The organism is Leifsonia sp. GW821-FHT13C09, from assembly GCF_058806435.1.
Window position 1 is genome coordinate 166,639 of record NZ_JBXAPS010000005.1, and the last position, 56,957, is coordinate 223,595.

General features: G+C 69.6%; 47 protein-coding genes and 3 rRNA genes (1 of these 50 running past the window's edge). 30 read left to right on the top strand and 20 right to left on the bottom strand.

The features are described 5' to 3' along the window. A protein-coding gene (gene prpB, locus AC1ROW_RS16610; RefSeq protein WP_493020000.1) for a methylisocitrate lyase crosses the window boundary here: on the top strand, nt 1-505 show its 3' portion. The gene continues 395 nt to the left of window position 1, outside the view; 505 of the gene's 900 nt are visible here — the last part of the coding sequence; the start codon falls outside the window, past its left edge; its stop codon occupies nt 503-505. A 62-nt stretch (nt 506-567) separates the two neighbouring features. Further along, nucleotides 568-1,692 (top strand): bifunctional 2-methylcitrate synthase/citrate synthase, encoded by a 1,125-nt coding sequence (locus tag AC1ROW_RS16615; protein ID WP_493020001.1) that lies wholly within the window; start codon nt 568-570, stop codon nt 1,690-1,692. Between the two features lie 216 nt (nt 1,693-1,908). Here the strand turns inward: AC1ROW_RS16615 and AC1ROW_RS16620 are convergent, their stop codons facing one another. Continuing rightward, nucleotides 1,909-3,114 carry an acetyl-CoA C-acetyltransferase gene (locus tag AC1ROW_RS16620; RefSeq protein WP_493020002.1) on the bottom strand — a complete coding sequence of 402 codons (1,206 nt, stop codon included), beginning with the start codon at nt 3,112-3,114 and terminating at the stop codon, nt 1,909-1,911. Between the two features lie 129 nt (nt 3,115-3,243). Here AC1ROW_RS16620 and AC1ROW_RS16625 point away from each other — a divergent pair, with 129 nt between their 5' ends. Continuing rightward, complete coding sequence (locus AC1ROW_RS16625; RefSeq protein WP_493020003.1) at nt 3,244-3,996, top strand: JAB domain-containing protein; 753 nt, start codon at nt 3,244-3,246, stop codon at nt 3,994-3,996. On the opposite strand, the gene aspS is transcribed toward AC1ROW_RS16625, so the two are convergent. Beyond that, nucleotides 3,920-5,248: an aspartate--tRNA(Asn) ligase gene (gene aspS, locus AC1ROW_RS16630; RefSeq protein ID WP_493020004.1), complete on the bottom strand. Its 1,329-nt coding sequence runs from the start codon at nt 5,246-5,248 to the stop codon at nt 3,920-3,922. The genes AC1ROW_RS16625 and aspS overlap by 77 nt on opposite strands. Before the next feature lie 106 nt (nt 5,249-5,354). Here aspS and AC1ROW_RS16635 point away from each other — a divergent pair, with 106 nt between their 5' ends. From AC1ROW_RS16635 to AC1ROW_RS16680, 10 genes are all read left to right on the top strand, one after another. Then, a complete protein-coding gene (locus AC1ROW_RS16635; RefSeq protein WP_493020005.1) occupies nt 5,355-6,062 on the top strand; it encodes a histidine phosphatase family protein in 708 nt (235 codons plus the stop codon). After that, nucleotides 6,059-6,679 carry a TlpA disulfide reductase family protein gene (locus AC1ROW_RS16640; protein WP_493020006.1) on the top strand — a complete coding sequence of 207 codons (621 nt, stop codon included), beginning with the start codon at nt 6,059-6,061 and terminating at the stop codon, nt 6,677-6,679. The genes AC1ROW_RS16635 and AC1ROW_RS16640 overlap by 4 nt, the downstream gene beginning before the upstream one ends. A 2-nt stretch (nt 6,680-6,681) precedes the next feature. Beyond that, nucleotides 6,682-7,419 carry a cytochrome c biogenesis CcdA family protein gene (locus AC1ROW_RS16645; protein ID WP_493020135.1) on the top strand — a complete coding sequence of 246 codons (738 nt, stop codon included), beginning with the start codon at nt 6,682-6,684 and terminating at the stop codon, nt 7,417-7,419. Beyond that, a complete protein-coding gene (gene resB, locus AC1ROW_RS16650) occupies nt 7,403-9,028 on the top strand; it encodes a cytochrome c biogenesis protein ResB (protein WP_493020007.1) in 1,626 nt (541 codons plus the stop codon). The genes AC1ROW_RS16645 and resB overlap by 17 nt, the downstream gene beginning before the upstream one ends. 10 nt (nt 9,029-9,038) lie before the next feature. After that, nucleotides 9,039-10,121, top strand: a complete 1,083-nt coding sequence (ccsB, locus tag AC1ROW_RS16655; RefSeq protein ID WP_493020008.1) for a c-type cytochrome biogenesis protein CcsB — start codon at nt 9,039-9,041, stop codon at nt 10,119-10,121. 670 nt (nt 10,122-10,791) lie between these two features. Continuing rightward, nucleotides 10,792-12,315: ribosomal RNA gene (locus AC1ROW_RS16660) — 16S ribosomal RNA — on the top strand. Between the two features lie 444 nt (nt 12,316-12,759). Further along, nucleotides 12,760-15,873 (top strand): 23S ribosomal RNA (locus tag AC1ROW_RS16665). A gap of 133 nt (nt 15,874-16,006) precedes the next feature. Beyond that, nucleotides 16,007-16,123, top strand: a 5S ribosomal RNA gene (gene rrf / locus AC1ROW_RS16670). The 16S, 23S and 5S rRNA genes sit together here, the layout of an rRNA operon. 129 nt (nt 16,124-16,252) lie before the next feature. Continuing rightward, complete coding sequence (locus AC1ROW_RS16675; RefSeq protein ID WP_493020009.1) at nt 16,253-18,649, top strand: hypothetical protein; 2,397 nt, start codon at nt 16,253-16,255, stop codon at nt 18,647-18,649. After that, complete coding sequence (locus tag AC1ROW_RS16680) at nt 18,624-19,643, top strand: HAD-IIA family hydrolase (RefSeq protein WP_493020010.1); 1,020 nt, start codon at nt 18,624-18,626, stop codon at nt 19,641-19,643. Before AC1ROW_RS16675 ends, AC1ROW_RS16680 begins: the two co-directional genes overlap by 26 nt. Nucleotides 19,644-19,793: 150 nt before the next feature. Here the strand turns inward: AC1ROW_RS16680 and AC1ROW_RS16685 are convergent, their stop codons facing one another. Beyond that, entirely contained in the window at nt 19,794-20,786 is a 993-nt protein-coding gene (locus tag AC1ROW_RS16685; RefSeq protein ID WP_493020011.1) for an o-succinylbenzoate synthase, read from the bottom strand. A 57-nt stretch (nt 20,787-20,843) separates the two neighbouring features. Here AC1ROW_RS16685 and AC1ROW_RS16690 point away from each other — a divergent pair, with 57 nt between their 5' ends. The 3 genes from AC1ROW_RS16690 to AC1ROW_RS16700 all read left to right on the top strand — a co-directional run bounded on the left by AC1ROW_RS16690 (nt 20,844) and on the right by AC1ROW_RS16700 (nt 24,025). Next, complete coding sequence (locus AC1ROW_RS16690) at nt 20,844-21,755, top strand: 1,4-dihydroxy-2-naphthoyl-CoA synthase (RefSeq protein WP_493020012.1); 912 nt, start codon at nt 20,844-20,846, stop codon at nt 21,753-21,755. Between the two features lie 69 nt (nt 21,756-21,824). Next, on the top strand, nt 21,825-23,015 hold the full coding sequence (locus AC1ROW_RS16695; protein WP_493020013.1) for an AMP-binding protein: 1,191 nt from the start codon (nt 21,825-21,827) through the stop codon (nt 23,013-23,015). A 26-nt stretch (nt 23,016-23,041) separates the two neighbouring features. Then, nucleotides 23,042-24,025, top strand: coding sequence for a 1,4-dihydroxy-2-naphthoate polyprenyltransferase (locus AC1ROW_RS16700; protein ID WP_493020014.1), 984 nt, complete (start codon nt 23,042-23,044; stop codon nt 24,023-24,025). Here the strand turns inward: AC1ROW_RS16700 and AC1ROW_RS16705 are convergent. Beyond that, nucleotides 24,013-24,399 (bottom strand): DUF4229 domain-containing protein, encoded by a 387-nt coding sequence (locus tag AC1ROW_RS16705; protein WP_493020015.1) that lies wholly within the window; start codon nt 24,397-24,399, stop codon nt 24,013-24,015. The genes AC1ROW_RS16700 and AC1ROW_RS16705 overlap by 13 nt on opposite strands. A gap of 42 nt (nt 24,400-24,441) precedes the next feature. Between AC1ROW_RS16705 and AC1ROW_RS16710 the strand changes: the two genes are divergently transcribed. Then, nucleotides 24,442-24,795 (top strand): PLD nuclease N-terminal domain-containing protein, encoded by a 354-nt coding sequence (locus tag AC1ROW_RS16710; RefSeq protein ID WP_493020016.1) that lies wholly within the window; start codon nt 24,442-24,444, stop codon nt 24,793-24,795. Beyond that, a complete protein-coding gene (gene menD, locus AC1ROW_RS16715; RefSeq protein WP_493020017.1) occupies nt 24,788-26,563 on the top strand; it encodes a 2-succinyl-5-enolpyruvyl-6-hydroxy-3-cyclohexene-1-carboxylic-acid synthase in 1,776 nt (591 codons plus the stop codon). Before AC1ROW_RS16710 ends, menD begins: the two co-directional genes overlap by 8 nt. A gap of 27 nt (nt 26,564-26,590) precedes the next feature. Here the strand turns inward: menD and AC1ROW_RS16720 are convergent, their stop codons facing one another. Then, nucleotides 26,591-27,481: a LysM domain-containing protein gene (locus AC1ROW_RS16720; RefSeq protein WP_493020018.1), complete on the bottom strand. Its 891-nt coding sequence runs from the start codon at nt 27,479-27,481 to the stop codon at nt 26,591-26,593. Between the two features lie 134 nt (nt 27,482-27,615). Here AC1ROW_RS16720 and AC1ROW_RS16725 point away from each other — a divergent pair, with 134 nt between their 5' ends. After that, the gene (locus AC1ROW_RS16725) at nt 27,616-28,167 is read left to right on the top strand and encodes an acyl-CoA thioesterase (RefSeq protein WP_493020019.1); all 552 of its coding nucleotides are present in this window, start codon (nt 27,616-27,618) and stop codon (nt 28,165-28,167) included. Nucleotides 28,168-28,215: 48 nt separating this feature from the next. Here the strand turns inward: AC1ROW_RS16725 and AC1ROW_RS16730 are convergent, their stop codons facing one another. After that, complete coding sequence (locus AC1ROW_RS16730; RefSeq protein ID WP_493020020.1) at nt 28,216-29,550, bottom strand: FAD-binding oxidoreductase; 1,335 nt, start codon at nt 29,548-29,550, stop codon at nt 28,216-28,218. 75 nt (nt 29,551-29,625) lie between these two features. On the opposite strand from AC1ROW_RS16730, the gene AC1ROW_RS16735 reads away from it, so the two are divergent. Next, complete coding sequence (locus tag AC1ROW_RS16735; RefSeq protein WP_493020021.1) at nt 29,626-30,588, top strand: DNA-3-methyladenine glycosylase family protein; 963 nt, start codon at nt 29,626-29,628, stop codon at nt 30,586-30,588. Between the two features lie 27 nt (nt 30,589-30,615). On the opposite strand, the gene AC1ROW_RS16740 is transcribed toward AC1ROW_RS16735, so the two are convergent. The 3 genes from AC1ROW_RS16740 to AC1ROW_RS16750 form a co-directional block, all read right to left on the bottom strand. After that, nucleotides 30,616-31,170 (bottom strand): SRPBCC domain-containing protein, encoded by a 555-nt coding sequence (locus AC1ROW_RS16740; protein ID WP_493020022.1) that lies wholly within the window; start codon nt 31,168-31,170, stop codon nt 30,616-30,618. 155 nt (nt 31,171-31,325) lie between these two features. Next, complete coding sequence (locus AC1ROW_RS16745) at nt 31,326-32,912, bottom strand: phytoene desaturase family protein (RefSeq protein ID WP_493020023.1); 1,587 nt, start codon at nt 32,910-32,912, stop codon at nt 31,326-31,328. A gap of 139 nt (nt 32,913-33,051) precedes the next feature. Continuing rightward, nucleotides 33,052-33,957, bottom strand: a complete 906-nt coding sequence (locus AC1ROW_RS16750) for a LysR substrate-binding domain-containing protein (protein WP_493020136.1) — start codon at nt 33,955-33,957, stop codon at nt 33,052-33,054. 163 nt (nt 33,958-34,120) lie between these two features. Between AC1ROW_RS16750 and AC1ROW_RS16755 the strand changes: the two genes are divergently transcribed. Continuing rightward, nucleotides 34,121-37,849: a proline dehydrogenase family protein gene (locus AC1ROW_RS16755; RefSeq protein ID WP_493020024.1), complete on the top strand. Its 3,729-nt coding sequence runs from the start codon at nt 34,121-34,123 to the stop codon at nt 37,847-37,849. 25 nt (nt 37,850-37,874) lie between these two features. On the opposite strand, the gene AC1ROW_RS16760 is transcribed toward AC1ROW_RS16755, so the two are convergent. After that, on the bottom strand, nt 37,875-38,156 hold the full coding sequence (locus AC1ROW_RS16760; protein ID WP_493020025.1) for a hypothetical protein: 282 nt from the start codon (nt 38,154-38,156) through the stop codon (nt 37,875-37,877). A 49-nt stretch (nt 38,157-38,205) separates the two neighbouring features. Here AC1ROW_RS16760 and AC1ROW_RS16765 point away from each other — a divergent pair, with 49 nt between their 5' ends. Next, the gene (locus tag AC1ROW_RS16765) at nt 38,206-39,054 is read left to right on the top strand and encodes an aldo/keto reductase (protein ID WP_493020026.1); all 849 of its coding nucleotides are present in this window, start codon (nt 38,206-38,208) and stop codon (nt 39,052-39,054) included. Nucleotides 39,055-39,117: 63 nt separating this feature from the next. Here AC1ROW_RS16765 and AC1ROW_RS16770 read toward each other — a convergent pair whose 3' ends face one another. The 3 genes from AC1ROW_RS16770 to AC1ROW_RS16780 form a co-directional block, all read right to left on the bottom strand. Further along, entirely contained in the window at nt 39,118-40,638 is a 1,521-nt protein-coding gene (locus AC1ROW_RS16770) for an ATP-binding protein (protein WP_493020027.1), read from the bottom strand. Next, nucleotides 40,635-41,369 carry a response regulator transcription factor gene (locus AC1ROW_RS16775; RefSeq protein ID WP_493020028.1) on the bottom strand — a complete coding sequence of 245 codons (735 nt, stop codon included), beginning with the start codon at nt 41,367-41,369 and terminating at the stop codon, nt 40,635-40,637. Before AC1ROW_RS16775 ends, AC1ROW_RS16770 begins: the two co-directional genes overlap by 4 nt. 132 nt (nt 41,370-41,501) lie before the next feature. After that, entirely contained in the window at nt 41,502-41,939 is a 438-nt protein-coding gene (locus AC1ROW_RS16780) for an Lrp/AsnC family transcriptional regulator (RefSeq protein ID WP_345839942.1), read from the bottom strand. A 331-nt stretch (nt 41,940-42,270) separates the two neighbouring features. Between AC1ROW_RS16780 and rocD the strand changes: the two genes are divergently transcribed. After that, on the top strand, nt 42,271-43,533 hold the full coding sequence (gene rocD / locus AC1ROW_RS16785) for an ornithine--oxo-acid transaminase (RefSeq protein ID WP_493020029.1): 1,263 nt from the start codon (nt 42,271-42,273) through the stop codon (nt 43,531-43,533). A gap of 36 nt (nt 43,534-43,569) precedes the next feature. On the opposite strand, the gene AC1ROW_RS16790 is transcribed toward rocD, so the two are convergent. After that, nucleotides 43,570-44,214, bottom strand: a complete 645-nt coding sequence (locus tag AC1ROW_RS16790; protein WP_493020030.1) for a PIN domain-containing protein — start codon at nt 44,212-44,214, stop codon at nt 43,570-43,572. Nucleotides 44,215-44,302: 88 nt separating this feature from the next. On the opposite strand from AC1ROW_RS16790, the gene AC1ROW_RS16795 reads away from it, so the two are divergent. After that, nucleotides 44,303-45,805, top strand: a complete 1,503-nt coding sequence (locus AC1ROW_RS16795; RefSeq protein ID WP_493020031.1) for a peptide MFS transporter — start codon at nt 44,303-44,305, stop codon at nt 45,803-45,805. A gap of 157 nt (nt 45,806-45,962) precedes the next feature. Then, complete coding sequence (locus AC1ROW_RS16800; protein ID WP_493020032.1) at nt 45,963-46,625, top strand: MOSC domain-containing protein; 663 nt, start codon at nt 45,963-45,965, stop codon at nt 46,623-46,625. A gap of 105 nt (nt 46,626-46,730) precedes the next feature. Here AC1ROW_RS16800 and AC1ROW_RS16805 read toward each other — a convergent pair whose 3' ends face one another. Beyond that, nucleotides 46,731-47,615, bottom strand: coding sequence for a hypothetical protein (locus AC1ROW_RS16805; RefSeq protein ID WP_493020033.1), 885 nt, complete (start codon nt 47,613-47,615; stop codon nt 46,731-46,733). 76 nt (nt 47,616-47,691) lie between these two features. On the opposite strand from AC1ROW_RS16805, the gene panD reads away from it, so the two are divergent. Then, nucleotides 47,692-48,129, top strand: a complete 438-nt coding sequence (panD, locus tag AC1ROW_RS16810; RefSeq protein ID WP_493020034.1) for an aspartate 1-decarboxylase — start codon at nt 47,692-47,694, stop codon at nt 48,127-48,129. After that, a complete protein-coding gene (locus AC1ROW_RS16815) occupies nt 48,126-48,656 on the top strand; it encodes a DUF302 domain-containing protein (protein WP_493020035.1) in 531 nt (176 codons plus the stop codon). The genes panD and AC1ROW_RS16815 overlap by 4 nt, the downstream gene beginning before the upstream one ends. A 3-nt stretch (nt 48,657-48,659) precedes the next feature. Here AC1ROW_RS16815 and AC1ROW_RS16820 read toward each other — a convergent pair whose 3' ends face one another. Further along, a complete protein-coding gene (locus AC1ROW_RS16820; RefSeq protein ID WP_493020036.1) occupies nt 48,660-49,946 on the bottom strand; it encodes a saccharopine dehydrogenase family protein in 1,287 nt (428 codons plus the stop codon). Nucleotides 49,947-50,041: 95 nt separating this feature from the next. Here AC1ROW_RS16820 and AC1ROW_RS16825 point away from each other — a divergent pair, with 95 nt between their 5' ends. Then, nucleotides 50,042-50,950, top strand: coding sequence for a LysR family transcriptional regulator (locus AC1ROW_RS16825; RefSeq protein WP_493020037.1), 909 nt, complete (start codon nt 50,042-50,044; stop codon nt 50,948-50,950). A 14-nt stretch (nt 50,951-50,964) separates the two neighbouring features. On the opposite strand, the gene AC1ROW_RS16830 is transcribed toward AC1ROW_RS16825, so the two are convergent. After that, entirely contained in the window at nt 50,965-51,825 is an 861-nt protein-coding gene (locus AC1ROW_RS16830; RefSeq protein ID WP_493020038.1) for an aldo/keto reductase, read from the bottom strand. 53 nt (nt 51,826-51,878) lie between these two features. Next, complete coding sequence (locus AC1ROW_RS16835) at nt 51,879-52,850, bottom strand: aldo/keto reductase (protein ID WP_493020137.1); 972 nt, start codon at nt 52,848-52,850, stop codon at nt 51,879-51,881. Nucleotides 52,851-53,013: 163 nt separating this feature from the next. On the opposite strand from AC1ROW_RS16835, the gene helR reads away from it, so the two are divergent. Then, entirely contained in the window at nt 53,014-55,173 is a 2,160-nt protein-coding gene (gene helR / locus AC1ROW_RS16840) for an RNA polymerase recycling motor ATPase HelR (protein ID WP_493020138.1), read from the top strand. Here helR and AC1ROW_RS16845 read toward each other — a convergent pair. Then, nucleotides 55,170-55,418, bottom strand: coding sequence for a glutaredoxin family protein (locus tag AC1ROW_RS16845; protein WP_454110058.1), 249 nt, complete (start codon nt 55,416-55,418; stop codon nt 55,170-55,172). The two genes, helR and AC1ROW_RS16845, sit on opposite strands and share 4 nt — an antisense overlap. 9 nt (nt 55,419-55,427) lie before the next feature. Next, the gene (locus AC1ROW_RS16850) at nt 55,428-56,096 is read right to left on the bottom strand and encodes a nucleoside/nucleotide kinase family protein (protein ID WP_493020039.1); all 669 of its coding nucleotides are present in this window, start codon (nt 56,094-56,096) and stop codon (nt 55,428-55,430) included. 188 nt (nt 56,097-56,284) lie between these two features. Here AC1ROW_RS16850 and AC1ROW_RS16855 point away from each other — a divergent pair, with 188 nt between their 5' ends. Further along, nucleotides 56,285-56,887, top strand: a complete 603-nt coding sequence (locus AC1ROW_RS16855; protein ID WP_493020040.1) for a GNAT family N-acetyltransferase — start codon at nt 56,285-56,287, stop codon at nt 56,885-56,887. Nucleotides 56,888-56,957 lie beyond the last annotated feature (70 nt).

Genomic DNA, 56,957 nt, shown 5'->3' on the forward strand with positions numbered 1-56,957 from the left:
GCAGGTCGTGGACGAGGACACCGCGCTCAAGCGCATCCGCGCCGCCGCCGACGCCCGTCGCGACCCCAACCTGCTCATCATGGCCCGCACGGATATCCGCGCCGTGGAGGGGCTGGCCTCCGCGATCGACCGCGCCAAGGCGCTGGTCGACGCGGGCGCCGACGCGATCTTCCCGGAGGCGATGGCCGACCTCTCCGAGTTCGAGGCTGTCCGCCGGGCCGTGGACGTGCCGATCCTCGCCAACATGACAGAGTTCGGCAAGAGCGACCTGTTCACGGTCGACCAGCTCCGCGACATCGGCGTCAACATCGTCATCTGGCCGGTCTCCCTGCTGCGCCTGGCGATGGGGGCCGCCGAGCGCGGGCTCGACCAGCTCCTCGCGGAGGGCACCCTGGAGCCGCTGCTCGGTTCGATGCAGCATCGCGCCGAGCTGTACGACCTGATTGACTACGAGGGTTACAACGCGTTCGACACTTCGGTCTACAACTTCGAGGTGCGCCGCTGAGCACTGCTCACGCCGCGTCCAGCACGATTCACGACCAGCACAGCAGCGAAGGAGCAGCACACATGACCGACCCCGAGATCCACAAGGGCCTCGCCGGTGTCGTGGTGGACACCACGACTATCTCGTCCGTCAACCCGCAGACCAACTCGCTGCTGTACCGCGGCTACCCGGTGCAGGAGCTGGCGGCGAAGTGCTCGTTCGAGGAGGTCGCCTGGCTGCTGTGGCACGGTGAGCTGCCGACCGCGGAGGAGCTGGCCGAGTTCCGCAAGCTGGAGCGCGGCCTGCGCCGGATGGACGACCGCACCCGCAGCGCGCTGGACGACATCCCCGCCTCCGCGCACCCGATGGACGCCCTGCGCACCGCGGTGAGCCAGCTCGGCGGGATGGACCCGACGCTGGAGCAGCCGAACGGCATCCTCGACCCCGAGCTCAACCTCAGCCGTGCCGTGTATCTCTTCGCCCAGCTCCCGACGATCGTCGCCTACATCCAGCGCCGGCGCCGCGGCCTCGACCCCGTGGAGTCGCGGGACGACCTCGACTACGCCGAGAACTTCCTCTGGCTGACGTTCGGCGAGGTCCCGGATGATGTGGTCGTGCACGCCTTCCGCGTCTCGCTGGTGCTCTATGCCGAGCACTCCTTCAACGCCTCCACGTTCACCGCACGCGTGATCGCCTCCACGCTGTCGGACGTCTACTCTGCCGTCACCGGCGCGATCGGCGCGCTCAAGGGCCCGCTGCACGGCGGCGCGAACGAGGCCGTCATGCACACGTTCGACGAGATCGGCAGCGCGGACCGCGCCGAGGCGTGGCTGGACGACGCTCTCGCCCAGAAGCGCAAGATCATGGGCTTCGGTCACCGCGTCTACAAGAACGGCGACTCGCGCGTCCCGACCATGCGGGCCTCCCTGGTGGAGCTGGTCGAGCACTACGACCGCCAGGACATGCTCGACCTCTACGACGCGCTCGAGAAAGCGATGGGCGACCGCAAGAACATCAAGCCGAACCTGGACTACCCGTCCGGCCCGGCCTACAACCTGATGGGCTTCGACACCGAGACCTTCACCCCGCTGTTCGCCGCGGCCCGCGTCACCGGCTGGACCGCCCACATCTTCGAGCAGTACGCCGCCAACTCCCTCATCCGCCCCCTCTCCCTCTACACCGGCCCCGCCGAGCGCCACCTCCCCTAACCCCCGCACCCCACCTCTCGCAGCCAACGGAGGAGATCCACCCTTCCCGGGCCCAGACCTCCTCCATTGACTGCTTTTCGGCCTCCCGCGGCCCCGTATCTCCTCCGTTACCGACCGGACCCCAGTGCGCAAAAAGCGGAGGAGACCCGCACCCAGGGCGGAATCTCCTCCGTTAACTGCTTTATCCGGCCGCGCGCGCCCGGATCTCCTCCGTTGTCACCGCCACAGCAGCAGCGCATCCCCCTGCCCACCGCCGCCGCACAGCGCCACCGCCGCCCGCCCGGACCCGCGCCGCGCCAGCTCATGCGCCGCGTGCCCCGCCAGCCGCGCCCCGGACGCCCCGATGGGATGCCCGAGTGCGATCGCGCCGCCGTGGATGTTGACCTTCTCCGCGTCCAGGTCCAGGTCGGCCGTCGACTGCAACGCCACCGCCGCGAACGCCTCGTTGATCTCCACCAGGTCGAGGTCGTCGACGCTCCACCCGGCCCGCTTCAGCGCCGCGTTGATCGCGTTCGACGGCTGCGAGTGCAGCGAGTTGTCCGGGCCGGCCACCTGTCCGCTGGCCCCGACGACCGCGAGCCACTCCAGCCCCAGCCGCTCCGCGTTCTCCCGCGACGTGAGGATGAGCGCCGCCGCTCCGTCGCTCAGCGGCGACGAGTTGCCGGCCGTGAGCGTCCCGCCCTCGGCGAAGCTCGGCCGCAGCTTGGCCAGCACCTCCACCGTCGAGTCCGGCCGCACGCCCTCATCGGCCGAGACGACCACCGGGTCGCCTTTCCGCTGCGGGATGCTGACCGGCGCGATCTCGTCCGCGAACACCCCGGAGGCCGCCGCAGCGCCCGCGCGCTGGTGAGATGACGCCGCGAACGCGTCTTGCGCCTCCCGCGTGAGTCCGAGCTTCTCCGTGTAGCTCTCCGTCGAGGCGCCCATCGAGATCTTGTCGAACGCATCCGTCAGCCCGTCGTAGGCGGCCGTGTCGAGCGCTTCGAGCGAGCCGTAGGTCCAGCCTTTCCGCGAGCCGGGCAGGATGTGCGGCGCGTTCGTCATGGACTCCTGGCCTCCCGCCGCGACCACCGTCGCCTCGCCGGCTCGGATGAGCCGCGCGGCGTCGATCACGGCTGCGAGCCCGGACAGGCACACCTTGTTGATGGTCGTCGCCGGCACGTTCCAGCCGATGCCGGCTCCGATGGCCGTCTGCCGGGCCGGGTTCTGGCCCGCGCCGGCCTGGAGCACCTGCCCGAAGATCACGGTGTCGATGTCGGACGCCTGGAGTCCGGACTGCTCGATCGCCTTCCGCAGCGCGACGGTGCCGAGCTGCACCGCGGTCTGGCTGGCGAGCGCGCCGGTCACTTTGCCGAGCGGCGTGCGCGCGGCCGACAGGATGACGACGTCGTTCGGGCGGGGTTCGGGGAGGGTGCTGGTCATTGCGGGGCGACTCCTTCGTCGGCGGATTCTCTCCACCCATTGTCATCCACAGGCGGAGGCTGCCGGCCAGTTCTCCACAGATTGAGACGATCGGCCACGAACGATCGATCGGCTTCCTAGCGTGGACGCATGTCCGAGCCGGAAGAAGCAGAGGAGTCCCTTGCCCATGTACCCCGACACGACCGTCCACGGGAGCGGATGCGCCGGCTCGGCGTGGGTTCGCTCACCGACGACGAGGTCCTCGCGCTCGTTCTCGGCTCCGGCCAGATGGGGCGCAGCGTCCTCTCTCTCGCCCGCACCATCCTTGCCCGCTGCGGCGGGTTCCCGGGGCTCGCGACGATGGACTTCGCCCGGCTGGAGACACTGCCGGGCGTCGGTCCCGCGACAGCGGGACGGCTCGTCGCGATCATCGAGATCTGGCGCCGCGCGGGGCGGTCCTCCGCCTGGACGCGACTGGTCGACCACGACGCCATCGCGGAGGTCGTCCGGCCCGAGCTGCTGCACCGCGACAGCGAGCGATTCGTCGTGGTCGTCGCCGATCGCGCGGCCCGGCCCTTGGAAATCGTGCTCGTGCGCGACGGCGGCGTCGACGAGCGATCCATCCAGCCTGCCGACATCCTCCAGTCCGTGCTCACCCGCGGCGGACGGTCGTTCGCCGTCGCGCACAACCATCCGTCAGGATCGCTCGATCCGTCGGTGGCCGACACCGTCCTCACCCGCAGGCTCGATCAGGCGGCGGCCACCATCGGGCTCCGCTTCCTCGGCCACATCCTGGTGGCCGGCGAGCAGTGGACCGCGCTCTCGGCTACGGGGTCAGTCGCGTCGGTCCGCGGAAGAGATAGGTCGTCTCGCGCAGGTTGGAGAGGTGCAGCATCAGCATGAGCACGCGCGCCAGCCCCATCCCGAAGCCGCCGTGCGGCGGGATGCCGTACCGGAACGTCGCGAGCACGTCCTCCAGCTCCTCCACCGAGAGGCCCTTGTCGGCCGCCTGCTTCTCGAGGATGTCGACGCGGTGCTCGCGCTGAGCGCCCGTGGAGATCTCGACACCGTTGAAGATCAGGTCGTAGCTCTTGGTGATCGACGGGTCCTCGGCGTGACGCATGTGATAGTACGGCCGGATGCTCGAGGCGTAGTCCGTCAGGAACACGAACTCGTGCCCGTAGGTCTCCTTCACGTACGCCGAGATCCGGCGCTCGCCCTCGGGGTCCATGTCGTCGTCCGCGCGGGGCACCTCGTAGCCCTGCTCGGCGACGATGCGCTTCGCCTCGGCCAGCGGGATGCGCGGGAATGGCGTGCTCGGAACGGTGACCTCGACGCCGAACAGCGCCTCGATCTCTGCGCCGTGCTTCTCCTTGACCGCGGTGAAACCGGCGACGACGAGGTCCTCGTGCACCTTCATGACGTCCTCGTGGCTGTCGATCCAGCTCAGCTCGGTGTCGATGCTCGTGAACTCCGTCGCGTGCCGGCTGGTGAAGCTCGGGTCGGCGCGGAACGCCGGGCCGATCTCGAACACGCGGCCGAACCCGGCCGCCTGCGCCATCTGCTTGAAGATCTGCGGGCTCTGCGCGAGGTACGCGGTCGTCTCGAAGTACGGCAGCTCGAACAGCTCGGCGCGAGACTCGGACGCCGACGCCATCAGCTTCGGGGTGTGGATCTCGATGAAGCCGTTGTCCACCCAGTACTGCCGCATCGCGTGCTCGAGCGTGGTCTGCACGCGGAAGATGAGGTTGTGCTTCGGCTCGCGGAGGTCGAGGAAGCGCCAGTCCATGCGCTTGTCGATGCCGCTGTCGGCCGCGATCGGCGTCTCCGGGATGGCGGCCGTCTCGACTTCGAGGGTGTTCAGCTTGATCTCGATGCCACCGAGCTTGACCCGCTCGTCGTGCTTCAGCTCACCGCTGGCGCGCACGAACGATCCCTGCGACAAGCCGGAGATGGTCGTGGCGGGCTCGTCGGCCACCACGGTGCCGTCGTCGTCGACCGTGCGCGGATTGACGAGCTGCACAGCGCCCGACTCGTCGCGCAGCACGACGAACTGCACCTTCTTCTGGTCCCGGACGGTCTCGACCCATCCGGCGACACTCACGGGGCCGTCGGGCAGGGCGGCCAGGTCTTTGATCAAAACGCGTGCGGTCACGATCGACAAGCCTACCGCCCGCACATACCGCCTCAGAGGGCCGGCGGCAGGTCGCGCGCTCCCACGCTCAGTGAATTCAAGGGAAGCCGCTCCGTAGACTGGTGCGGTGGTAGCAAGCCAGGTACATCTCGTCCGTCACGGAGAGGTGTTCAACCCCGACGGCATCCTGTACGGCAGGCTGCCCGGCTTCGGGCTGTCCAAACTCGGTCACCGGATGGCGCAGGCCGCCGCCGACGACCTGGCCGCCCGCTCCCGCCCGGTGTCCCTGCTGCGGATGTCGCCGCTGCAGCGCACCCGCGAGTCGATGGCGCCGATCGCGGCGGCCTTCGGCCTGGAGCCGGAGATCGACGAGCGCATCATCGAACCCACTAACCACTTCGAGGGCACCAACATGCGGCGCGCCTTGAAGAATCCGGTCAACTGGCCGTTCATCGTCTACCCGCCCCGGCCGACCTGGGGGGAGGCCTACACCAGCATCGAGAAGCGGATGAAGGAGGCCGTCGACGCCGCGTTCGACTCGGTGGAGTACGGCGATGTCGTCCTGGTCAGCCACCAGCTTCCGATCTGGGTCATGCACCTCTCGGCGGCGGGGGAGCGGTTCCCGCACGACCCGCGCAAGCGCCGCTGTGCGCTCTCCAGCATCACCACCTTCGAACGGACCACCGAGCCGGCGCCGGTTCCGCAGCCGCGCCCCGGCGAGGAGCCGGTCCCGGTCGACCCGGATGCCCCGCCCGTCGTGCGGGTGGTGGAGGTCGGCTACGTCGAGCCCGCCGGCAGCCTCATCACCGCCGCGACCGATGTGGGGGCCGTGTGACCGCCCCCCGATCCTCCGCCCGCCGCCGACTGTCGCTCCTTCTTCCTGCAGCCGCCGCGGCCACCGCGCTCCTGCTCTCGGGGTGCACGTCCAACGACGCGCTCGCCACCCAGTACCGCTCCGGCAACGGCCAGAACTACATCGCGGGCGACGGCAGCGTGAGCGAGTACGCGGCGACGAACCGCGGAGCGCCGGTCGCGTTCGCCGGCAAGCTCGCCGACGGCACCGCCGTGTCCTCCAAGGACTACGCCGGCAAGGTCCTCGTCGTGAACTTCTGGTACGCCGGCTGTCCGCCCTGCCGGGTGGAGGCCCCCGATCTCGAGTCGCTGTCGCAGAAGTACGCCTCGCAGGGCGTCAGCTTCCTCGGCGTGAACCTCTACGACTCCGCGAGCACCGCGGCCAGCTTCGAGCAGGACAAGGGCGTGACCTACCCGTCCGTCCTCGACCGGGATACCGGGTCCGTCCTGCTCGCCTTCAGCAAGACCGTTCCGCCCAAGGCCACGCCGACCACGCTCGTGATCGACAAGCAGGGCCGCGTGGCCGCCCGCATCCTCGGCGCGATCCCGGACAAGAGCATCCTCGACTCGCTCATCTCCGACGCCGTGGCCGGGAAGTGACCGTGAACGTCGGTCAGATCGTCTTCAGCGGCCAGCTCCTGCTCGCACTGCCCATCGCACTCCTCGCGGGACTGGTGTCGTTCGCGTCCCCGTGCGTGCTCCCGCTCGTGCCCGGCTACCTCGCCTACGTGGGCGGGATCAGCGACCCGGGCGCCAAGCGCGATCGCAGCCGGGTCCTGACCGGAGTCGCCCTGTTCGTCCTGGGCTTCGCCGTCGTCTTCATCGCCTACGGCGCCGCGTTCGGCGCGCTCGGCCTCTGGCTGGTCCGCTGGCAGGAGGTGGTCATCCGGGTGCTGGGCGTACTCGTCATCCTGATGGGCCTCGTCTTCATCGGCCAGTTCTCCTTCCTGCAGCGCACGATCAAGCCGACCTGGCGTCCCGCGACCGGCCTCATCGGGGCTCCACTGCTCGGCGTCGTGTTCGGCCTCGGCTGGACCCCCTGCATCGGTCCGACGCTCGCCGCGATCAGCGCGCTCAGCGTCGGCAGCGGATCACCGTGGCGGGGAGCGCTGCTCGGACTCTTCTACTGCATCGGCCTCGGCATCCCGTTCCTGCTCGTCGCCCTCGGCTTCGACTGGGTCGCCGGCTCGGTGGCCTTCCTCAAACGGCACATCCGGGTCATCAACATCATCGGTGGCGCACTGCTCGTCGTCATCGGCGTGATGATGGCGACCGGCCTCTGGACAGCCTTGATGTCCCAGTTCCTGGGGGTGATCTCCGGCTTTGTCCCGGCCATCTGACCACATCGACGTCGCGCCACCCCGCGAGGACCCCGACGTCGTCCAGCCCAAGCTCGGCCCGCTCGGCTGGCTGCGCTGGGCCTGGCGCCAGCTCACGAGCATGCGCACCGCGCTGTTCCTGCTGCTGCTGCTCGCGATCGCGGCGGTCCCCGGCTCGCTGTTCCCGCAGCGCGGCGCCGACCCGAACGGCGTCACGAAGTACTTCAGCGACAACCCGCAGCTCGCACCCGTGCTCGACAAGTTCCAGCTCTTCGACGTCTACACGTCGTTCTGGTTCTCGGCGATCTACCTGCTGCTGTTCGCCTCCCTGATCGGCTGCATCATCCCGCGCACGGCGCACCACTACCGGGCCTTGCGCGCCCGGCCGCCGAAGACCCCCGTGCGGCTGACCCGGATGTCTGCCTTCCAGGCGCGCATCCTGCCGGCCGAGTTGCGCGCCGACGCGCCGGACCCGATCGACTCGGCGCGCCAGGTGCTCCGTCGCTCGCGCTACCGGGTCTCGCTCTACCAGGACGCACGCTCGATGTCCGTCTCGGCCGAGCGCGGCTACCTGCGCGAGACCGGCAACCTCGTCTTCCACATCGCCCTGCTCGGCGTGCTGTTCGCCGTCGGGATCGGCGGAGGCTTCGGCTACACCGGCCAGAAGGTCGTGGTCGTCGGCCAGAGCTTCGTCAACAGCCTGCCGTCGTACAACTCGTTCAACCCCGGGCGGTTCTTCTCCGACGGGTCGCTCGAGCCGTTCTCCATCCGGGTGGACAGCCTGGACGTCCAGTACGAGACCAAGAACCCGAACGCCAAGGGCACCCCGCTCGACTACACCGCGAAGGTGACGACGACCGGTCCCGGAGACACCTCGAGCGCGTCGACCATCAAGGTCAACGACCCCCTGGCGATCGGGGGAACCAACGTCTACCTGCTCGGCAACGGCTACGCCCCGACCATCACGATCCGCGATCCGAAGGGCAAGGTGGTGTTCAGCGATTCGGTGCCGTTCATCGCCGAGGACGCCCAGCTCACCTCGCTCGGCTGGGTGAAGGTGCCCGACGGTCTCCGGGAGCAGGTCGGCATGATCGGGTTCTTCTATCCGACCGTCGGCAAGAGCGGGACAGCCGCCGGAGCCCTGACCTCGACGTTCCCTGGGCTGAACGATCCCGTCCTCAGCCTCAACGTCTACGCCGGCGACCTCGGCGTCGACACCGGCGTCCCGCAATCGGTCTACAGCCTGAACACCGACAAGATGACCCAGCTCGCCGGACCGGGCACGAAGACCAAGGCGCTCCAATTGAAGCCGGGGCAGACCGTCGAGCTCCCGAGCGGGCTCGGCACGATCTCCATGGGCGACGTCAAACGCTACGCGTCGCTCGACGTGCACCACGACCCCGCCCAGGGCTGGGTGCTGCTCTTCGCGATCCTCATCCTCGGCGGACTGCTGACCTCGCTGTTCGTTCCGCGGCGTCGGATCTGGGTCAAAGCCGTCGAGAACCCGGACGGCTCGCTGACCCTGGAGTACGCTGGCCTCGCCCGTGGTGAGGACCCGAACCTCCTCGCGGCTGTGTCCGCCGTAGCCGACGAACACACCGCACTCCTCACCCGAACCCCGACGAATTAGGCTTGCACTCGTGACCGAAACCCTGTCCCAGCTGTCCACGGTCTTCATCTATGTGGCGATGGGGTTCTACGCGGCCGCGTTCATCGCGTTCGCGCTCGACCTCGCCCGCAGAGGGGCCAGAGCCACGGCCGAGGAGGCCGCGGTCGTCCCGAGCGCCGTCGCCCGCAGGGCGCAGGTCGCCGAGCCGGTGGGAGCGACCGCCGCGAGGATGTCCGTCTCGGGTGGTGGTGCCTCTGCGCCTCCCGCCACGCCGCCGTCGTCCGCGCTCGGCCGGCTGTCCTCGCGGATCAGCACGCGACTCGAGGATGACGTGATGAACGGCGCCGCCTCGTCGGCGTCGATCAAGTGGGCGTTCGGTCTGACCATCGTGGGCTGGGGCTTCCACCTGATCGCCACGATCCTCCGCGGCATCGCGGCCGACCGTGTGCCGTGGGCCAACATGTGGGAGTTCTCGATGACCGGCACGTTGGTCATCGTCGGCGTCTTCCTCGTCGCGAACCTCAAGTGGGACATCAAGTACCTCGGCACGTTCATCATCGGCCTGGTCCTGGTGCTGCAGGGGATCGCCCTGCTGCGGTACTACGTCCCGGTGGTTCCGCTGCAGCCGGCGCTGCAGTCGTACTGGCTGGTGATCCACATCATCGTGGCCGTGCTGGGCACGGCGTTCTTCGCGCTGGGCTTCGCGCTGTCGGGGCTCCAGCTGCTGCAGTACCGGCGCGAACGCCAGATCGCGGAGTCGCGCCCGCAGCAGTTCCGGTTCCTCGCCACCCTTCCGAGCGCGGTCGCTCTGGAGAATCTCGCGTACCGGATCAACATCGTCGGCTTCATCGCCTGGACCTTCACGCTGATCGCCGGAGCCGTCTGGGCCGAGAAGGCGTGGGGCCGGTATTGGGGCTGGGACACCAAGGAAGTCTGGACGTTCATCATCTGGGTGATCTACGCCGGCTACATCCACGCGCGGGCGACCCGCGGCTGGCGCGGATCGCGTTCCGCATGGCTGGCGATCATCGGGTTCGCCGCGGTGCTCTTCAACTTCGGCGTGGTCAACGTGTTCTTCCACGGACTGCACGCCTACTCGGGGCTCGGATCCTGACCGGATTCCGCCCCTCCCGCATGACGCGGTCGCCCCTCCGGGCGGCCGCGTTTTCGCGTTCCAGGGGCCGACTTCCGCGGAATCACGCGGATCTGCCCCCGCGACACGCCCGGGATGTAAGCGGAATTTGCGACGTCCCGGAGGCCTGCGTAAAGTACTTACTTGTCACCCCAAAGGTGCGGGAGAGCGGAAGAGCTCCCCGGCCTCAAGCGGGACCGAATCCTTAGCCTAGCGGCAAATCTCAACTTGAAAGAGTTGCTTTGCTGCGCTTAGGATTAACACCCCACTCACTGAGCAGGTCTAACCGGTTCGGGTCGTGCAAATCGGATGTATCCCACGATGGATGAACGAAAGAGCGCGAAACGGCCGACTTGACAAACTGACTGAGAGTGGTAAGGTAGAGAAGTTGCCTCACAGAGAAGCCCGAGAGGGTTGAAGGTGAGAGCGTCCGATCCTTGAGAACTCAACAGCGTGCACAATGTCAAATGCCAAAAACCTCGGCATTGACCCGAAGACCTCGGTCTGAAAGTCGATGCAAGAGATTCCTTTGGATTAGAAACAGAATGTCAGTAGATATTCGAAACTAGTCAAGACAAACTCGCAGGAGACGAGATATTCCTCTCCGATCCTGCACTATGTTTCCAGTCGCTTGCGACTTGGAGCTGAACATTTTACGGAGAGTTTGATCCTGGCTCAGGACGAACGCTGGCGGCGTGCTTAACACATGCAAGTCGAACGATGAACCTGGAGCTTGCTCTAGGGAATTAGTGGCGAACGGGTGAGTAACACGTGAGTAACCTGCCCTTGACTCTGGGATAACCTCCGGAAACGGAAGCTAATACCGGATACGACGTACGGAGGCATCTCCTGTACGTGGAAAGAACTTCGGTCAAGGATGGACTCGCGGCCTATCAGGTAGTTGGTGAGGTAACGGCTCACCAAGCCTACGACGGGTAGCCGGCCTGAGAGGGTGACCGGCCACACTGGGACTGAGACACGGCCCAGACTCCTACGGGAGGCAGCAGTGGGGAATATTGCACAATGGGCGCAAGCCTGATGCAGCAACGCCGCGTGAGGGATGACGGCCTTCGGGTTGTAAACCTCTTTTAGTAGGGAAGAAGCGAAAGTGACGGTACCTGCAGAAAAAGCACCGGCTAACTACGTGCCAGCAGCCGCGGTAATACGTAGGGTGCGAGCGTTGTCCGGAATTATTGGGCGTAAAGAGCTCGTAGGCGGTCTGTCGCGTCTGCTGTGAAAACCCGAGGCTCAACCTCGGGCCTGCAGTGGGTACGGGCAGACTAGAGTGCGGTAGGGGAGAATGGAATTCCTGGTGTAGCGGTGGAATGCGCAGATATCAGGAGGAACACCGATGGCGAAGGCAGTTCTCTGGGCCGTAACTGACGCTGAGGAGCGAAAGCGTGGGGAGCGAACAGGATTAGATACCCTGGTAGTCCACGCCGTAAACGTTGGGCGCTAGATGTGGGGACCATTCCACGGTTTCCGTGTCGCAGCTAACGCATTAAGCGCCCCGCCTGGGGAGTACGGCCGCAAGGCTAAAACTCAAAGGAATTGACGGGGGCCCGCACAAGCGGCGGAGCATGCGGATTAATTCGATGCAACGCGAAGAACCTTACCAAGGCTTGACATATACGAGAACGGGCCAGAAATGGTCAACTCTTTGGACACTCGTAAACAGGTGGTGCATGGTTGTCGTCAGCTCGTGTCGTGAGATGTTGGGTTAAGTCCCGCAACGAGCGCAACCCTCGTTCTATGTTGCCAGCGCGTAATGGCGGGAACTCATAGGAGACTGCCGGGGTCAACTCGGAGGAAGGTGGGGATGACGTCAAATCATCATGCCCCTTATGTCTTGGGCTTCACGCATGCTACAATGGCCGGTACAAAGGGCTGCAATACCGTAAGGTGGAGCGAATCCCAAAAAGCCGGTCTCAGTTCGGATTGAGGTCTGCAACTCGACCTCATGAAGTCGGAGTCGCTAGTAATCGCAGATCAGCAACGCTGCGGTGAATACGTTCCCGGGCCTTGTACACACCGCCCGTCAAGTCATGAAAGTCGGTAACACCCGAAGCCAGTGGCCCAACCCTTGTGGAGGGAGCTGTCGAAGGTGGGATCGGTGATTAGGACTAAGTCGTAACAAGGTAGCCGTACCGGAAGGTGCGGCTGGATCACCTCCTTTCTAAGGAGCATCTGGCACCCTCGGGTGTCCAGGCGCCGGATCTGAGACAGTACTTATCACTTCGGTAAGACTGGGTCTCAGCCGGTTAGCTCATGGGTGGAACATTGACATTGGTGCGGAGCCGAACGGCTCGAACTCAGTACATCCCTCGGGATAGGAAAGGTTCGGACCTGGAAGCCCCGCACATGCACGCTGTTGGGTCCTGAGGGACCGGGCCTCATCCACTCGGGTGAGAACTGGACCTCTGGACCTTTTCTGGTCGGCCATAACTAGGCCGGCGGAGAAGGTACCGCCCGTACTTTGAGAACTACACAGTGGACGCGAGCATCTTAGATTCGAACCTTCGGGTTCGAATCACATAGATCACAGTACTTATGTACTGATAGATCATTGGTCAATCTGCTCATCTTCGGATGAGTCGATCGATTCTATAAACTCATGTGATTTCAAATTTCTAAGAGCAAACGGTGGATGCCTTGGCATCTGGAGCCGAAGAAGGACGTAGTAATCTGCGATAAGCCTCGGGGAGCTGATAAACGAGCTTTGATCCGAGGATCTCCGAATGGGGAAACCCCGCTGGGCCCGTAAGGTGACCCAGTGACTCCCGCCTGAATATATAGGGCGGGTAGAGGGAACGTGGGGAAGTGAAACATCTCAGTACCCACAGGAAGAGAAAGCAAAAGCGATTCCGTTAGTAGTGGCGAGCGAAACCGGAAGAGGCTAAACCGATCATGTGTGATAGCCGGCAGGCGTTGCATGGTCGGGGTTGCGGGACTTTTCAGCAGCTTCTGCCGAACTGCAAGCGTTACAGAGGATCATAGGCGAATGGCATTGAAAGGCCAGTCATAGAGGGTGCCAACCCCGTAGCCGAAATGGTCCAATGGCGCGAAGAGTATCCCAAGTAGCACGGGGCCCGAGAAATCCCGTGTGAATCTGTCAGGACCACCTGATAAGCCTAAATACTCCCAGATGACCGATAGCGGACAAGTACCGTGAGGGAAAGGTGAAAAGTACCCCGGGAGGGGAGTGAAATAGTACCTGAAACCGTTTGCTTACAAACCGTTGGAGCCTCCTTGTAGGGGTGACAGCGTGCCTTTTGAAGAATGAGCCTGCGAGTTAGCGATATGTGGCGAGGTTAACCCGTGAGGGGTAGCCGTAGCGAAAGCGAGTCTGAATAGGGCGATTCAGTCGCATGTCCTAGACCCGAAGCGAAGTGATCTATCCATGGCCAGGTTGAAGCGACGGTAAGACGTCGTGGAGGACCGAACCCACTTAGGTTGAAAACTGAGGGGATGAGCTGTGGATAGGGGTGAAAGGCCAATCAAACTTCGTGATAGCTGGTTCTCTCCGAAATGCATTTAGGTGCAGCGTTGCGTGTTTCTTGCCGGAGGTAGAGCTACTGGATGGCCGATGGGCCCCAAAAGGTTACTGACGTCAGCCAAACTCCGAATGCCGGTAAGTGAGAGCGCAGCAGTGAGACGGTGGGGGATAAGCTTCATCGTCGAGAGGGAAACAACCCAGACCACCAACTAAGGTCCCTAAGCGCGTGCTAAGTGGGAAAGGATGTGGAGTTGCACAGACAACCAGGAGGTTGGCTTAGAAGCAGCCACCCTTGAAAGAGTGCGTAATAGCTCACTGGTCAAGTGATTCCGCGCCGACAATGTAACGGGGCTCAAGCACGCCACCGAAGTTGTGGCATTGACATTATTGGTAGGCCTTCGTGGTCCAGCCGTGTTGATGGGTAGGAGAGCGTCGTGTGGCGAGTGAAGCGGCGGTGTAAACCAGCCGTGGACGCCACACGAGTGAGAATGCAGGCATGAGTAGCGAAAGACGGGTGAGAAACCCGTCCTCCGAAAGACCAAGGGTTCCAGGGCCAGGCTAATCCGCCCTGGGTAAGTCGGGACCTAAGGCGAGGCCGACAGGCGTAGTCGATGGACAACGGGTTGATATTCCCGTACCGGCGAAGAACCGCCCAAGCTAATCCAGTGGTGCTAAGAGTCCTAATCCTGGACACGGATCCCTTCGGGGTGAAGGTCCGGGCCTAACGCTCGACCCCATGCTGGTGCGGCTAGCGTATTAACAGGTGTGACGCAGGAAGGTAGCCCAGCCGGGCGATGGTTGTCCCGGTGTAAGTGTGTAAGCCGAGAGATAGGCAAATCCGTCTCTCATATAGGCCCAGGCACGATGCGTAGTCTTCATTGACGAAATGGGTGATCCTATGCTGCCGAGAAAAGCATCGACGCGAGGTTCCAGCCGCCCGTACCCCAAACCGACTCAGGTGGTCAGGTAGAGAATACTAAGGAGATCGAGAGAATCGTGGTTAAGGAACTCGGCAAAATGCCCCCGTAACTTCGGGAGAAGGGGGGCCTGAGGCGTGAACGGACTTGCTCCGGGAGCGTTTGAAGGCCGCAGAGACCAGTGGGAAGCGACTGTTTACTAAAAACACAGGTCCGTGCCAAGTCGCAAGACGATGTATACGGACTGACGCCTGCCCGGTGCTGGAAGGTTAAGAGGAAGGGTTAGCTTCGGCGAAGCTCAGAATTTAAGCCCCAGTAAACGGCGGTGGTAACTATAACCATCCTAAGGTAGCGAAATTCCTTGTCGGGTAAGTTCCGACCTGCACGAATGGCGTAACGACTTCCCAGCTGTCTCAACCGCGAACTCGGCGAAATTGCACTACGAGTAAAGATGCTCGTTACGCGCAGCAGGACGGAAAGACCCCGTGACCTTTACTACAGCTTGGTATTGGTGTTCGGAGTGGCTTGTGTAGGATAGGTGGGAGACTTTGAAGCGGACACGCCAGTGTTCGTGGAGTCATTGTTGAAATACCACTCTGGTCACTTTGGATATCTAACTTAGAACCGTAATCCGGTTCAGGGACAGTGCCTGGTGGGTAGTTTAACTGGGGCGGTTGCCTCCCAAAAAGTAACGGAGGCGCCCAAAGGTTCCCTCAACCTGGTTGGCAATCAGGTGTCGAGTGTAAGTGCACAAGGGAGCTTGACTGTGAGACTGACAAGTCGAGCAGGGACGAAAGTCGGGACTAGTGATCCGGCAGTGGCTTGTGGAAGCGCTGTCGCTCAACGGATAAAAGGTACCTCGGGGATAACAGGCTGATCTTGCCCAAGAGTCCATATCGACGGCATGGTTTGGCACCTCGATGTCGGCTCGTCGCATCCTGGGGCTGGAGTAGGTCCCAAGGGTTGGGCTGTTCGCCCATTAAAGCGGTACGCGAGCTGGGTTTAGAACGTCGTGAGACAGTTCGGTCCCTATCCGCTGCGCGCGTAGGAAATTTGAGAGGATCTGACCCTAGTACGAGAGGACCGGGTTGGACGAACCTCTGGTGTGCCAGTTGTTCCGCCAGGAGCACCGCTGGTTAGCTACGTTCGGGATGGATAACCGCTGAAAGCATCTAAGCGGGAAGCCGGCCTCAAGATGAGATTTCCATGCCTTCGGGCGAGAGGCTCCCAGCTAGACTACTGGGTTGATAGGCCGGATGTGGAAGTGGGGACTAAAGACCCATGGAGCTGACCGGTACTAATAAGCCGATAATTTGATAATCACTACTCTCATACCGTTGTAAGGCGGGTATGAGGGGCTAGAGATTGCTCGCGTCCACTATGTGGTTCTCGATGTACGGTCGAGAACTGATTCAAGCGAAGCTTGATCGTTCACTTTGATACATCAATAGTGTTTCGGCGGCCATAGCGAGAGGGAAACGCCCGGTTACATTCCGAACCCGGAAGCTAAGACTCTCTGCGCCGATGGTACTGCAGGGGGGACCCTGTGGGAGAGTAGGACACCGCCGGACTTCTTTGTGAGATGGCCACCCAGTGATGGGTGGCCATTTCGCGTTAACGGCACAATTTCGCGCAGGCGGTTCCCGGCGCGATCCACGCACATAGGCTGGGCGGAAACCCGGCACCCGACAGGAGAAGTCGTGAGCGATACACCGGCAGACGACGACAGGACGTCCGCCTCGGGCGGCAACGACCGCGGTCGAGGCTCCGGGCGCCCGCGCAATGGCGCCGGCCGTGACGGCGGCGCCCCGCGACGAGACTCCGGCCAAGGTTATGGGCGGTCTCGTGCCGGCGACGGCGACGACCGCGCGGTCGGCGCCGGCGGCGCTTCGCGCACCGGCGGCCCGAGCCGGCCGAGGGACGGACAGTGGAGCCGGGATGGTCAGCGCGGCGGAGCTCAGCGCAACGACGCGCCAGGCCGCGGAGCGCAGGGCCGCGACGGATACGGTCGCTCCGGCGAGAGCCGTGGTGCTCAGGGTCGTGATGGGCAGGCTCGTGGTGGCCAGTACCGCGACGGGCAGGGCCGTGACGGGCAGGCTCGTGGTGGCCAGTACCGTGACGGGCAGGCTCGCGGTGGTCAGTACCGTGACGGGCAGCGTCGTGACGGGCAGACCCGCGACGGGCAGCGCCGTGACGGCCAGTGGAATCGTGACGGGCAGCGCCGTGACGGCCAGGGTGGCGGCGGTCAGTGGAATCGCGACGGCCAGCGACGCGACACCGAGACCGGGGGAAGTCAGTGGAACCGTGGCGGTCGCGGCCGGGACGATCAGAGCCACGGCGGCCCGGGTCGTGAGGGCCAGGGTCGCGCGAGCCAGTGGGGCCGCAGCGGCCAAAGCCGCGACGGCCGGAGCGGTGGCGGCCAGTGGAACCGTGACGACCGCGACCGGCAGGGCGGCGGCGCCGAGAGCCGCGATAGGCAGCGCCGGGACGGCCAGTGGGGCCGCGACGGGCAGCGCCGTGACGGCCAGGGTGGTCGCGATTGGCAGCGCCGTGACGGCCAGGGTGGTCGCGATGGGCAGCGCCGTGACGCGCAGCGCCGGGATGGACAGTGGGGCCGTGACGGGCAGGGTCGCGATGACCAGCAGGCTCGCGGCGGTCAGCGCGGCGGTTCCTGGGATTCGACGCGTTCGCGCGACGGGGCCGGGTCCCGCGGCTTCGCCGGCGGCCGCGACGGTGCAGGTTCCCGTGGCGGCGCGGGTACCCGCGGCGCACAGGGCTCGTACGGTGGCCGCGCGGATCGCCCGTACGGCGCAGCCGGAGGACGGGGCGCCGGTCGCTCGGACGACAAGCTGTGGACGAGGGACGGCCGGCCCGCACGCGGCGACCGTGGCGCTCGGGAGCACGAGTACGAGCTCGACGCCGAGGCGGCGCTCGCTCGGGAGCTGCGGTCGGTGCGTCCGCGTCATGACGACCCCGACCTCCCCATGGATGTCGAGGCGCGCGAGTTGCCGAAGGAAGCGCGCGTCGAGCTCAAGACCCTCAGCAAGGACAACGCCGACTGGGTCGCGCAGCACCTGGTCATGGCCGGGCGACTGATCGACAGCGACCCGGAGCTCGCCCACCTGCACGCCCTCTCCGCCGCGCGCCGTGCCGGACGTATCGGGGTCGTGCGCGAGACGCTCGCGATCACCGCCTACGCGACCGGCGACTTCGCACTCGCGCTGCGCGAGCTGCGGACGTACCGCCGGATCACGGGCTCGAACGACCAGATCGCGCTGATGGTGGACAGCGAGCGCGGGGTCGGACGCCCCGACCGTGCGCTCGAGCTGGGGCGCTCGATCGACCGCGCCACTTTGCCCACCGACGTTCAGGTCGCCCTGGCGATCGCCATGTCCGGCGCCCGGCTCGACCTCGGGCAGGAGGAGGCGGCGCTGGCCGAACTGGAGATCCCACAGCTCGACCCGAACCGTGCCTTCAGCTGGAGCCCCGACCTCTTCCACGCCTATGCCGAAGTGCTCGAGGCACTCGGCCGCGAGTCCGACTCGGCGTCCTGGCGCGAGCGCGCCGAACGTGCCGAGCTCGCCCTCGAGGAAGCCCAGGCCGACGCGGAACTCGAAACGGTGCACGTCATCGAGGAGGAGTTCGAGCTTGCCGTGGTGATGGACGACCTCGACTCGGTGGAAGCCGATGAGGCGGACGACGAGTTCAGCGTCGACCAGGGCGCCGGGGAGGCTGACGCGGTCGGCGACGCCGCGACAGACGAAGTGACCGTCGACGAGGCCGGGTCCGACGAGGCCGGGTCCGACGAGGTCACGGCCGCGGAGGTCGCGGCTGGCGACGCCTCGACGGCCGAGGTTGTTGCCGACGACGCCGTAGCTGAGAAGGTTGTGGCCGACGATGCCGCTCCCGCCGAGGTTGTTTCCGGCGACGCCGCGGTTGAGAAGGTTTCGGCTGACGACGCCGCGGACGACGACGCCGCGGACGACGACGCCGCGGACGACGACGCCGCGGCCGACGACGCCGCGTCCACTGAGACCGCGACCCACGACACCACGGAGGACGAGCCGCACGATGGCGCTGTTTCGACGGACGAGTGACCTTGTGACCCCGTTGACCGGTGTCGATCTCGTGCTGGCCGACCTCGACGGGGTCGTCTACACGGGGCCGAACGCCATCCCGTACGCCGTCGACAGCCTGAACAAGGTAACCGAAACCATCAAGGTCGGTTACATCACCAACAACGCCTCCCGGACCGACGCCTCCGTGGCGGCACACCTGAGCGAGCTCGGCCTGCACGTCGAGCCGCGGGACGTCGTCACGTCGCCGCAGGCCGCCGTCCGGCTGCTGAGCCGGCACGTCCCGGCGGGCGCCACGATCCTCGTCGTCGGGGGCGACGGGCTGGTGGACGAAGTCCAGAAGGGCGGGTTCTCCGTCACGCGCTCGGCCGAGGACGACCCGGCGGCGGTCATCCAGGGATTCTCTCCCGACATCGGCTGGGCACAGCTCGCGGAGGCCTCGTTCGCGCTGCAGGGACGCTCTGACAGCGAACGCCCGTGGATCGCGACGAACACGGACTGGACCATCCCCGTCGAGCGCGGCATCGCACCGGGCAACGGGACGCTGGTCTCCGCCGTCCACACCGCCGCCGGCCGGCTGCCGCTCGTCGCGGGCAAGCCGGAGGTCGCGATCTTCGAGGAGGCCGTCGCGCGCTTTGATGCTAGCGCGCCGCTGTTCATCGGCGACCGGCTCGACACCGACATCCTCGGCGCGAACCGGGCGGGGATCGACTCGGTGCTCGTGCTCACCGGCATTGACCGCGCCAAGCAGCTCCTCGCGGCGGACGCCGACTCGCGGCCGACCTACATCCTCGGCGACCTGCGAGGGCTGAACGAGCCGTACCCCGTGGCGAAAACCGCGAAGAACGGTGCGGTGACCGTCGGAAACGCCACGGTCGCGATCGACGGCAACGACGTGCGCATCCTCAGCGAGGGCGACGACGAGCTCGACCTGCTCCGGGCGGCGTGCCGCGCGATCTGGGATTCGGGGCGCGCGATCTACGGCCTCGAGGTGCCGGAGCGGCTGTACGGCTGAGCGCCGCGCTCAGCGTCGGGGCCGACGGGGTCGTCGAGTGGACGGCATCGTTGTCAACGAATGCACGATGCCACCTGGAGCCAGTGGCCTGATGGGGCCGAGCCGCCTTCAGCAGATGACGAGGCGATCCTCGACGTGCCCGAGCAGCGCTTACAGCGCGGCCGCGTGCTCCACGATCCGATAGCACCGCCGTACGCGGTCGAGCCACCACTCCCGGCGGTCGTCGGGCGCGGCGAGGCGGTCGAGCTGTGCGGCCGCCACCCGCGGGCGGACCACCGGGATCGCGCCGTCCACCGGAACGAGCGGCGCCTCCGCGACGTCGTGCTCGAACATCGCGACCGTGCCGAGACCGCAATCGAAGTCCAGGTCCGGCACCGCGGCGGCGAGGTGCGCGCCCATCGCCATGCCGACCGACGTGTCGAGCGCGCTGGAGACGACGACGGGGAGGCCGGCCTCCGCCACGATCCGCAGGGCCGAGTGGATGCCGCCGAGCGGCTGGGCCTTGATGACGAGCAGGTCCGCCGCTCCCGCGCGCGCCACCTCCAGCGGGTCGCTCGCCTTGCGGACGCTCTCGTCGGCGGCGATCGGGATGTCCATGTAGTGGGTGCGCCGGCGGATCTCGGCCAGCTCCTCCACAGTCGCGCAGGGCTGCTCGACGTATTCGAGGTCGAACGGGGCGAGCGCGTGGATGGCGTGCTCGGCTTCGTCCACGTTCCACAGGGCGTTCGCGTCGACGCGGAGGCGACCCTCCGGGCCGAGGTGCTCGCGGACGGCGCGGACCCGCGCCACGTCGTCCGCCAGGGCCTGGCCCGGCTCGGCGACCTTCACCTTGGCCGTGCGGGCCCCTGGATACCGGTCGAGGACGGCCGCCACGTCGGCAGCCGCGACGGCCGGGACGGTCGCGTTGACCGGGATCGAGTCCCGCAGCGTCGTGGGTGCGGCGCGCCAGCCGAAGTCGATCGCGGCGTGCAGCCAGGCCGCGGACTCGTGGTCGTCGTACTCGACGAACGGGGAGAACTCGGTCCAGCCCTGCGGGCCCTCGAAGAGGACGGCCTCCCGGACGGTGATGCCACGGAACCGCGAGCGCATCGGCAACCGGACGACGCGCGCTGTCCCTAACAGGTCGGTGAGTTCGGGCAGCATTCCACCAGTTTGGCACGCGACCCGAAATCGTCTTGCGCCCGACCGTAGGCTTGTGGCATGGCTTCGGCAGTATCAGACCTCTTCGACCCCGCGGTGTGGACCGACGTCCCCGGATTCGGGGAGCTCACCGACATCACGTACCACCACGACGTCAGCGGGCGTATCGCACGGATCGCGTTCGACCGGCCCGAGGTGCGCAACGCCTTCCGCCCGCACACGGTCGACGAACTGTACGCCGCGCTCGACGACGCCCGGACCAACCCGAGGATCGGCGTCGTGCTGCTCACCGGCAACGGGCCGAGCCCGAAGGACGGCGGCTGGGCCTTCTGCTCGGGAGGCGATCAGCGCATCCGCGGCCGCGACGGGTACAAGTACGCCGACGGTGAGACGGCGTCCGGAATCGACGCGGCGCGCAGCGGCCGGCTGCACATCCTCGAGGTGCAGCGGCTGATCCGCTTCATGCCCAAGGTCGTCATCGCCGTCGTGCCCGGGTGGGCAGCGGGGGGCGGGCATTCGCTGCACGTGGTGTGCGACCTCAGCATCGCGAGCGCGGAGCACGGCAGGTTCAAGCAGACGGACGCCGACGTGGGCTCGTTCGACGCGGGCTACGGGAGCGCGTACTTCGCGCGGCAGGTCGGCCAGAAGTTCGGCCGGGAGGTGTTCTTCCTCGCCCGCGAGTACTCGGCGCAGCGGGCGTACGAGATGGGCGCGGTGAACGCGGTCGTGCCGCACGCCGAGCTGGAGGCGACCGCGGTCGAGTGGGCGCAGGAGATCCTGACCAAGTCGCCGACGGCGATCCGGATGCTCAAGTTCGCCTTCAACGCGGTGGACGACGGGATGGTCGGCCAGCAGGTGTTCGCGGGCGAGGCGACGCGGCTGGCCTACGGGACGGACGAGGCCGTGGAGGGTCGCGATGCGTTCCTCGAGAAGCGGGAGCCGGACTGGTCGCCGTTCCCGTGGCAGTACTGAGCGTGTGCAGGCGATCGGAGGGCCGGCGGTGGATTCGACGGTGAGGGTGAGGTGACGCGGCCGTATCGCGTGATCGACGCTCGCCGGACGGGGGAGGTCTTCGCGGCGTTGAGGGAGGCGCTGTCGGAAGGTGGACCGGCGGTCGTTCCGCGGAACGTGGGCGCGGAGGGAGCACGACCGACGGGCGGCGGCGGCGCCTGGCCCGGTGCTGAGGAGCGCGCTCCGCAGAACGTCGCCCTCGTGATCGAGACGTCCGGTTCGACGGGAGTGCCGAAACGGGTCGCCCTCTCCGCGGATGCGCTGCTGGCCAGTGCGGCTGCATCGGCCGGCGTGATGGGTGGGCAGGGTCAGTGGTTGCTCGCCCTCCCGGCCCACTACGTGGCGGGAGCGCAGGTGCTGGTCCGCTCGCTGGCGGCGGGGACCGAGCCCGTCGTCTACGGCGAGGGGCACTTCGATCCGCTGCGGTTCGCAGGGCTGGCCGGTCAACTGAGCGACGACCTCCGCTACACCTCGCTCGTGCCCGTGCAGCTCGCGCGCCTGGTCGGCGCCGCGGAGGGAGGCGCCCGTGAGGTCGCAGCCGCCGTGCGCCGATTCGATGGCATCCTCGTCGGCGGTCAGGCGCTCGACCAGCGGCTGCGCGAGCGGGCGGAGGCCCTCGGGGCACGGCTGTGGGCGACCTACGGGTCGAGCGAGACGGCGGGCGGGTGCGTCTACGACGGGGTGCCGATCGGCACGACCGTCGTCCGCCAGGTGGACGGCCTGCTCGAGATCAGCGGCCCGACGCTCGCGGAGGGTTACCTCGGCGATCCCGGGCGCACGGCTGCGGCGTTCCACAAGGAGGACGGCGTCCGCTGGTATCGCACGGGTGATCTCGGGGAGGTGGAGGACGGGCGCGTCGTCGTGCGCGGGAGATCGGACAACGTCATCATCTCGGGCGGCGAGAAGGTGCTGCTGGACAGCGTCGAGCGACTCGTCCGCTCCTGGCCCGGGCACGCGGGCGCACACGGCGGCGGCCTCGAGGATGCGGTCGTCGTCGCGGACGAGGACGCGCGCTGGGGACAGGTCCCGGTCGTCGTCACGACAGGGCACGCCGACCTCGCCGCACTTCGGAGCATGGTCGCCGACGCGCTCGGGCGGGCAGCCGCGCCCGCCCGGATCGTGACCGTCGCCGAGCTCCCGCACCTCCCCAGCGGCAAGCCCGATCGGGTCGCGGCCGCACGGCTCGCGCGTGGCGACGACGCCGGACGACCTGGGGCATAGCGGTAGTTGTTACGATTCGCACTGTGATGAGCCAAAACAACCCACGAATGCAGCGGATGGCGCCGCCCCCGGCGCGCGGACCTCGCGGCGGCAGGAGCGGCCGCCCGGGCGCCAAGGCCTCCGCCGTCCGGCCGGCCACGGCATCCGACTGGATCGCCGGCGCGCGGCTGCGGACGCTCCCGCTCGCCGTCGCCCCCGTGCTCATCGGTGTCGGTGCGGCGAAAGTGGTCGAGGGCGCGGGCGTCTGGCACCCGATCCGGTCGCTGCTCTGCCTGGCGGTCGCCGTCCTGCTCCAGATCGGCGTCAACTACGCCAACGACTACTCCGACGGCATCCGCGGCACCGACGAGTACCGGGTCGGCCCGGGGCGACTCACCGGTTCGGGCAAAGCCGCGCCGAAGAAGGTACTCACCGTCGCCCTCACATTCTTCGGCCTCGCCGCTGTCGCAGGGCTCATCCTCGTCGTGCTCACCCAGCTCTGGTGGGTGCTCCTCGTCGGGGCCGCGGCCATCGCGGCCGCCTGGTTCTACACCGGAGGCAAGCGCCCCTACGGCTACTACGGTCTCGGTGAGGTGTTCGTCTTCGTCTTCTTCGGGGTGGTCGCGACGGTGGGGACGACCTACATGCTCGCCAAGACGGTCAACCAGGAGGCCTGGTTCGGCGGCGTGATCGCCGGGCTCATCGCGTGCGCGGTGCTCATGGTCAACAACATCCGCGACATCGAGCCCGACCGCCTCGCCAAGAAGCGCACGCTCGCCGTCCTGCTGGGCAACCGTGCGTCGCGGATCGTGTTCTGCGTGTTCCTGCTCGTGCCGTTCGGCATCCTCACGGTGCTGGCGCTGTTCTACCCGCTCGCGTGGTTCGGGATGTTCGCGCTCCTCGCCGCGCTTCCGGCGTGCGTCATCACGCTGTTCGGCAAGACACCGCGCGAACTCATCACGGCGTTGCAGCTCACCAGCATCACCGGGCTGCTTGTGGCGATCGCGCTCGGCGCGGCCTACGCCTTCTGACCGGGAGCGTTCCGACTGGGCTCGTTCAGACCGGACGTGCTCAGACCGGACGCGTTGACGGCGGAGGACGGCCGGCCCGACGTCGCATCGCCCGCCTCGGCGCGCGACTGCGCCTGCGCGGCGTCGATCGCCTCGTCCTCGGCGTCGTCCGCTGACGGAGCCGGCTTGTCGCGGTGGCGCGCCGCGTACAGGTCGGACGCGACCGCGTGACGCTGCTTGGCGAGCAGGATGTACGAGAGGCACAGTCCGATCAGGGCCGCGGCGATGACCGAGGCGTACCAGACGATGCCGAGCAGAAGCAGGATCGCGAGCGGCACCGCGAACAGCACCAGGCGCAGCACGGTGTAGGTCAACCAGGAGGGAATCCGCTTCACCCTCCCAGCTTAGGCAGGCCTCCTGAGAGTTACGATGTAGCCATGGTTCGCCTCTGGATAGTCCTCGGCGTCGCAGCCGCGGTTTTCTACATCTATTCGGTGGCAGACTGCGCTCTCTTCGACCGTTCCAGGGTGCGTGGCCTACCCAAGCCCGTGTGGGTGCTCGTCGTCGTCCTGTTCCCGATCATCGGCGGGATCCTCTGGTTCCTGATCGGCCGCGGCCGACGACGCTCGGAGGCCGGCCGGAGGGTCAGCGCTCCGGACGACGACCCCGAGTTCCTCGGCAAGCTGCGGATCGACCGCGACCAGGAGGAGCGCATCCGCCGGCTCGAGAAGGAGTTGGCCGACCTCGACGACAACGGTCCCGACGACCAGACCGGCCGACGGGATGGGTGACCCGCGGGTCTCGGAAGAGCCCGCGGAGGTGGAGGCCACCGGGAACCCGGCGACCGACTACGCGCTCGCGCTCCTGGCCGGCTTCGTGGAGGCGGGCGTCGCCGACATCGTCGTGAGTCCCGGATCGCGCTCGCAGGCGCTCGCGCTCGCCGCGGCCGAGCTCGAACGGGCGGGAGCCGTGCGCTTGCACGTGCGGATCGACGAGCGCGTCGGCGGCTTCCTCGCGCTCGGGCTGACCCGGGAGACCGGCGCCCCGACCGTGATCGTCACGACCAGCGGCACGGCCACCGCGAACCTCCATCCGGCCGTACTGGAGGCCCACGAGGCCGGCATCCCGATGGTCGTCGTCACCGCCGATCGGCCGAGCGAGCTCCGCGGCATCCGCTCGAACCAGACCACCCGGCAGGACGGCCTTTACGGGACGGTCGTGCGCGCGAGCCACGATGTCACGGCGCCCATCGGCGCGGAGGGCGAGCTCGCGGAGGCGCGGGCGCTCGCTCGTTCGGCCGTGGAGGACGCCGTGGGCGCGTCGACCGCGGATCCCGGGCCGGTGCACCTCAACATCGGATTCCGCGAGCCGCTGTCGGTCGCGGTGCCGTCCGTCCGGGGACTCGTCCGGGGTGACCTGCCCGCGACGGCCGGGCCGGCGGCCCTAGGCCGCGAGGTCGTGGAGCTGGCGGCCGGCCCGCGCACGGTCGTGGTGGCCGGGGCGGACGCCGGGGACGCGGCGGCGGAACTCGCCCGGGCGGGCGGCTACCCCCTGCTCGCGGAGGTGTCGAGCGGCGCGCGGTTCGGGCCGGAGTTGGTGGTGGCGTACCGCGAGCTGCTGCGGGACGAGTACTTCGGGGGCCGGGTCGAGCGGGCCGTCGTGTTCGGGCATCCCACGCTCAGCCGGGAGGTCCCCGCGCTGCTGCTGCGCGACGACGTCGAGGTGCTGGTCGTCGCGCCGACCGGCGTGGAGGCGTACAACCCGGGCCGGCGCGCACGGGTCGTGGGCGGCGTCAGCGCGCCTTCGGGCGTCGACCTCCGCAGCCCGGACGTGCGGTCGTGGGTCGGGAGCTGGGTCTTCGCGAGCCGGCGCCTGACCGAGGAGGCCGAGCGCGCGGCAGATCCCGCCGCCTCCGCCCCGGACGTGGAGAAGGCGCGCTCGTACGAGCCGGCCGACGCGCTCGCGTTCGCGCGCGCCGAGCTCGCGGCGGTTCGGGCTCCGATCACCCGGCCGCTGCTGGCGGAGGCGCTCTGGCGCTACACCTGGCCGCACGACCGGCTGGTGCTGGGAGCGTCCCGCTTGATCCGCGACGCCGACCGGCTGGTGCCGGGCAAGAAGATCGTGGTGCACGCCAACCGCGGGCTCGCGGGCATCGACGGGACGATCGCGACGGCCACGGGCATCGCGCTCGCCGCCGAGGCGCGGGCCGTGGAGGCCGGCGCCGCCGCGGGTGTCACCCGGGTGCTGCTCGGCGACCTCGCGCTCCTCCACGATGTCGGCGCGCTACTCGGAGGGGCGGGGGAGACCCGCCCGCACCTCCAGGTCGTGGTCGGCAACGACGGCGGCGGGACGATCTTCGACGGGCTGGAGGTCGCCGCAACGGCGCCGGCCGAGGCGTTCGATCGGGTGCTGTACACCCCGCAGGCCGTCGACCTGTCGGCGCTCGCGCGCGCCTACGGCTGGGAGTACGCGGTCGCGCGCACCAAGGGCGAGCTCGACCAGGCGCTCTCGGCGCCGCCGGCCGGGCCGAGCATCCTCGAGGTGCCGCTGCCGCGCTGAGCCGCCCCGGCGTGCGGGATGCGCCCCCTACAAGCTGTCCGGGTCCAGGTTCAGCGCCGTCGACGCGAGCAGGTATTGACTCCCGCCGGCGCGCGGCAGGTCCGGGTTGAGCCAGAGCAGCCACTCCACCGGGATCCCGAAGCGATCCGCCACGGCCGTGGTCGTGTCCCCCTCGGCGACTTCGTAGCGTCTGGGCGCGCCGCTTGCCGTCGTCGCCGTCACCGCGCCGGTGGCGTTGGGGCGGGCTCCGGAGTCGACCGGGTGCACGTTCGACGGGCGGACCGGCACCGACCAGCGCACCTTGTCGACGGCGAGCACCTTGTTCGGGCCGAGCTCCTGCGGGACGCCGTCGAAGGAGGCGGCCGAGGAGTACGTGACCAGTGTGCCGAGGTAGGACGGCTGGCCGGCGCCGCTCAGCAGCGCCGTCGACGGGGCGGCCGGCGCCGTGGTGGGGCCGCCGAGCTGGTGGTCACCGACGCCGTGGTAGGTCAAACCGTCGCCGACGCGTGGCGGGATGTCGATGAAGGTGACCGACACCGGGACCGGCACCGTCGACGTGAAGTCCGAGTACTGGGCCGAGTAGGTGTTGTCCCCGTTCGAGACCACTCGGTAATGGAAGTGGATGCTGCCCTTGGGCGATGCGACGCTCGCCTCCGCCACCACGGTCCCGGCCGGGACCGGTGTCAGCGTGGGCGCGGGCACCGGCGTCGGTGTCGTCGTGGGCGTCGGGGTCGGCGTCGCGGTGCCGTAGCTGCGATCGTCCGACGTCGGCGTCGTGGTGGGCTTGGGCGTCCGCGAGTGCGTGGCGCCCGCGACCGCAGCTCCCGTGCCGCCGCTCGCGAACAGTGCGCAGCCGGCGAGCGCCGAGAGCACGGCGACAGCGGCGACCGTCGCGGCTGCCGTCCGCCGGGCGCGCATCCGAGCGGCCTTCGACGCAGTCCCACCCCGGAATATTCGATTCAGCACGATTTCCCCCTCGCAGAACCCTAGCGGGCTTGGAGAGGGTCCACAACGAAGATGAGGGAGCCTTGGCGCATCACTAACATGACCGCGTGCACATGATCTTCCGGACGATGCTCCACGCGTTCCTCTCCCGCTTCGGCGCGCGTCTCGGCCACTGGGACGTGGCCCGCACCCGCTTCCGGGTGCTGCCGACCGACCTCGACATCCTCAAGCACATGAACAACGGCGTGTACCTGTCGATCGCCGACATCGGGCGGTTCGACCTGCTGCGCAGGAACGGCGTCTGGGCGATCTTCGAGCAGCGCGGCTGGTATCCCGTGGTCGCGTCGGAGACCATCTCGTTCCGCAAGTCGTTGGAGCTGTGGCAAGCGTTCGTGGTGGAGTCGCGCATCCTCGGGTTCGACGAGAAGGCCGTCTACGTCGAGCAGCGGTTCACGGTCGACGGCGAGATCTACACCCAGGCCTTCATCCGCGGACGCTTCCTGAAGCGCAGCGGAGGGGTCGTCTCGATCGAGGAGCTGTTGGAGGCCGTCGGCCCGGCGCCGACCGACGTCACGGTCCCGGAGTGGCTGCTCGAGTGGGGCGCGGACGCCGCGCTGCCGTCCACCCGCGCCGAGGCGCCGAGCGTCTGGGCCGAGTGAGTCGAAGCCTGCTCACGCCGGACCGAACGCGAAGACGCGCTCCGGGTCTTAGGCAGCGCGCGCTTCGGTGAGCCGCGCGTGCACGTCGGCCGGCCACGTGGCGGCGAACACGGCCGGGTCGGTGAGGTCCGCCGCCCAGTTGACGTTCGTGATCGCGGAGATGCGGTGCTCCAGTGCGCGGGTGATCGCCTCGGCTGCCGCGGGCGCTGCGGAGTCGAAGGTCTCGGGGTCGGCGGCGATAGCGCTCAGGGCGTAGCCGCTGTCGCGTCCCCCGACCGCCGTGCCGTCGTGGGTGTCGCGCCGGGCGGCGCCGCCGAGCTGGCGGATCTCCAGGGCGAGGAAGGGCGACTCGACCCGCGGGCCTGCCACATCGAAGAGTGCGTCGCCGTCCGCGGCGTCGAAGTCGTCGAGCATGAAGCCGCGGATCCAGGCCGGCGAGCCCTCCTCCGGGTCGTTGTGGATGGTCGCGACCGCGGTCGTCGGGATCACGCCCACGAAGTCGAGGAACACCGGCGCGGCCGCCCGGATGGGCGCGAACAGGCGTTCGCCTTCGGCGGGGTCGCCCGGATAGGCGAACCGCACGCTGAGCACCGTGCGTCCGCGCAGCGGCGGGGGCGGCCCGTCGACGTCGGGGACGCGCAGCAGGACGACGGAGGTCGTGGCCTCCTCGCCGAGCGAGGCCGCCCATTCGACCCAGGCGCGGAAGGCCGGCTCGATCGCGTCGCCCTCGAAGAACACGCTGCCCGCGTAGAGGGTCGTCAGCGGCACCAGCTCCAGCGTCATCTCGGTGACGACGCCGAGGCCGCCCTTGCCGCCGCGGAGCGCCCAGAACAGTTCGGGATGGGACTCGGCGTCGGCCGTGACGATCTCCCCGTCCGCCGTGACGACGCGGAAGCCGCGAACCCAGTCGGCGGTGAAGCCGTGCGTGCGGGCCAGCGGGCCGAGGCCTCCGCCGAGGGTGTAGCCGACCGCGCCGACGCTGGTCGACGACCCGGTTACCGGGGCCAGCCCGAACTCGGCGGTCGCGGCGATGACCGGCGCCCAGCGGACCCCGGCGCCCAGCCGGACGAGCCGGGACGCGGGGTCGACGTCGATCGTGTCGAGTGCGCGGGTGGAGACGATGAGGCCGCCGGCGATCGGGGCCTCCGAGCCGTGGCCGGTTGCTTGGACGCGCACCGGGAGGCCCTGCTCGCGGGCGAAAAGCACAGCCTCCGCGACGTCCTCCTCCGCGGCTACGGCGACCACGACATCCGGATCGTGCCGGACGGCCGGGTTGAAACATGCGACTTCGGGGGCGAGCCCCTCGTCGCCGCGAACGTAGACGGTTCCGTGGACGCGGTCGCGGAGGCGCGCGACGGCGTCGGCTTCGATATCGATCGCCATGAGGGGAACCTAGGGGAATCCACCGACACCCGGCCAGCCCCGTCCTCGATGTCGCGGTCAGCCGGGTGACGTAGCATGCCGTGCATGATCGCCGTGCTCCCCGCCGACGCCCCTTCCGGGCGCGCCGTGGAGACCGTGTACCGTCCGGCCGGGCCGCTCGACCTGTCCGGCACGCTGGGCCAGCTCGGCCGTGGGCCCTACGACCCGACGACCACCTGGGACCTCGGCGGGATGTGGCGCACGTGGCGCACGCCGGAGGGGCCGGCGACCCTGCGCGTCCTCCGCCCCGCGGCCGACGGCAGCGTCGCGGCGGCCGCCTGGGGTCCCGGCGCGCACTGGGTGATCTCCGCGGTGCCCGGACTGCTCGGCCGCGGCGACGACTGGTCGGGCCTCGATGTGTCGGCGCATCCGCTCCTCCGGCAGAGCCTGCACCGCAACCCGGGCCTCCGGCTGACTCGCACGGGCCTCGTGCTGGAGGCGCTGCTTCCCGCGATCATCGAGCAGCGCGTCACCAGCCTGGAGGCCTACCGGTCGTGGGCGCGGCTTCTGCGCTGGTACGGCGAGCCGGCCCCCGGGCCGGCGCCCGAGGGGATGCGGGTGGCGCCGACGCTCCAGCAGTGGCGCGGCATCCCGTCGTGGGACTGGCATCGCGCCGGGGTGGACCCGCGGCGCGCGCGTGCCGCGCAGGCGGTGCTCGTGCTGGCGCCGTCGCTGGAGCGCGCGATCGGGTCGGCCGCCACCCTCGACGCGGCGGAGGCCGCCCTCCGGACCATCTCGGGCGTCGGCCAGTGGACCGCGGCGGAGACCCTGCAGCGCTCGCACGCGCACCCCGACCTGGTCAGCGTCGGCGACTACCACCTGGCGCATCAGGTGGGGGAGGCGCTCACCGGCTCGCGCGTGGACGACGACGGCATGCTCGAGCTGCTGGAGCCGTGGCGCGGCCAGCGTCAGCGGGTGGTGCGGCTGATCCTGGCCAGCGGGTTCCGGTTCCAGCGCCGCGGGCCGCGCGTCGCCCTGCAGGACCACCGCTGGCATTGAGCGGTGGCCGGCGCGGCTCGGACGGGCTCAGCCGGTGGTGCCGTTGCGCTGAGCGCTGAGGTGCTCGGCGCGGATGTCGTGGTCGAGTTCGCGGCACAGTGTCTCGTAGTGGTCGCGCATCGCCGGGTAGTAGTCGTCCCACTTCGGCAACGGCTTGCCGTTGTGCGCCGCGACCAGGCGATCGAGGTAATAGTCCCAGCCGATGCAGTAGTCGGCGGAGGTGCCGATCGCGCGCAACCGCTGGCCGAAGGTGACGGTCGTGTGGCCGCTGGCCTCCGTCAGGTGCACGAACATCACCAGCGAGTCCGGGGCCTCGCCGACGTCGACGTGGAGGCGGTGCGGAGCGTCGCAGAGCATCACGGTCACGTTCTGCCACTCGGCGTCGTCGCCCTCCGCGTTCATCCGGAACTTGACGGCTCCGGTCGAGCCCGTGCCCTTGTACTCCCCGATCCACTCGGCGAGCCGGGGCGATCTGCTGAAGTAGGTCCACACCTCCTCGATCGGGGCTTTGAAGATGCGGTCGAGGACCACATACACCCCGTCGTCCTTGCGTACGAGTCGTCCTGTCGGCTGCGGCATCATGGTGACCTCCTACAGAGTCCCCCTCGTGATCCACAGACTAGTCACCGGTGCGCTTTTCCGGCAGGGGCCACGCCTGGGTGTCGTGTGCGAGTCCTTCCAGTCCTCGAAGGCGTGCGGGACGGCGCCCCCCAGGAAGGGGCGCCGCCGGTGGGACCTCAGCCCTCCAGGACCGCCATCGCCGCGTTGTGCCCGCCGAGGCCGCTCACCGCGCCGCCGCGGCGGGCGCCGGACCCGCAGAGCAGGATGCGCTCGTGCCGCGTCGCGACGCCCCAGCGCTCGGCCGGGGTGTTCAGCGCGTCGTCGTCCTCCGCGAACGGCCAGGACAACGGGCCGTGGAAGATGTTGCCGCCCGGCATGTTGAGCGCGCGTTCGAGGTCGCGGGTGGTCTTGGTCTCGATGCACGGGTTGCCGTCGGCGTCGGTGTACAGGAGGCTCTCGATCGGCTCGGCCAGCACGGAGTTCAGCGACGCGAGCACGGCGGCCTGGAGGCGCTCCCTGGTCGCGTCGTTGTTCTCGTCGGTCACCCAGCGGTCGGGGGTGTGCAGGCCGAACACGGTGATGGTGTGCGCGCCGCTCTCGGCGAGTTCCGGGTCGAGGATGGTGGGATCCGCGAGCGTGTGGCAGTAGATCTCGCACGGCAGGTGCTCGGGGATGACGCCGCGCAGCATCCCGTCGTGCGCGGCCTCGAGCTGCGTGAGCGTCTCGTTGATGTGGAACGTGCCGCCGAAGGCCGCGGCCGAGTCGACCGAGGCGTCGCGCAGGCGCGGCAGCCGGGTGAGCAGGAGGTTGACCTTGATCTGGGCGCCCTCCGCCTTCGGGCGCGGCGGGTCGGCCGGCTCGCCCAGGAGCGCGTCGAGCACGTCGGGGGCGACGTTGACGAGCACGGTGCGGCCCTCCACCCGGCGTTCGTGGCCGTTGCGCGTGTAGGAGACGGAGCCGTCCGGGCTGATCGACGTGACCTCCGCGCCGGTGACGATGCGCGCGCCGGCCTCGCGGGCGACGCGGGCGAGCTCCCCGGTGACGGAGCCCATGCCGCCGACCGGCACGTCCCACTCACCGGTGCCCTGTCCGATCACGTGGTAGAGGAAGCAACGGTTCTGCGCGAGGTCGGCGTCGTCCACACTGGCGAAGGTGCCGATCAGCGCGTCGGTCGCGGCCACTCCGCGGACCAGGTCGTTCTTCAGTCGGGACTCGATGAACCCGCCGATCGGCCGCTCGATGAGCGCGTCCCAGAGTCCGTCGTCGCCGACGAGGGCCTTCGCCTCGCTGCGGGTGAGCAGCGGCTCGGTGACGGTTGGCCAGAGCGCGCGGGCGAGGGTGCCGGTCGCCTCGTAGAAGCGGTTGAAGGCCTCGGCGTCGTCGGCTGCGCCGATGCGGGCGAACGACGCGGCGGTGGCCTCCGCGTCGGTGTTGTCGATGAGGAGGCCCGCGCCGTCGGGATCCCCGGGGACCGGGGTGTAGGAGGAGTAGCGGCGCCGGGCCCGGCGGATGTCGAGGCCGAGATCGTCGATGATCTTCTGCGGCAGCAGGCTGACGAGGTAGGAGTAGCGCGAGAGCCGGGCTTCGACGCCGGGAAATGCCTGGGCGCTGACGGCTGCGCCGCCGACGTCGTCGAGGCGTTCGAGCAGGATGACGCTGCGTCCGGCTTTGGCGAGGTAGGCGGCGGCGGTGAGGCCGTTGTGCCCGCCGCCGACGATCACGACATCGTGGCTCGCGGCGGAGGCGGATACGGGTTCGGTCATGGCTCCGAGCTTATGAGGCGCGCTGGAGTTTCCGGAACGAACGGGCGCGGCCGGCGCGGATATGTGACGTTCCCCGCCCCGTTGTGAACGTGCTCAGCTTCATGTGAGCGTGCGCAGGCCGGCGCGACCGTGCGCAGCTTTACGGGATGTGCTCGGGCGGGACCGCCTCGGCGAACGCCTGGCGCGCGGCGACCACGCCCGGGGCCGACGCCGACGCGCGGCGCGCCGACGTGAAGATGGTGCGTCTCGGTGAGCCGGGGAGGGGGAGGAGTGCCACCTCCGGACGCGCGCCGGCCCAGACCAGGTCGGGGAGGAGACCGACCGCGTTGCCGGAGGCGATCAGCCGGATGTGGGTCACCAGGTCGGCCGTCTCGAAACGCACATCGGGCTCGAATCCGACGGCGCGGCACAGCTGGACGGCCCAGGTGCGCGACACCGTTCCCTCCGGCTCCAGCACCCAGGGGAGGTCGGCGGCGCCCGCGAGAGTGGTCGCGCGGACGCGGGCGCCGTGGTCCGTCGACGTGGCGAGGTGGATGCCGTCGGCGGCCAGCGGCCTGCGGTCGAGGTCCACGCGGAGCGGTCTCGTGCTGCCGGGGTACTGCTCGGCGACCGCGAGGTCGAAGTCGCGCGCGGAGACGTCGAAGAGGCCCTGTTCGGGCTCGCGCTCGGTGACCTCCACCCGCAGGTCGGGGTAGTCCCGGGCGAGGGCCGCGACGGCCGAGGGGAGGATCGCGTGGGCGGCGGACTGGAAGACCGCGACCCGGACGACGCCGGCCACAGTCGCGGTGGAGTCCGCGACGGCCGCCTCGGCGGAGTCGAGCGCGTCCAGGATCGCGGCGGCGCGCTGGGCCAGCAGCTCGCCCTGGGGCGTGAACTGCAGGCGGCGTCCGGACTTCACGAGGAGGACGGCCCCGGCCTCCTGCTCGAGCGTCGCGAGCTGCTGGGAGACCGAGGACGGGCTGTAGGAGAGGGCGTCCGCGACGCCGGCGACGGTGCCGCGGATCCTCAGTTCGTGGAGGAGGCGGAGCCTGCGGATGTCGAGCATGTCAACCATTCGGTCTCGGTGAACGATATTGTTCGGAAACGTTCGCTATCGCCGATGGTAGACCACGTCGAGAATGAATCCACAGGCAGTGGCGACTGCGACTCCATCCACCGATCACCGGACTTCCCGCGTCGCCTCAGGAGCGAGGAATAAAGTCGTGGACATGGTTGAAGAGACGGACGACGCGCGCACCCTGCGGACCGAGGCTTCGAGCGCGCCCGCGGCCGGCGGGAACGCAGCCGGCGAGGTGCCGCCCGCGCAACTGGCCCAGGAGGCCGTCGAACTCGTACGGCGCTGGCTCGCCGAGAGCGCTCGCAGCAGCGAGGACGCGCCGCGCGATCCCGCCGCCGAGCGGTTGGCCGGAGTGTTGCGCGACCCGCACGGCCTCGACTTCGCGGTCGGCTTCGTCGACGGCGTCGCGCGTCCGCAGGATCTGTTCGTGGCGGGGTACAACCTGCAGCGGGTGGCCAAGCGGATCCCTGCCTTCCTCCCCTGGTACATGCGCGCGGCCATCTGGCTCGGCGGGGTGTTCGGGCCGGTGCTGCCGTGGGTCGTCATCCCGATCGCCCGACGGGTGCTGCGCAGCATGGTCGGGCACCTCGTCGTGGACGCGACGCCCGAGAAACTCGGGCCGGCCATCGCGCACCTGCGCTCGCCGAAGGATCCGGAAGGCCACGGGGCGCGCCTCAACCTGAACCTGCTCGGCGAGGCCGTGCTGGGTGAGCACGAGGCCGCCCGGCGGCTCGAAGGGACGCGCGCGCTGCTGGCCCGCGACGACGTGGACTACGTCTCGATCAAGGTGTCGTCGATCGCCTCCCAGCTCTCCATGTGGTCATTCGACGAGACGGTCGACCGGGTGTCGGAGCGGCTCGTGCCGCTGTACGAGCTCGCCGCAGCGTCCCCGTCGCCGAAGTTCATCAACCTCGACATGGAGGAGTACCGCGACCTCGACCTCACGATCGCGGTGTTCGAGCGCATCCTCGACCGGCCCCGGCTGCTCGGGTTGGAGGCCGGGATCGTCCTCCAGGCGTACCTGCCGGACGCGCTCGGCGCCCTCCAAGGGCTCACCGAGTGGGCCGCGCAGCGCCGCGTCCAGGGTGGAGCGCCGATCAAGGTGCGCGTGGTGAAGGGCGCCAACCTCGCGATGGAGCGCGTGGACGCAGCCATCCACGGCTGGCCGCTCGCCACCTACGGCAGCAAGCAGGCCACGGACACCAACTACAAGCGCGTCCTCGACTGGGCGCTGACGCCGGAGCACACCGACGCCGTCAAGATCGGCGTCGCGGGACACAACCTGTTCGATGTCGCCTATGCCTGGCTGCTCGCGTCCTACCGCGGCGTGACCGGCAGCATCGACTTCGAGATGCTGCTCGGCATGGCCACCGAACAGGCGGAGGCCGTGAAGCGCACGGTCGGCCAGCTCCTGCTCTACACGCCGGTGGTGGATCCGGGTGAGTTCGATGTCGCCATCTCGTACCTCATCAGGCGGCTGGAGGAGAACGCCAGCCCGGAGAACTTCATGTCGGCGGTCTTCGAGCTCGGGTCCGATCGCGGGCTCTTCGACCGGGAACGGGACCGCTTCCTCGCCTCGGTCGCCGAGCTGCAGGCCGACGCGGCGCCGCCCGGATCCGCTCCGCTGCCCAACCGGCAGCAGGACCGCTCGCGCGAGTGGAACCAGGAGACGGCGGAGTCGTTCACGCGACCGCCTGCGGTCCACGCGGAGGCGTCGCCGGGCGTCTCCGGTGCGGACGGCGCGGCCGAAGAGGGGCTCACAAACGTCGTCCTCGGGCTGACCCGCGGGACGGGGGGCGCACTGCTGGAGCCGCCCGCGTCTCCAGCGACTGCGGCGTCGGTGGCGACCGGCTTCCAGAACACCGCGGACACCGATCCGTCGCTCGCGGCCAACCGAGCGTGGGGGCGGCGCATCCTGGCACGTTCCGTCACAAGCGAGCTCGGCGCGCGGACCATCTCGGAGGCGGAGATCGTCGACGCCGGTCACCTCGACCGCATCCTCACGGCCGTCCGCGCGTCGGGCGCCGCGTGGGGGACCCGGCCCGGCTCCGAGCGCGCAGCCGCTCTCGACCGGGCGGGGCACGCGCTGGAGGCCAACCGCGATCGCCTGATCGAGGTCATGGCGAGCGAGACCGGCAAGACGATCGCCGAGGCGGACGTCGAGGTGAGCGAGGCGGTCGACTTCGCGCACTACTACGCCTCGCTCGCGCGCGAGCTCGACGCGGTGCAGGGCGCCGTGTTCGTGCCGTCCGCGCTGACGGTCGTCACGCCGCCGTGGAACTTCCCGGTCGCGATCCCGGCCGGCGGAGTGCTGGCGGCGCTCGCCGCGGGCAGCGGCGTGGTCATCAAGCCGGCCCCGCAGGCGCGCCGCGCCGCGGCCGTGATGGTCGAGGCGCTGTGGGAGGCCGGTATCCCGCAAGAGTTGCTGGCGCTCGTCGACGTCGCGGAGAACGACCTCGGCCGTCAGCTCGTCGCGGACCCGCGCGTGGACCGCGTCATCCTCACCGGCTCGTACGAGACGGCCAAGCTGTTCCGCTCCTGGCGGCCAGACCTCCCGCTGCTGGCCGAGACCAGCGGCAAGAACGCCATCATCGTGACGCCGAGCGCCGACTACGACCTCGCCGTGGCCGACATCGTGAAGAGCGCCTTCGGCCACGCCGGACAGAAATGCTCTGCGGCGAGCCTCGTCATCCTGGTGGGCTCGGCGGCGCGCTCGGAGCGCTTCCGCAACCAGCTGGTGGACGCGACCCGGAGCATGCGCGTCGGCTACCCGCAGGACCCGGTGAGCCAGATGGGGCCGCTCATCGAGCCCGCGACGGGCAAACTCCTGCACGCGCTGACCACGCTCGGCGCCGACGAGGAGTGGCTGGTCGAGCCGCGCCGACTGGACGACACCGGCCGGCTCTGGTCGCCGGGCATCCGCACCGGTGTGCAGCCCGGCTCGTACTTCCACCTCACCGAGTTCTTCGGGCCCGTGCTCGGGATCATGACCGCGCGGAACCTGGAGGAGGCGGTCCGGTTCCAGAACGCGATCGAGTACGGCCTCACCGCCGGCCTCCACTCGCTCGACTCGGACGAGCTGGCCCAGTGGATCGACACGGTCGAGGCCGGCAACCTCTACGTCAACCGCGGCATCACCGGGGCGATCGTGCGGCGGCAGCCGTTCGGCGGCTGGAAGCGCTCCTCGGTCGGCGCCGGCACCAAGGCGGGCGGCCCGAACTACCTGCTCGGCCTGGGCTCCTGGCAACCGGAGTCGGGAACGTCCAGCTCCAGCCTCCACTTGCGCGGCCTGGAGCCCCGTGTCCAGGACCTGATCGAGTCGGGCCAGTCGGCCATGGACTACCCGGCGTTCGACCTCGTCCGGCGCTCGGCGCTCAGCGACGCCATCGCTGTCGCGACCGAGTACCACCAGGCGAAGGACGTCTCCGCGCTCGGCGTGGAGCGGAACATCTTCCGTTACCGCCCGGTCCCCGTCGCGATCCGGCTCTCGGAAGGGAGCGGTCTCCCCGAGCTGCTGCGCGTCATGGCGGCGGCGACGGTCGCACGGTCCGCGTTCACGGTGAGCACGAGCATCGCACTGCCCCGCGGGACGCAGCAGCTCCTCAAGGCCCGCGAGGTGGAGGTCGTGGTCGAGACCGACGAGCACTGGCTGTCGCGCGTGCGCGGCCGCCGCGTCACGGCCCCCCGCATCCGACTGATCGGCGGCGACCCGGTGGCGCTCGCGACGGCTCTCGGCGGGACGCCGGACGTCGCCGTCTACAGCGGCCCGGTCACCCCGTCCGGGCGGATCGAGGTGCTGCCGTTCCTCCATGAGCAGGCGATCTCGATCACCAACCACCGGTTCGGCAACCCGACGACGTTCTCAGAAGGGGTCATCTAAGGGGCTACCGGGCTGTCCGGACGGGCTACTCCTCTTCCTCCTCGAGTTCGAGCAGCTCGTCGGCGGCGTCGGTGTTGCCCAGCGCGGCCAGGCGGCGGAGCTCGTCGAGGTCGCCTCGCTCGGCGGCGAGCTCGACCAGGGCGTCTTCGGCGTCCGAGCTGCCGGCATCGGCGAGGCGGCGCAGCTGGGGGAGATCCTCGGCTTCGATCGCGGCCTCCACGGCGAGGGCGACAGCGTCGGGGTCCGAGGGCAGCGCGCCGTCGGGCGGCACGGCGGGGTCCGATGGGGCCGGGGGTGTGGCGGGCATGGCACTCCTTCCGATGAGCGCCACCTTACCCGGGGCTACTCTGTGACGCATGACCGAGAATCCCCCCACCGCCGCCGTGCCCGCGATCGCCCTCAACTCCGGGACGAGCATCCCGCAACTCGGCCTCGGGACCTGGCCACTCGACGACGCCGAGGTCGAACGCGCCGTCGTCGCCGCGGCCGAGCTCGGCTACCGCCACGTCGACACCGCCGCCAAATACGGCAACGAGACCGGCGTCGGCCGCGGCGTCCGCGGCAGCGGGCTCGCGCGCGAAGAGTGGTTCGTCACGACCAAGCTCGACGGCGGCTACCAGGGCGACGACCGTGCCGTCGCCGGGCTCGACGCAAGCCTCGACCGGCTCGGGCTCGACTACGTCGACCTGCTGCTCATCCACTGGCCGTTGCCCGCGCGCGACCAGTACGTCTCCACCTGGGAGACCTTCATCCGCCTCCAGCAGAGCGGCAAGGCGCGCGCGATCGGCGTCTCCAACTTCAAGCCCGCCCACATCGACCGCCTGGTCGCCGAGACCGGAGTGACGCCGGCGGTCAACCAGATCCAGCTGAGCCCGGCCATCCAGCGCCGCGAACAGCGTGCGTACGATGCGGAGCACGGGATCGTGACCGAGTCGTGGAGCCCGATCGGCGGCTCGGGCGACCTGCTCGCGGCGCCGGTGCTTGCGGAGGTCGCGGCGAAGCACGACCGCAGCGTGGGGCAGATCGTCCTCCGCTGGCACGTGCAGAACGGCCTCGTTGCCATCCCGAAGTCGCGCAACCCGGAGCGGATGGCGGAGAACCTCGCGGTGTTCGACTTCGAACTGGACGCGGACGACCTCGCGGCGATCGACAGCCTCGACGAGGGACCCGACGCGGGAGTGGACTCGGACCACACCGGACACTGACGAGGAGCGGGGTCAGGCCCGCGGGAGGGGACTCGAACCACACCGGACACTGGCGAGGCGGCGTCAGACCCGCACGATCGGCAGCCGCACCGTGACCACGAGGCCGCCCGTCGGGGCGTTCGCGAGCTGCACCGAGCCTCCCGCCGCGCCCGCCAGCGCCGCCACGATCGCCAGCCCGAGGCCGCCACCGCCGCCGGCGCGGGAGGTCGTGCGGGCTCCGTCGGCGCGGGTGAAGCGGTCGAGGGCCACCGGGATGAACTCCTCCGGCATTCCCGGGCCCGAGTCGTGCACGGTCAGCACCACCCAGTCCGACTCCACTCGCAGGGTGGCGCTCACGACGTCCTCGAGTGCGGTCGGCCGGGCCTCGGCCGCTCTGGCCTCGAGGGGGTCGCTCTGGGCCGATCCCACCCCCTCCAGCCGCGGCACCGGACCGGTGTCCGAGCGGGCGTCCCGGCTGCGGATCGCCGTGATCGCGTTGCCGAGCAGGTTGTCCAGGATGCGCCCGAAGTCCGTGGGCGAGAGCGCCACGCGGGCGTCCGCGCTCGGGCGCCGCCGGGGGTCGTACTCGAAGTCCACCGAGATCGAGCCGTCGTCCTCCGCGCTGCTGACCAGGAGCCGTGCGCGGTCGATCGCGTCGGTCAGCTCGTCCACCAGCGTGCGCCAGTCGATCCGGCCGCTGGAGGGGCCGGCCTCGATCCGCGAGAGCTCCAGCAGGTTGTTGGCGAGCGTGCCCAGCCGCAGGGCGGTCGAGTGCGACGAGCGGATGTCGTCGAGCAGCGCGTCCGCATCGCCCGCGTCCAGTTCGGCCAGCTCCAGCTGTCCGCGCAGGACGGCCAGCGGTGTGCGCAGCTCATGGCTGGCGTCCGACACCATCTGCCGCTCGCGGTCGGCGGACGCCCGCAGCCGCCGGATCAGGTCGTTGAGCGTGGTCGCCAGTTCGGACAGCTCGTCCTGGGCCGGCCCGACGGTCAGCAGTCCCGCGGCGTCGTCGGTCCCCGTTGGTTCGCCGCCGGCGATCCGGTCGGCCTGCTCGCGCATCCGGCTCACCGGTCTCAGCGCCGTGCGCGCCAGCAGCCACGACGCCGCGCCGAAGCCGAAGATGAGCACACCGGCGCCGATCAGCAGCGCGAGGGTGAGGCGGTCGAGGATGAGCGACGTCGTCTCGTCGTTGCGGGCGGCGACGACGTGCATGACGCCGCGCTTGGTGATCACGGGCTTCACGAGCACCTCGTAGGTGTCGTCGGCGATCTGCACGGTCGTGGCCGTGGGCGGGAGGGACAGCAGGCGGTCGATCCGGTTCTCCAGCGCCGTCGGCAGGGTGGAGTCCAGGATGACGCCGTTGGAGTCGACGACGGCGAGCTCCTGGCCGCCGCCCGGCAGGTCGAACGGGCCGGACGGGTTCGCCAGCACCGACGCGGAGGGGGCGGCGACGTCGTTGTTGAGGAGCGTGACGGTGGCGTTGTGGAGGATGGAGGACACCCCCACCCGGATGACCACCACCGCGACCAGGCCGAACAAAGTGGCGACGATGAGGCTGCCGATCGTGATGCGCGCGGTGATCGACAGGCGCCGCAGCCAGGTCACGGCGCCGGCGTCTCCGACGTCGTCCTCACGTCGGCCTTCTCGGCCTTCGACTCCAGTGCGTTCTTGGCGTCCAGCCGGTAGCCACGGCCGCGCTCGGTCACGATGGACAGGCCGGCCCCGGCGAGGTCGAGCTTCTTGCGCAGGTACGAGACGTACTGGTCGATGACGTTGGTGCCGATGTTGTCCGTCGTCCCCCAGACCGACTCGAGGATGTCGGCGCGCGACAGCGTCTTGTCGGGGTTCGTCGCGAACAGCCGCAGCAGCGTGAACTCGCGGCGGCTGAGCGGCATCTCGTGCCCGGACACCAGCGCCTGGTGCTCGTGCGAGTCGATGGTGAGCCGGCCGACGCTGACCTGCGGCCGCATCCCGCTCGGCTCGCGGCGCAGCAGCGCGCGCACGCGCGCGGCCAGCTCGGCGAACGCGAACGGCTTGGTCAGGTAGTCGTCGGCGCCGGAGTCGAGGCCGTGGACCCGGTCCTCGATCGCGTCGCGCGCGGTGAGGAGCAGGATCGGCATCGGGTTGGCGGCCTCGCGGATGTGCCGGCACAGTTCGAAGCCGCTCATCCCGGGCAGCATGACGTCGATCGCAGCGGCCGAGAACGAGTCCCCGCGCAGTGCGATCAGGGCGTCGACGCCGTTGGTGACCAGGGTGACGTCGTATCCTTCGGCGGCGAGACCCCGCTCGACGAGGCCTCCCATGTCCGGATCGTCTTCGACAACGAGCAACTTCATGCGCCCATCGTGCCACTGATCGCCGTGGTCGCGCTCGAATCGGGGGTTTGGGCGCTTGACGTCGGCTGAACGTTTGCGCAGAACGGTCGTCAGGTTTCCTCCATCGGGGGTCGGGAGGCTGACGCCGCGAGGTCAGCTGTTGCCGCGGTTGATGAGCCTGGAGAGCACGATCGCGCTGCGGGTGTGGTCGACGTTCGGCGCCAGCCGCACCTTCTCGAGCGCCGCCTCCAGGCTGGGGATGTCGCGCGAGCGGATGTGGACGATCGCGTCGGCGCTGCCGGTGACCGTGCCCGCGTCGACGACCTCCGGCACGGCGGAGAGGATGCGCAGCAGCTCCTCGGGGGAGACCGTGCCACGGCAGAACAGCTCGACGTACGCCTCAGTGCTCATCCCGTCGATGGCGGGGTCCACCTGGATGGTGAACCCGCGGATGACGCCGTCCCCGACCAGTTTGTCGACCCGGCGCTTGACCGCGGAGGCGGACAAGCCGACCACACCGCCGATGTCGCCGTAGCCGGCGCGCGCGTTCTGACGGAGCAGGTCGAGGATGCTGCGATCGAGGTTGTCCACGGGGCAAGCATACGGTGGATCGTTGCGCGAAGGTGAAGGTTACGCGGGAATCGTGCGCGCGAGCGCAATGGATGAGCGTGGCGGCCGACCGCGTTGCGCTCGACCTCGCGGTCGTGCACAAATGCTGCGGATCGAGGTCGCATGCAGCGATTTCGTGCGCAGCTACGCAGCCAATCGGCGACATCCGCGTGTGAGACTAGCTCACAGCTTCGGCGGCGGCGCCGTGGCGCTGCGGGCCGGCGACGATGCCCGCCCGCAGCCCCCCGCCGACGCCGCCCTCCCCCGCGTTGAGACGCGCCGACCCGGAGAGGACAACCCAGAGAGGACGACCATGGCCGACACCATCGCCCACCGCATCCACCCGTCCACTGCCGCGCCGACCGAGCGCCAGGCGCACGCCATCGCCCTCGAGGACGAGCATGCGGCGCACAACTACCATCCGCTCCCGGTCGTCATCGCCGAAGGCCAGGGTGCCTGGGTGACGGACATCGACGGCCGCCGCTACCTGGACTGCCTCGCCGCGTACTCCGCCGTCAACTTCGGGCACTCCAACCCGGCGCTGCTGGACGCCGCACGGGCGCAGCTCGACCGGATCACTCTTACCAGCCGCGCGTTCCACAACGACCAGCTCGGTCCGTTCGTCACCGAGCTCGCCGCGCTCGCGGGCAAGGACATGGTGCTGCCGATGAACACCGGCGCGGAGGCCGTCGAGACCGCGATCAAGGTGGCGAGGGCATGGGGCTACCGGGTGAAGGGCGTGCCGGACGGGCGCGCGAACATCGTCGTGATGGCGGGCAACTTCCACGGCCGGACCACGACGGTCGTGAGCTTCTCGGACGACCCCGACGCGCGCGAAGGGTTCGGGCCGTACACGCCCGGATTCCGCAGCGTGCCCTATGGGGACGCCACGGCGGTCGCGGATGCGGTCGACGACGACACCGTCGCGGTGCTGGTCGAGCCCATCCAGGGCGAGGCGGGCGTCGTCGTACCGCCGGCCGGGTTCCTGCCCGCGGTGCGCGCGCTCTGCGACGAGCGGCGCGTACTCCTGCTGGCGGACGAGATCCAATCCGGCCTCGGGCGCGTCGGAGCGACCTTCGCATGCGACCTGGTCGGGGTCGTGCCGGACCTCTACCTCCTCGGCAAGGCGCTCGGCGGCGGGATCGTCCCGGTGTCGGCGGTGGTTGGGGACCGCGACGTGCTGGGCGTCCTCCGCCCGGGCGAGCACGGGTCGACGTTCGGCGGGAACCCGCTGGCCGCCGCGGTAGGTCGCGCAGTGGTGGCGCTGCTCGCGACCGGGGAGCCGCAGGAGCGCGCGGAGTTGCTCGGCCGCCGTCTCCACGCCGACCTGGCACGCCTGGTCGGCCACGGGGTGCGGGAGGTGCGCGGCGCCGGGCTCTGGGCTGGGATCGACGTCGACCCTGCGCTGGCCACGGGACGCGAAGTATGCGAGCTGCTGATGGAGCGCGGGGTGCTGGCGAAGGACACGCACGGCTCGACCATCCGGCTGGCGCCCCCGATCGTCGTCGAGCCGGGAGACCTGGACTGGGCGGTGGGGCAGTTGGAGGCGGTGCTGCGGGAGTTGGGGGAGCGGTAGAGCCGAATGTCTGTTTCAGATTCCTCGCCGGGTGGGTTATAGTGGAATCACACCCCCGGATGCTTCGGCTACCGGGTACGGGGCCTCGAAAGAGGCCCCTGTTTCGTTGGTGGACCATTCCTCGGGACGCCGGGCGACGCCGCGTCCCGTCGATCGGATTTCGCCCGGCAATTGGCTCGCCAGCAGGGCGCCCCGGCGGATCGGCTTGATGAACACCGGGTCCAGCGCGAGCAGCCGCTGACTCGGGTTGTCCACCGGGCTCAGGAGCGCCCAGCTCTTGCCGAGCTCCTCCGTGAGCAGCGTCAGCATGGCGGCGAAATCGGAGTTGTTCGAGACCAGGACATAGAGGTCCGCGTCGTTACGGCAGGCGTCGAACTCGATCGGAAGCGCGGGCATCATCCGGGCGTCGTTGCGGTACTGCCCCTCGTGGATTGTGACCTTGGGGTTGGCGCGCAGTGCTCGCACATAAGACTGCTGGCGGATGGGCGCCCGCGGGTCCGTGCCGAGCGCAGGTCTGACCATCGCGGTGAAGTAGCGGATGCGTTTGATGGCGTGGGTCGGGATGAGCAGCGTCGCCAGGGCGTCGAGGTCGAGCCACTTCGCGTCGGGGTGGTGCTGCAACTTCTGTCGGTAGAGGTTGAACCCGTCGACGTACAGATTCGCGGTCGGCATGGCGTCCATCCTGAGATGCTAGGGACCCTTGGCGCCTTACGTGAGAAATGTGTATACAACCCGCAGGGTGTTCCCCTCCGCCATTTGGAGTGCGACCATGGGCGCCATGAGTGGCACCGACAGCTCCAACGGCCCTGAAGGCGAAGCAGTGGCGACGGCCCCGCCCACCGACGCGAGTCACGGGTTCTTCGGGCAGCCGCGTTCGCTCGCCAACATCTTCGGCGTGGAGATGTGGGAGCGGTTCTCGTTCTACGGGATGCAGGGCATCCTCCTCATCTACCTCTACTACAGCGCGGCCAAGGGCGGGCTCGGCGTCGACCAGGCCACCGCCGCGGGCATCGTCGGCGCGTACGGCGGGGCCGTCTACCTCTCCACGATCCTCGGCGCGTGGTTGGCGGATCGGTTGTTCGGGTCGGAGCGGGTGCTGTTCTGGAGCGCCGTCGTCATCATGGCCGGGCATATCTCGCTCGCAGTGCTGCCCAGCTTCGCGGGCGTGATCGTCGGCCTTCTGTTCGTCGCCGTCGGCAGCGGCGGCCTGAAGGCGAACGCGACGCGCATCGTCGGGACGCTCTACGACGAGCACGACTCCCGCCGCGACGCCGGGTTCTCGCTGTTCTACCTCGGGATCAACCTGGGCGCGTTCTTCGGGCCGCTGCTGACCGGGCTGTTGCAGACCACGCTCGGCTTCCACTGGGGCTTCGGGCTCGCCGCGGTCGGGATGGCCATCGGTCTCATCCAGTACTCGATCGGCCGGAAGCGCCTCCCGGAGCGGTCGCGCGAGGTGCCGCACCCGCTGCCGCGCACGCGCCTTCCGCTGGTGATCGGAATCGCGGTGGCCGGGGTGATCGTCATCCTCGTCCTCACCGGGGTCATCAACGCCATCAACCTCGCCCTCTGGGTGATCGGCGTCACCATCGTGGCGGCCATCGCGTACTTCGTTGTCATCCTCAGCTCGAAGCTGTTGAGCGGCGACGAGCGCAGCCGCATCGTCGCCTTCATCCCGCTCTTCATCACCAACGCGGCGTTCTGGTCGCTCTACCAGCAGCAGTTCACCGTGGTGACGATCTACTCCGACAAGCGGCTCGACCGGATGCTGTTCGGATGGGAGTTCCCGGTGTCGTGGGTGCAGTCCATCAACCCGGTCTTCATCATCATCCTGTCCGGCGTGTTCGCGGCGATCTGGACCAAGTGGGGCGACAAGCAGCCGTCGACTCCGCTGAAGTTCGCGGCGGGGACGGTCGTGATGGGCCTCGCGTTCTTCCTCTTCCTGTTCTGGGCGGGCGGCGGAGCGAACAGTACGCCCCTGCTCGCGATGGTCGGCATCCTGCTCGTGTTCACGATCGCGGAACTGTTGATCTCGCCGGTCGGCCTATCGGCGTCGACGAAGCTGGCGCCGCACGCGTTCCAGGCGCAGATGGTGGCGCTGTACTTCCTGTCGGTGGCGCTCGGGACGGCGATGTCCGGGCAGCTGGCGAAGCTGTACTCGCCGGCAACGGAGGGCGTGTACTTCGGGGTGATCGGCGCGGTCGCGGTGGTGATCGGCGTTGTGCTGGCCGTGATGAGTCCGTGGGTGCTGCGGATGATGCGCGGGGTGCGCTGAGGGAGAGCGTCGGCAACGGAGGAGGTCGGGGGCGACACGCCGGTGCGTGGCAGTCGGCGGAGGAGATCGCGGGCTGCGGCGGTGGGATCTCCTCCGGTGGCTGCGCGGGCGGTCGTGCGCGCACGGCGAGTGGGCAGGGGCGGGCATACTGGAGGGCATGACGGTAGGGGAGAGCGGCGCGCGGGTCCTTGCGGTGTGCCGCGTCGCGCAGCTGCGGCCGGACGCCGGCAACGTCGGAGTGACGGCGATCGACAAGCAGCCGGTGGAGTCGCGCCTGAAGGTGCGCCCGCTCGGCCTCTACGGCGATGTGCAGGCCGACCGTAAGCATCACGGCGGCTCGACGAAGGCTCTCTACGCCTACGCCGACGAGGCCGCCGAGTGGTGGGCCGGGGAGCTCGGCCGGACCATCCCGCCCGGACTCTTCGGCGAGAACCTCCGCACGGCCGGCCTGGATGTCGATGGCGCGGAGATCGGCGAGCGCTGGCGGATCGGCGAGAAGCTGGTGGTCGAGGTCACCTGCCCGCGCACGCCGTGTGCGACGTTCCAGCGCCGGATGGGGGAGCCGCAGTGGGTGCGCCGGTTCACCGAGGCTGGGCGCGTCGGGGCGTATCTGTCCGTCGTGCATGCCGGGACGGTCGGCGCGGGCGACACGGTGGAGGTCGTGCGGCGGCCGGGACACGGAGTCACGATCGCGTCGTGGTTCACGGGTGCGGACGCCGACCAGGCTGACGCGCTCGTGGCTGCGGAGCGGGCCGGTGGGCTCGAGCTCGCCCGCGAGATGACGGAGTCGATCGCGAAGGTCCGCGGCCGCGCCGCGTAACGCGGGCGCCCGAACCCAGCGGAGGACATCCCCCCTCCGCAGCCCGCGATCTCCTCCGCTGACTGTCGAGCACCGGCGCGTCGCGCCCGATCTCCTCCGTTGCCGCTACTGGGCGTCCAACCCCAGTTCCCGCCGCCAGTGCGCCAGGAACTCCGCCCCCGCGGTGTCGTGCACCGCGTCACCGATCGTGATCACCTCGTACGGCCGCTCCAGCACGCCGTCGGCCGGCCGCACATCGACGTGGGCGACCTCCCGCCCCGTGCTGTGGACGAAGTCCGCCATCTTGTAGTCGCTGCGCGAGTCCCCGATCGAGCGCCAGCGGTGCGGGAGCGGGCCGCGCTCGGCGAAGTAGTCGAACGCACGCTGGGCGCCGCGGTCCTTGTCGAGCAGCACGGACTCGATGTCGGTGGAGATGATCGTCGGGTCGATCCGGAAGGGGACGTCGCCAGCCGCGTCGGGGGCGACGCGCTCGCCGTAGCGCAGGCCGAGGCCGAGCCCGGTCAGGAGGTCGAAGGCTGCAGCCTCGAAACGGGCCTGGGCCTCCTGGTACGTCTCCGAGTCCACGTCGGTGCGCTGCTCGACCGAGATCATCGCCCGCTTCGTCTCGTCGAAGAACATCGTGTCGGCGAACCGCTCTCGGACCAGCGACCGGATGCCGTCGACGGCAGCGTCGGGCAGCGCGACCGACGCGTCGACCGTGACCTCGCCCATCCCCTCACCCGTGATCGGCGCCCATGCGCCGCCCTTCTCGAACACGCCGAACATCCGGGCGCCGTGCGATTCGAGCGCATCGCCGAGGCCGGCGTCGCACAGCGGGGCGACGACCTGGTGACGGATGAAGTCGCCCGAGCGGCCGGTGATGAACGCGATCGGCACGCCCGCGGCGGTCATCGCGACCAGGTCGGTGACGATGCTGCGGATGGCGATGGTCCGGGTGACGGGACTGGCGATCGGGCCGTCGACGTCGAAGAGGAGTCCGAGGTTGTGCACGCTCCATTCTCCCGCGCGCGCCGCCGTGCCTCCGAACCGCGGGACAATGGATACCAGGCCACGAAAGGAACGTCCCGTGCTCCGCACCATGTTCAAGTCGAAGATCCACCGCGCCACCGTCACCCACGCCGACCTCCACTACGTCGGCTCGCTGACCGTCGACCTCGACCTGATGGAGGCCGCCGACCTGCTGCCCGGGGAACAGGTCGCCGTCGTCGACGTGACCAACGGGTCCCGGTTCGAGACCTACCTGATCGCCGGCGAACGCGGCAGCGGCGTCATCGGGGTGAACGGGGCGGCGGCGCACCTGGCCGAGGTCGGCGACACCGTCATCGTCATCTCGTACGCGCAGCTCGACGACGCCGAGGCGCGGGACTTCGTGCCGACCGTCGTGCACGTCGATGGCGACAACCGCATCCTCGGGGTCGGCGCCGACCCGGCGGAGGCGCTGAGCGCGGGCGTGCGCGTCCCGCCGTTCGCGGTCCCGTCCGCCGCCGGCACCGTGGTCGCGTGACGTACCGCGCGACCGAGCGCATCCACACCGTCGAGGCGAGGCGGATCGAGCTGGAGGCCGAGGTGCCGTTCGCGCAGCTCCGGCGTGCGTTCGAGGAGCAGGTCCCGGAGCTCGACCTGCGACTGCAGAGCGGCCTCCTGGACCAGCGCGCCGACTGGTCGACCCTCACCCGGATGCTCGAGGGGCCCGCCATGCACGGCCTGGTCCGGTTCTGGACCGGCGACCCGCGCCCGGTCATGCGCGTCGGCGGCGTGGACACCGCGAGCGTGGGCTACCTCGTCGGCGACTACGCGACGGCCGCGCGGATGTACCGCCACGACGCGGGCGCGATGCTCTACACGCCGATGCGCGTCGAGCTGCACGAGGCGGGCGGAGGCCGCACCGTGCTCAGCGTCGAACAGCCGAGCGCACCGCTGCGCGGATTCGGCAACAACAAGATCACGCAAGCGGGGTACGAGCTCGATCGGAAGCTGGGCGACCTGCTCGAAGACCTCGGGCTCCCGAGGCCGAGCGTGCTGCGACTGTAACGCTCAGGGCTCCCGCAGCCCCCAGCTCTGCCCGTAGCCGCCCTCCGCCACCGGCCGTTCCATCAGCTCCAGGAACGGCCGGGCCGGGAACGCCTCCGGCCCGAGGACCCCCACGCCGGTCCACGTCCCGTTCGCCAGCAGCTCCAACGCGATCACCGGGTTGAGCGCCGTCTGCCAGACCACGCACTGCGAGTCGTATTCGCGCATCGTCCACTCGTTGTCGGCCACGTGATACAGGTACACGCTGCGCGGCAGGCCGTCCTTCCCGGTGCCGGTCACCCAGACGCCCGCGCAGGTCTTGCCGGTCATCCGCGGGCCGATCGTGGCGGGGTCGGGGAGGGCCGCGGCGACCACATCGCGCGGGGCGACCTCCACCGGACCCGCCGCACTGCGGACGCGCAGCGGCGCTGTGGAGTCCAGCCCGAGCAGGTGCAGCGTCTTGAGCACGCCGATGAACTCCGCTCCGAGACCGTACTTGAACGTCACCCGGTCGGCGTCCAGCCAGCGCGGCATCAGCAGCACCTCCTCGTGCTCCACGTTCACGCATTCGATCGGGCCGATGCCGTCGGGGAAGTCGAAGACTTCCGGCTCGCTGAACGGCGGGGTGGTGTACCAGCCGCCGCCCTCCTCGCCGATGCGGCGCTTCTCGAAGATCACCGGCGGATTGAGGCATTCCTCGATCGTGGTCCAGATGCTGAACGAGGGCGCGAAGATCTCGTTTCCCTCGTCGTCGCGGACCACGAGGTTCGCCCCGTCGCGGGTGCCCAGCTCGTCGATGTGCGAGAACAGCTCGTCGGCGGCGTAGCGGGCGAACACGTCGGAGAGCCCGGGCTCGACACCCATGCCGACGAGCGCGAGCCGGCCCGCGGCCTCCCAACGCTGGTTCTCGGCGAACTGCGCGTCGCCGAGCTTCACGCCGGTCCGGCGGTACGGCTCGGTCTCGTGCGGGCGCGAGAGGCTCATCGCCATGTCGAGGTAGTCGGCGCCCGCGGCGAGGGCGCCGGCGAAGATCGACTCCACGAAGGAGGGCTCCACCGCGTTCATCACGTGGGTCGCGCGGTGCGCGCGGGCGACGGCCGCGACGGAGCTCGGGTCGGAGGCGTCGATCCGCGTCGCGCTGAAACGCGCGGCGATGTGCTCGCCGTGCCGCTCGCGGATCCACGCGACCGTGGCCTCCGCCCGGGACGGGTCGTAGTCGCTGACGACGATGGACTCGAAGAACGACCGGCGCGCGGCGATCTTCGCGATGGCGTTTCCGACGCCACCGGCGCCGATCAGCAGGATGCGCATGGTGCTCATTGTGCCGGTCGGGAGGCAGCCAGGGCGAGCACGGCTTCTCCGCTGGTGTCGATGGAGTGCATGCGATTGACCAGTATCCTTGCTGAATGGAACTTCGTCAGCTGGAGCACTTCGTCACCGTCGCCGAAGAGCGGCATTTCACGCGCGCGGCGGAGCTGCTGCAGATCTCCCAGTCCGGGCTGTCGGCCTCGATCCGCTCTCTGGAGCAGGAGCTGGGCACCTCGCTCTTCATCCGCAGCACCCGCCGCGTCGAGTTGACGACGGCCGGCCAGGCGCTGCTGGCGGACTCGGTGCGTACGCTGGCCAGCGCCGCCGCGGCACGGAACGCGGTGGCCGCCGTCCGTGGGCTGCTGCGCGGCCGTCTCACGATCGGCGCCGAGCCGTGCCTCGGGTCGGTCGACCTCCCGGCGGAGCTCGCCGCCTTCCGCACGGCGAACCCCGGTGTGGAGGTCCGGCTGCGCTACTCGGGGTCGGAGGAGCTGGTGGAGGCCGTCGCCGGCGGCCGCGCGGACGTCGCCCTGGTCGTCGACACCGGCCACGCCCCGAGCGGTGTGCGGCTGCGTCCCCTGACCACCCAGTCGCTGCTCGTGCTCTGCCACCCGGAGCATCGCTTCGCGACGGAGGACAGCATCCCGATCGAGGCACTGCGCGGGGAGCCGCTGATCGGCTTCCAGGAGGGCTGGGCCGCGCAGACGCTGGCCCGGCGCGCGTTCGCGGCGGCGGGCTTCGACTACCGGGCGGCGATGGAGGTCAACGACGTCCATCCGCTCCTCGACCTGGTCGGCTACAACCTCGGCATCGCGGTGGTCCCGGCGAGCTTTTCGCGCAAGCGGCCCGAGCAACTGCGGGCGGTCGCGCTCAGCGGGGAGGTGCCGGAGTGGACCGTGGCGGTCGCGGTGTCGGACGAGCCGAGCCCGGCTGCTGCCGCGTTCCTGCGGCAGCTTGCGCGGGTGGAGGCGCCGACTCCCGTCGACGCCTCCACGACGCTTGTCTGACGACCCGGGGCAGGCTACGCCGCGTTCAGCGCCGCGAGCTCCTCGTCCGTGAGCTCCACGTCCACCGCGGTGAGCGAGTCCAGGATGGTCTCCGGCCGCGACGAGCCCGGGATCGGGATGACGTGCGGGCTCTGCGCGAGGTGCCAGGCGAGCGCGACCACCTGCGGGCTGATGCCGCGGGCGGAGGCGATGTCGGCGAACGGCGCGAAGCGGTCGCCGAGGTCGCTCGCGTTCGAGATGCCGCCGAGCGGGCTCCATGGCAGGAAGGCGATGCCCAGTTCGTCGGCCAGCCGCAGTTCCGGCTCGCTGGAGCGGAAGGCCGGCGAGAACTGGTTCTGCACCGACGCCAGCCGGCCGCCCAGGATCTCCTGCGCCTGGCGGATCTGGTCGGGGTTCGCGTTCGAGATGCCGGCGTAGCGGATCAGCCCCTCGTCGAGAAGGTCGCGGACGGCGCCCACGGAGTCCGCGTACGGAACGTTCGGGTCGGGCCGGTGGAACTGGTACAGCCCGAGCGCGTCGCCCCCGAGCCGGCGCAGCGATTCCAGCGCGGCCTCGCGGATGTGCTCGGGACGGCCGTCGACGGTCCAGCTGCCGTCGCCGGGCCGCAGGTGGCCGCCCTTCGTCGCGACCAGGACGGTGGAGGCGTCGTCGCTCCAGCTGCGCAGCGCCTCGGCGATGAGCTCCTCGTTGTGACCGACCTCGTCGGCGTGCACGTGATAGGCGTCGGCCGTGTCGATCAGGGTGACGCCGGCGTCCAGCGCGGCGTGCACGGTCGCGATCGAGCGGGCCCGGTCAGGACGGCCCTCGATCGACATGGGCATCCCGCCGAGGCCGATCGCGGACACCTGCAGGTCGGCCAGTGCGCGGTACTTCATTCGTTCTCCTTGGTTCTCAGTGTCGTGGCTTCGTCGTGGTGTCGGCGCCCGGGCTACCAGGCGTAGTCCTCCGGCGCCGTCTTGTGTCCGGGGAAGATCTCGTCCAGCCGCGCCAGCGCCGCGTCGTCCAGGTGGACGTCGAGGGCGCGGATGCCGGAGTCCAGCTGCTCGCGGGTGCGCGGGCCGATGATCGGTCCGGTCACGCCCGGCCGGGTGAGGAGCCAGGCGAGCGCGATGTCGCCGGGCTCGTGGCCGAGCTCGGCCGCGAACGACTCGTAGGCCTCGATCGCGTCACGGTGGGTGGCGAGCGTCTCCGCGGCGCGACCCTCCAGCCGGCGCCGGCCTTCGTTCTGCTTGCGGATCACGCCGCCGAGCAGGCCGCCGTGCAGTGGGGACCAGGCGATGACCCCGACGCCGTTCGCCTGCGCGGCGGGCAGGACCTCCAGCTCCACCTGGCGGGTCAGGAGGTTGTAGATGGACTGCTCGCTGACCAGGCCGAGCGCGTCCCGCTTCCGGGCCTCCGCCTGCGCGGTCGCGATGTGCCAGCCGGCGAAGTTGCTCGAGCCGGCGTAGAGGATCTTGCCCTGGGCGATCGCGACGTCGATCGCCTGCCAGATCTCGTCCCAGGGCGTGTCCCGGTCCACGTGGTGGAACTGGTAGATGTCGACGTAGTCGGTCTGCAGCCGCTTCAGGCTGGCGTCGAGGGCGCGCCGGATGTTGAGGGCGGACAGCTTGCCCTCGTTGGGCCACTCGCCCATCGCGCCGTAGAGCTTGGTGGCGAGGACGGTGCGCTCGCGCCGCCCGTCGCCCTGCGCGAACCAGTCGCCGATGATGGTCTCGGTCGCGCCGTGGCCCTTGCTGCGGCCGTAGACGTTCGCGGTGTCGAAGTAGTTGATGCCGGCCGCGTGGGCGGCGTCCATGATCCCGTACGAGTCCTCGGGCGTGGTCTCCGGCCCGAAGTTCATTGTGCCGAGCACGAGGCGCGACACTTTCAGTCCGGAACGGCCGAGCTGCGTGTACTCCATGTCTGTCATGGCGTCAGCCTCCGCCGGAAGCGGCGAGAAGTCCAACAGGAGGTGTGGATGGGATTGTGCGCTCGGACTTGTGGATGCTGTTCCCCCCGCATTTCCAGGATACGGGAGGGCAGGGGGCTTGCGGCAAGGCCCCGGTCAGGGCGCAGAATCGTCGATCGTGACTGCCTCCTCGCCTGCCTTCGCCCTGCCCGAGAACCTCAGCGCCAAGTCCGCTCCTGCCCTCATCGGCGACGACGAGCGGCACTTCGCCGCCATCGATGCCACGCTCCGGAGGACCGTCGCCGAGCTCTCCGATCAGCTGGCCGCCGAGCTGCGCGCTCCGGGCGGCCACGGGCAGAAGGCGCTCGACCGGGACACGGAGGTCCGGAGGCTGAGCGCGCGGCTGCGGGCGCTCGGGAGGTTCGGGATCGACGTGTGCCTCGGCCGGATGCTCACCGCCGCCGGCGACACCGTCTACATCGGTCGCTTCGGGCTCACCGCCGACGACGGCGAGAAGCTCCTGGTCGACTGGCGGTCGCCCGCGGCCGAGCCGTTCTTCGGCGCCACGCTGGCCGACCCGATGGGGTTGGTCAGCCGCAGGCGCTACCGGTGGGCGAAGGGGCGGGTGACCGATTACTGGGACGAGGTGTTCGCGGCCGACGCACTCGACGACGCGGCCGAGCGCGCGGCGCTGGACGACCAGTCCGCCTTCATCGCGAGCCTCGGCGCGAGCCGGTCGCCGCAGATGCGAGACGTGCTTGCGACCATCCAGGCCGACCAGGACACCATCATCCGGGACGGCTCCCGCGGCGCGCTCGTGGTCGACGGCGGACCTGGCACCGGCAAGACGGTGGTTGCGCTGCACCGTGCGGCGTACCTCCTGTACTCCGACCCGCGCCTGTCGCAGGGGCACGGCGGCGTGCTGTTCGTGGGGCCGAGCCCGGCCTACCTCGCCTACGTCTCGGACGTGCTGCCGAGTCTCGGCGAGGAGGGGGTGCAGCTCTGCACGCTGCGCGACCTGCTGCCGGGGGGCGCAGCGGCCGGGCCGGAGGCCGACGAGGAGGTGGTCCGGCTCAAGGCGTCGGCCGCGATGGTGACGGCCGTCGAGCGCGCTGTCCGCTACCACGAGGTGCCGCCGTCACGCGGGATGGTCGTGGAAACCGAGTGGGCCGACCTCCCGGTGACGCCCGAGGACTGGGCGGACGCGTTCGACGCGGCCGGGGCCGGTGTCCCGCACGACGAAGCGCGCGACGAGGTGTGGGAGGAGCTGTTGACGATCCTGGAGGCGAAGGCCGGCGCTGCGGTCCCCGCCGCCGCGCTGCGCCGTCAGCTCACCCGGAACGAGGCGCTGCGGGCGGCGTTCACGCGCGCGTGGCCGCTGCTCGACCCGGCGGGGGTGCTCGGCGACCTGTTCTCCGTGCCGGCCTACCTGAGGGCGTGCGCGCCGTGGCTGACCGACAAGGAGGTCCGGGCGCTGCAGCGCGCGGAACCCCGCGCGTGGACGGTGTCCGACCTCCCGCTGCTCGACGCCGCCCGCCAGCGGATCGGCGACCCGGCCGCGAACCGGGTGGCTCGCGAGCGGGAGGCCGTGCTCGCCTTCGAGCGCGAGGGCCGCAACCGGGTGGTGGACGACCTGATCGCCGCCGACGACGGCGAGGGGCTGGTCACGATGCTGAAGGTGGAGGACGCCCAGCGCTCCCTGATCGATGAGGCCGCCCTCCCGAGCCTCGACCCGGACCTCCTCGGCGGGCCGTTCGCGCACATCGTCGTGGACGAGGCGCAGGAGCTCACCGACGCCGAGTGGCGGATGCTGCTGCGCCGGTGCCCGTCGCGCAGCTTCACGATCGTGGGCGACCGGGCGCAGACGCGGCACGGGTTCACGTCGTCGTGGGCCGATCGGCTGGCGGCGGTGGGCATCCGGGACGTGCGCGTCTCCACGCTGACCGTCAACTACCGCACGCCGGAGGAGATCATGGCGGAGGCCGAGCCGGTGATCCGCGCGGCCATCCCGGACGCGAACGTGCCGACATCGGTGCGCAGCAGCGGGCTCCCGGTGCTCCGCGGGAGCCGGGACGAGCTGGACGGGGTCGTAGCGCGCTGGCTCGAGGAGAACCCGACGGGGATCGGGTGCGTGATCGCGGCCGACGTCAACCGGGGCTGGACGGTGCCCTCCGACCGCATCCGGCTGCTCACGCCGGCGCAGTCGAAAGGGCTGGAGTTCGACCTGGTGGTGCTGCTCGACCCCGGCCGCTTCGGGGACGGGATCGAGGGCGCGGTCGACCGGTACGTCGCGATGACGCGGTCGACGCGGGAGTTGGTCGTGCTGGGAGGCTAGACCCCCAGCGCCGCCTGCAGTTCCGCGTCGCTCGGCTCCACGAGGTGCCGCCCGTCCGGGAACACGATCACGGGGATGTTGGTGCGGCCGCTGATCGCCTGGGCGCGGTCGGCCTGCTCGGGCTGGGCGACCAGGTCGATGTACTCGTAGTCGGCGCCGAGGCGGTCGAGGAGGGCCTTGGAGCGGATGCAGTCGCGGCACCAGTCCGCGCCGAACATGGTGACGGTGTCGAAAGTGTCGGTCATGCCTCCACCCTAGGCAGCGCCGACTGGGAGTCCGCCGTCCACGATCAGTGTCGCGCTCGCCGCGGTCGGCTCGATGATGCGGGCGTTGGCGCCGTCGACGTCGCGTGCCCAGGCGAGCGCGGCCTCCGGGGTGCGGCCGTGGCGGGTGTGCCGGTCCACGAGCCGGCGCATCCGCTCCTCCTCGGCGGTCGCGACGAACCACGACTCGGCCAGCAGCGGCGGGATGCGCGACCACGGGGCGGACGGCGCCAGCAGGTAGTTGCCCTCCACGATGACGAGTCGCGTGCCCGGCAGCACGGCCAGGCTCCCGGCGATCGGCTCGCCGACCGCGCGGTCGAAGGCCGGCGCGTAGACCGGGTGGTCGCGTTCGGCGAGGACACGCTCCAGCAGGGACACGAAGCCCCAGCCGTCGAAGGTGTCGATCGCTCCCTTGCGGTCGTGGCGACCCAGCGCCTCCAGGGTGGCGTCGGCGAGGTGGAAGCCGTCCATCGGCAGGTACGCGGCGACGGGCTCGCCGGCCAGCTCGTTCGCCGCGTCGACGACCGCGCGTGCGAGCGTCGTCTTCCCGGAGCCGGGACTGCCGGCGATCCCCACGAGTGCGCGGCCGCCGTCCGCGGTCAGCCGGAGACCGCGCCGGGCGAGCGCAAGCGGGTCGGTGGCCGGAGCGTCGGGGTGCATACCGCCATTGTCCACGCGTACGGGTGCGCCTACCGACGCGCCGTGCTCGCGCGGACCACCGGACCCCGTGCGCTGAGGGGGCTTCCCGGATGGTCCCGTCCTTGCGCCGGGCGAGCGTCGCGTCTCCGCACGGCGCTTGCCGCCCGACTCGCCTCAGCGTAGTTTCGCAGCGCGGAGGGGAGGCCGCCATGAGCGATGCCGACGCCGGCTTCACCGTCCGTGCGCTCGACCCCAGCACCTGGGACGCCTTCGCCGCGCTCTGCGACCGCCACGCCGGCGGCGGGTTCGGCGGCTGCTACTGCACGTGGTTCCACCGCGCCTCCCACTCCGCCCCGGGGTCGCAGCCCGAGCGGCCGGCCGGCTCCGCGAAGGAGTACAAGCACGACCTCGTCTTGGCCGGGCACGCGCACGCCGCCCTCGTCTTCGACGGCGACCGCGCCGTCGGCTGGGCGCAGTTCGGGTGTCCGGAGGAGCTGCCCGGGATCCATCACCGCAAGCAGTACCTGGAGACGGCGGCCGCCCTCCCGGACTACCGGGTCACCTGTGTATTCGTGGACCGGCAATACCGCGGCCGCGGCGTCGGCCGTGCCGCGATCGCGGGAGCGCTCGACCTGATCGCCGCCGCCGGCGGCGGGGTGGTCGAGGGCTATCCGCGCGACGACGACAAGCGCGTGTCGCCGTCGTTCCTCTACTGCATGACCCGCCGCGTCTTCGAGGACGCCGGCTTCGAGTACGACCGCCCCAAAGGCACCGTCAACTGCGTCATGCGCACCACCATCGCGGCTCGCTAACCGCGAATCGCGCGTCGCACATTCGTGACGAATCGCGGGAATGTGGCGCGCTTTCGCGACATTCGGCACG

What these genes read in the sequence shown, in the direction of transcription:
- AC1ROW_RS16615 (WP_493020001.1), top strand. Translation starts at nt 568, where the DNA reads ATGACCGACCCCGAGATCCACAAGGGCCTCGCCGGTGTCGTGGTGGAC.
- AC1ROW_RS16620 (WP_493020002.1), bottom strand. Translation starts at nt 3,114, where the DNA reads ATGACCAGCACCCTCCCCGAACCCCGCCCGAACGACGTCGTCATCCTG.
- AC1ROW_RS16625 (WP_493020003.1), top strand. Translation starts at nt 3,244, where the DNA reads ATGTCCGAGCCGGAAGAAGCAGAGGAGTCCCTTGCCCATGTACCCCGA.
- AC1ROW_RS16680 (WP_493020010.1), top strand. Translation starts at nt 18,624, where the DNA reads ATGGCGCTGTTTCGACGGACGAGTGACCTTGTGACCCCGTTGACCGGT.
- AC1ROW_RS16685 (WP_493020011.1), bottom strand. Translation starts at nt 20,786, where the DNA reads ATGCTGCCCGAACTCACCGACCTGTTAGGGACAGCGCGCGTCGTCCGG.
- AC1ROW_RS16690 (WP_493020012.1), top strand. Translation starts at nt 20,844, where the DNA reads ATGGCTTCGGCAGTATCAGACCTCTTCGACCCCGCGGTGTGGACCGAC.
- AC1ROW_RS16700 (WP_493020014.1), top strand. Translation starts at nt 23,042, where the DNA reads ATGAGCCAAAACAACCCACGAATGCAGCGGATGGCGCCGCCCCCGGCG.
- AC1ROW_RS16710 (WP_493020016.1), top strand. Translation starts at nt 24,442, where the DNA reads ATGGTTCGCCTCTGGATAGTCCTCGGCGTCGCAGCCGCGGTTTTCTAC.
- menD (WP_493020017.1), top strand. Translation starts at nt 24,788, where the DNA reads ATGGGTGACCCGCGGGTCTCGGAAGAGCCCGCGGAGGTGGAGGCCACC.
- AC1ROW_RS16720 (WP_493020018.1), bottom strand. Translation starts at nt 27,481, where the DNA reads ATGCGCGCCCGGCGGACGGCAGCCGCGACGGTCGCCGCTGTCGCCGTG.
- AC1ROW_RS16730 (WP_493020020.1), bottom strand. Translation starts at nt 29,550, where the DNA reads ATGGCGATCGATATCGAAGCCGACGCCGTCGCGCGCCTCCGCGACCGC.
- AC1ROW_RS16735 (WP_493020021.1), top strand. Translation starts at nt 29,626, where the DNA reads ATGCCGTGCATGATCGCCGTGCTCCCCGCCGACGCCCCTTCCGGGCGC.
- AC1ROW_RS16740 (WP_493020022.1), bottom strand. Translation starts at nt 31,170, where the DNA reads ATGATGCCGCAGCCGACAGGACGACTCGTACGCAAGGACGACGGGGTG.
- AC1ROW_RS16745 (WP_493020023.1), bottom strand. Translation starts at nt 32,912, where the DNA reads ATGACCGAACCCGTATCCGCCTCCGCCGCGAGCCACGATGTCGTGATC.
- AC1ROW_RS16750 (WP_493020136.1), bottom strand. Translation starts at nt 33,957, where the DNA reads ATGCTCGACATCCGCAGGCTCCGCCTCCTCCACGAACTGAGGATCCGC.
- AC1ROW_RS16755 (WP_493020024.1), top strand. Translation starts at nt 34,121, where the DNA reads ATGGTTGAAGAGACGGACGACGCGCGCACCCTGCGGACCGAGGCTTCG.
- AC1ROW_RS16760 (WP_493020025.1), bottom strand. Translation starts at nt 38,156, where the DNA reads ATGCCCGCCACACCCCCGGCCCCATCGGACCCCGCCGTGCCGCCCGAC.
- AC1ROW_RS16765 (WP_493020026.1), top strand. Translation starts at nt 38,206, where the DNA reads ATGACCGAGAATCCCCCCACCGCCGCCGTGCCCGCGATCGCCCTCAAC.
- AC1ROW_RS16775 (WP_493020028.1), bottom strand. Translation starts at nt 41,369, where the DNA reads ATGAAGTTGCTCGTTGTCGAAGACGATCCGGACATGGGAGGCCTCGTC.
- rocD (WP_493020029.1), top strand. Translation starts at nt 42,271, where the DNA reads ATGGCCGACACCATCGCCCACCGCATCCACCCGTCCACTGCCGCGCCG.
- AC1ROW_RS16790 (WP_493020030.1), bottom strand. Translation starts at nt 44,214, where the DNA reads ATGGACGCCATGCCGACCGCGAATCTGTACGTCGACGGGTTCAACCTC.
- AC1ROW_RS16795 (WP_493020031.1), top strand. Translation starts at nt 44,303, where the DNA reads ATGGGCGCCATGAGTGGCACCGACAGCTCCAACGGCCCTGAAGGCGAA.
- AC1ROW_RS16800 (WP_493020032.1), top strand. Translation starts at nt 45,963, where the DNA reads ATGACGGTAGGGGAGAGCGGCGCGCGGGTCCTTGCGGTGTGCCGCGTC.
- AC1ROW_RS16820 (WP_493020036.1), bottom strand. Translation starts at nt 49,946, where the DNA reads ATGCGCATCCTGCTGATCGGCGCCGGTGGCGTCGGAAACGCCATCGCG.
- AC1ROW_RS16825 (WP_493020037.1), top strand. Translation starts at nt 50,042, where the DNA reads ATGGAACTTCGTCAGCTGGAGCACTTCGTCACCGTCGCCGAAGAGCGG.
- AC1ROW_RS16830 (WP_493020038.1), bottom strand. Translation starts at nt 51,825, where the DNA reads ATGAAGTACCGCGCACTGGCCGACCTGCAGGTGTCCGCGATCGGCCTC.
- AC1ROW_RS16835 (WP_493020137.1), bottom strand. Translation starts at nt 52,850, where the DNA reads ATGGAGTACACGCAGCTCGGCCGTTCCGGACTGAAAGTGTCGCGCCTC.
- AC1ROW_RS16845 (WP_454110058.1), bottom strand. Translation starts at nt 55,418, where the DNA reads ATGACCGACACTTTCGACACCGTCACCATGTTCGGCGCGGACTGGTGC.
- AC1ROW_RS16850 (WP_493020039.1), bottom strand. Translation starts at nt 56,096, where the DNA reads ATGCACCCCGACGCTCCGGCCACCGACCCGCTTGCGCTCGCCCGGCGC.
- AC1ROW_RS16855 (WP_493020040.1), top strand. Translation starts at nt 56,285, where the DNA reads ATGAGCGATGCCGACGCCGGCTTCACCGTCCGTGCGCTCGACCCCAGC.